This window comes from Mesorhizobium comanense (genome assembly GCF_005503535.1).
GTDB classification, from domain to species: Bacteria; Pseudomonadota; Alphaproteobacteria; order Rhizobiales; family Rhizobiaceae; genus Mesorhizobium; species Mesorhizobium comanense.
Window position 1 is genome coordinate 1 of sequence record NZ_SCNN01000010.1, and the last position, 57,671, is coordinate 57,671.

Annotated in this window: 46 protein-coding genes, 1 pseudogene and 1 riboswitch (1 of these 48 running past the window's edge); of the genes and pseudogenes, 31 read left to right on the top strand and 16 right to left on the bottom strand. The window is 64.6% G+C overall.

Going from position 1 to position 57,671, the window contains the following annotated elements; genetic code table 11:
- Positions 1-2,643 (top strand): beta strand repeat-containing protein (locus FFS37_RS35785; RefSeq protein WP_171026321.1); only part of this gene is annotated, 2,643 nt, incomplete at its 5' end.
- A gap of 12 nt (positions 2,644-2,655) precedes the next feature.
- On the opposite strand, the gene FFS37_RS17880 is transcribed toward FFS37_RS35785, so the two are convergent.
- From FFS37_RS17880 to FFS37_RS17925, 10 genes are all read right to left on the bottom strand, one after another.
- Positions 2,656-3,684, bottom strand: coding sequence for a DUF6925 family protein (locus FFS37_RS17880; protein ID WP_137932286.1), 1,029 nt, complete (start codon positions 3,682-3,684; stop codon positions 2,656-2,658).
- 2 nt (positions 3,685-3,686) lie between these two features.
- Positions 3,687-4,502: an ABC transporter ATP-binding protein gene (locus FFS37_RS17885; RefSeq protein WP_137932287.1), complete on the bottom strand. Its 816-nt coding sequence runs from the start codon at positions 4,500-4,502 to the stop codon at positions 3,687-3,689.
- A complete protein-coding gene (locus tag FFS37_RS17890; RefSeq protein ID WP_137932288.1) occupies positions 4,499-5,500 on the bottom strand; it encodes a FecCD family ABC transporter permease in 1,002 nt (333 codons plus the stop codon). The genes FFS37_RS17885 and FFS37_RS17890 overlap by 4 nt, the downstream gene beginning before the upstream one ends.
- Positions 5,497-6,357, bottom strand: a complete 861-nt coding sequence (locus tag FFS37_RS17895; protein WP_137932289.1) for an ABC transporter substrate-binding protein — start codon at positions 6,355-6,357, stop codon at positions 5,497-5,499. The genes FFS37_RS17890 and FFS37_RS17895 overlap by 4 nt, the downstream gene beginning before the upstream one ends.
- A gap of 3 nt (positions 6,358-6,360) precedes the next feature.
- Positions 6,361-8,316: a TonB-dependent receptor plug domain-containing protein gene (locus FFS37_RS17900; protein WP_137932290.1), complete on the bottom strand. Its 1,956-nt coding sequence runs from the start codon at positions 8,314-8,316 to the stop codon at positions 6,361-6,363.
- A gap of 184 nt (positions 8,317-8,500) precedes the next feature.
- Positions 8,501-8,710: riboswitch (cobalamin riboswitch) on the bottom strand.
- Positions 8,711-8,817: 107 nt separating this feature from the next.
- Positions 8,818-9,192 (bottom strand): hypothetical protein, encoded by a 375-nt coding sequence (locus FFS37_RS17905; protein ID WP_137932291.1) that lies wholly within the window; start codon positions 9,190-9,192, stop codon positions 8,818-8,820.
- Positions 9,193-9,515: 323 nt separating this feature from the next.
- Positions 9,516-12,800 (bottom strand): efflux RND transporter permease subunit, encoded by a 3,285-nt coding sequence (locus tag FFS37_RS17910; RefSeq protein ID WP_137932292.1) that lies wholly within the window; start codon positions 12,798-12,800, stop codon positions 9,516-9,518.
- A complete protein-coding gene (locus tag FFS37_RS17915; RefSeq protein WP_137932293.1) occupies positions 12,797-15,949 on the bottom strand; it encodes an MdtB/MuxB family multidrug efflux RND transporter permease subunit in 3,153 nt (1,050 codons plus the stop codon). The genes FFS37_RS17910 and FFS37_RS17915 overlap by 4 nt, the downstream gene beginning before the upstream one ends.
- The gene (locus tag FFS37_RS17920) at positions 15,946-17,370 is read right to left on the bottom strand and encodes an efflux RND transporter periplasmic adaptor subunit (RefSeq protein WP_137932294.1); all 1,425 of its coding nucleotides are present in this window, start codon (positions 17,368-17,370) and stop codon (positions 15,946-15,948) included. The genes FFS37_RS17915 and FFS37_RS17920 overlap by 4 nt, the downstream gene beginning before the upstream one ends.
- Before the next feature lie 131 nt (positions 17,371-17,501).
- Positions 17,502-18,260: an SDR family NAD(P)-dependent oxidoreductase gene (locus FFS37_RS17925; protein WP_137932295.1), complete on the bottom strand. Its 759-nt coding sequence runs from the start codon at positions 18,258-18,260 to the stop codon at positions 17,502-17,504.
- Positions 18,261-18,430: 170 nt separating this feature from the next.
- Between FFS37_RS17925 and FFS37_RS17930 the strand changes: the two genes are divergently transcribed.
- From FFS37_RS17930 to FFS37_RS17970, 9 genes and pseudogenes are all read left to right on the top strand, one after another.
- Entirely contained in the window at positions 18,431-19,840 is a 1,410-nt protein-coding gene (locus FFS37_RS17930; protein WP_137932296.1) for an aldehyde dehydrogenase family protein, read from the top strand.
- Positions 19,841-19,853: 13 nt separating this feature from the next.
- A complete protein-coding gene (locus tag FFS37_RS17935) occupies positions 19,854-20,660 on the top strand; it encodes an N-formylglutamate amidohydrolase (protein ID WP_171026322.1) in 807 nt (268 codons plus the stop codon).
- 71 nt (positions 20,661-20,731) lie between these two features.
- Entirely contained in the window at positions 20,732-21,316 is a 585-nt protein-coding gene (locus tag FFS37_RS17940; protein ID WP_137932298.1) for a helix-turn-helix domain-containing protein, read from the top strand.
- A 192-nt stretch (positions 21,317-21,508) separates the two neighbouring features.
- Positions 21,509-22,174 (top strand): annotated as a pseudogene (locus FFS37_RS17945) (ABC transporter ATP-binding protein); the annotation flags it as partial.
- Positions 22,175-22,216: 42 nt separating this feature from the next.
- Positions 22,217-23,371 carry an ABC transporter substrate-binding protein gene (locus tag FFS37_RS17950; protein ID WP_137932300.1) on the top strand — a complete coding sequence of 385 codons (1,155 nt, stop codon included), beginning with the start codon at positions 22,217-22,219 and terminating at the stop codon, positions 23,369-23,371.
- A 46-nt stretch (positions 23,372-23,417) separates the two neighbouring features.
- Positions 23,418-24,122 carry an ABC transporter ATP-binding protein gene (locus FFS37_RS17955; RefSeq protein WP_137932301.1) on the top strand — a complete coding sequence of 235 codons (705 nt, stop codon included), beginning with the start codon at positions 23,418-23,420 and terminating at the stop codon, positions 24,120-24,122.
- An 8-nt stretch (positions 24,123-24,130) separates the two neighbouring features.
- A complete protein-coding gene (locus FFS37_RS17960) occupies positions 24,131-25,030 on the top strand; it encodes a branched-chain amino acid ABC transporter permease (protein WP_137932302.1) in 900 nt (299 codons plus the stop codon).
- Between the two features lie 15 nt (positions 25,031-25,045).
- Entirely contained in the window at positions 25,046-26,131 is a 1,086-nt protein-coding gene (locus tag FFS37_RS17965; protein ID WP_137932303.1) for a branched-chain amino acid ABC transporter permease, read from the top strand.
- Between the two features lie 30 nt (positions 26,132-26,161).
- Positions 26,162-27,556, top strand: a complete 1,395-nt coding sequence (locus FFS37_RS17970) for a glutamine synthetase family protein (RefSeq protein WP_137932304.1) — start codon at positions 26,162-26,164, stop codon at positions 27,554-27,556.
- Between the two features lie 66 nt (positions 27,557-27,622).
- On the opposite strand, the gene FFS37_RS17975 is transcribed toward FFS37_RS17970, so the two are convergent.
- The 5 genes from FFS37_RS17975 to FFS37_RS17995 form a co-directional block, all read right to left on the bottom strand.
- On the bottom strand, positions 27,623-27,943 hold the full coding sequence (locus FFS37_RS17975) for a hypothetical protein (RefSeq protein WP_137932305.1): 321 nt from the start codon (positions 27,941-27,943) through the stop codon (positions 27,623-27,625).
- Between the two features lie 62 nt (positions 27,944-28,005).
- Positions 28,006-28,854, bottom strand: a complete 849-nt coding sequence (locus FFS37_RS17980; protein ID WP_137932502.1) for an endonuclease/exonuclease/phosphatase family protein — start codon at positions 28,852-28,854, stop codon at positions 28,006-28,008.
- Between the two features lie 136 nt (positions 28,855-28,990).
- Positions 28,991-30,454 (bottom strand): phospholipase D-like domain-containing protein, encoded by a 1,464-nt coding sequence (locus tag FFS37_RS17985; RefSeq protein ID WP_137932306.1) that lies wholly within the window; start codon positions 30,452-30,454, stop codon positions 28,991-28,993.
- Positions 30,455-30,537: 83 nt separating this feature from the next.
- Positions 30,538-32,094 carry a GMC family oxidoreductase gene (locus FFS37_RS17990; RefSeq protein WP_137932307.1) on the bottom strand — a complete coding sequence of 519 codons (1,557 nt, stop codon included), beginning with the start codon at positions 32,092-32,094 and terminating at the stop codon, positions 30,538-30,540.
- Between the two features lie 147 nt (positions 32,095-32,241).
- Positions 32,242-32,913, bottom strand: a complete 672-nt coding sequence (locus FFS37_RS17995) for a GntR family transcriptional regulator (protein WP_137932308.1) — start codon at positions 32,911-32,913, stop codon at positions 32,242-32,244.
- Positions 32,914-33,096: 183 nt separating this feature from the next.
- Here FFS37_RS17995 and FFS37_RS18000 point away from each other — a divergent pair, with 183 nt between their 5' ends.
- The 10 genes from FFS37_RS18000 to FFS37_RS18045 all read left to right on the top strand — a co-directional run bounded on the left by FFS37_RS18000 (position 33,097) and on the right by FFS37_RS18045 (position 42,432).
- Entirely contained in the window at positions 33,097-33,933 is an 837-nt protein-coding gene (locus tag FFS37_RS18000; RefSeq protein ID WP_137932503.1) for an alpha/beta fold hydrolase, read from the top strand.
- 42 nt (positions 33,934-33,975) lie between these two features.
- Entirely contained in the window at positions 33,976-35,115 is a 1,140-nt protein-coding gene (locus FFS37_RS18005; RefSeq protein WP_137932309.1) for an FAD-dependent oxidoreductase, read from the top strand.
- A 70-nt stretch (positions 35,116-35,185) separates the two neighbouring features.
- A complete protein-coding gene (locus FFS37_RS18010; RefSeq protein WP_137932310.1) occupies positions 35,186-35,776 on the top strand; it encodes an amino acid synthesis family protein in 591 nt (196 codons plus the stop codon).
- A 30-nt stretch (positions 35,777-35,806) separates the two neighbouring features.
- Positions 35,807-36,265 carry a YbhB/YbcL family Raf kinase inhibitor-like protein gene (locus tag FFS37_RS18015; RefSeq protein WP_137932311.1) on the top strand — a complete coding sequence of 153 codons (459 nt, stop codon included), beginning with the start codon at positions 35,807-35,809 and terminating at the stop codon, positions 36,263-36,265.
- 69 nt (positions 36,266-36,334) lie between these two features.
- Positions 36,335-37,057: a class II aldolase/adducin family protein gene (locus FFS37_RS18020; RefSeq protein ID WP_137932312.1), complete on the top strand. Its 723-nt coding sequence runs from the start codon at positions 36,335-36,337 to the stop codon at positions 37,055-37,057.
- 113 nt (positions 37,058-37,170) lie between these two features.
- Positions 37,171-38,808: a GMC family oxidoreductase gene (locus FFS37_RS18025; RefSeq protein WP_137932313.1), complete on the top strand. Its 1,638-nt coding sequence runs from the start codon at positions 37,171-37,173 to the stop codon at positions 38,806-38,808.
- Entirely contained in the window at positions 38,808-39,737 is a 930-nt protein-coding gene (fhmpcd1, locus tag FFS37_RS18030; protein ID WP_137932504.1) for a 5-formyl-3-hydroxy-2-methylpyridine 4-carboxylate 5-dehydrogenase, read from the top strand. The genes FFS37_RS18025 and fhmpcd1 overlap by 1 nt, the downstream gene beginning before the upstream one ends.
- 2 nt (positions 39,738-39,739) lie before the next feature.
- Complete coding sequence (locus FFS37_RS18035; protein WP_137932314.1) at positions 39,740-40,573, top strand: ABC transporter ATP-binding protein; 834 nt, start codon at positions 39,740-39,742, stop codon at positions 40,571-40,573.
- Complete coding sequence (locus FFS37_RS18040) at positions 40,570-41,385, top strand: ABC transporter permease (protein ID WP_137932315.1); 816 nt, start codon at positions 40,570-40,572, stop codon at positions 41,383-41,385. Before FFS37_RS18035 ends, FFS37_RS18040 begins: the two co-directional genes overlap by 4 nt.
- A gap of 36 nt (positions 41,386-41,421) precedes the next feature.
- Positions 41,422-42,432, top strand: a complete 1,011-nt coding sequence (locus FFS37_RS18045) for an ABC transporter substrate-binding protein (protein WP_137932316.1) — start codon at positions 41,422-41,424, stop codon at positions 42,430-42,432.
- A 37-nt stretch (positions 42,433-42,469) separates the two neighbouring features.
- Here the strand turns inward: FFS37_RS18045 and FFS37_RS18050 are convergent, their stop codons facing one another.
- Positions 42,470-42,895 (bottom strand): hypothetical protein, encoded by a 426-nt coding sequence (locus FFS37_RS18050; RefSeq protein WP_137932317.1) that lies wholly within the window; start codon positions 42,893-42,895, stop codon positions 42,470-42,472.
- Between the two features lie 139 nt (positions 42,896-43,034).
- Here FFS37_RS18050 and FFS37_RS18055 point away from each other — a divergent pair, with 139 nt between their 5' ends.
- From FFS37_RS18055 to FFS37_RS18105, 11 genes are all read left to right on the top strand, one after another.
- A complete protein-coding gene (locus FFS37_RS18055; RefSeq protein ID WP_232375705.1) occupies positions 43,035-44,024 on the top strand; it encodes a putative B6 ABC transporter substrate-binding protein in 990 nt (329 codons plus the stop codon).
- Positions 44,025-44,103: 79 nt separating this feature from the next.
- The gene (locus tag FFS37_RS18060; protein ID WP_137932319.1) at positions 44,104-45,672 is read left to right on the top strand and encodes a putative B6 ABC transporter ATP-binding protein; all 1,569 of its coding nucleotides are present in this window, start codon (positions 44,104-44,106) and stop codon (positions 45,670-45,672) included.
- A complete protein-coding gene (locus FFS37_RS18065; protein ID WP_137932320.1) occupies positions 45,669-46,760 on the top strand; it encodes a putative B6 ABC transporter permease subunit 2 in 1,092 nt (363 codons plus the stop codon). Before FFS37_RS18060 ends, FFS37_RS18065 begins: the two co-directional genes overlap by 4 nt.
- A gap of 3 nt (positions 46,761-46,763) precedes the next feature.
- Positions 46,764-47,699, top strand: coding sequence for a putative B6 ABC transporter permease subunit 1 (locus tag FFS37_RS18070; protein ID WP_137932321.1), 936 nt, complete (start codon positions 46,764-46,766; stop codon positions 47,697-47,699).
- A 47-nt stretch (positions 47,700-47,746) separates the two neighbouring features.
- Complete coding sequence (gene pldA / locus FFS37_RS18075) at positions 47,747-48,553, top strand: 4-pyridoxolactonase (RefSeq protein WP_137932322.1); 807 nt, start codon at positions 47,747-47,749, stop codon at positions 48,551-48,553.
- A gap of 24 nt (positions 48,554-48,577) precedes the next feature.
- Positions 48,578-49,756, top strand: a complete 1,179-nt coding sequence (gene ppaT, locus FFS37_RS18080; protein WP_137932323.1) for a pyridoxamine--pyruvate transaminase — start codon at positions 48,578-48,580, stop codon at positions 49,754-49,756.
- Between the two features lie 38 nt (positions 49,757-49,794).
- A complete protein-coding gene (gene pldH / locus FFS37_RS18085; protein ID WP_137932324.1) occupies positions 49,795-50,541 on the top strand; it encodes a pyridoxal 4-dehydrogenase, SDR-type in 747 nt (248 codons plus the stop codon).
- A 693-nt stretch (positions 50,542-51,234) separates the two neighbouring features.
- A complete protein-coding gene (locus FFS37_RS18090) occupies positions 51,235-51,432 on the top strand; it encodes a hypothetical protein (protein ID WP_137932325.1) in 198 nt (65 codons plus the stop codon).
- Positions 51,433-51,801: 369 nt separating this feature from the next.
- Positions 51,802-52,719 carry a helix-turn-helix domain-containing protein gene (locus FFS37_RS18095; protein WP_137932326.1) on the top strand — a complete coding sequence of 306 codons (918 nt, stop codon included), beginning with the start codon at positions 51,802-51,804 and terminating at the stop codon, positions 52,717-52,719.
- A gap of 397 nt (positions 52,720-53,116) precedes the next feature.
- A complete protein-coding gene (locus FFS37_RS36190; protein ID WP_232375706.1) occupies positions 53,117-53,431 on the top strand; it encodes a helix-turn-helix transcriptional regulator in 315 nt (104 codons plus the stop codon).
- 194 nt (positions 53,432-53,625) lie between these two features.
- Positions 53,626-57,671 carry the 5' portion of a YadA-like family protein gene (locus tag FFS37_RS18105; RefSeq protein ID WP_137932328.1) on the top strand. The gene runs 436 nt beyond the window's last position, so only the first 4,046 of its 4,482 coding nucleotides appear in the window; its start codon is at positions 53,626-53,628; its stop codon lies off the right edge, out of view.

The window sequence follows — 57,671 nt, forward strand, 5'->3', positions numbered from 1 at the left end:
AATGCGAATTACGACATCACCTTCGAGAGCAGCGCCTTCGCCATCGGCAAGCGGGCGGTCACCGTCACGGCGAGCGCCAACCAGGGCAAGACCTACGGCGATGCCGATCCGTCGTCCTACCTCTACACCTACTCCGACCTCGGAACTGGTGCGGCACTGGTTGGTTCACTCGATCGCACGGCCGGCGAAAATGTCGGTGGCTACGCCATCGGCCAGGGCACGCTGACCAACGCGGCCAACTCGAATTACGACATCACCTTCGACAGTTCGACCTTCAACATTGGCAAGCGTGCGGTCACCGTCACGGTGAGCGCCAACCAGGGCAAGACGTACGGCGATGCCGATCCGTCTTCTTCCTACCTCTACACCTACTCCGACCTCGGGACTGGTACGGCACTGGTTGGCGCACTCGATCGCGCTTCGGGCGAGAATGTCGGCAGCTATGCCATCGGCCAGGGAACGCTGACCAACGCAGCCAACTCGAACTATGACATCACCTTCGAGAGCAACGACTTCACCATCGGCAAGCGCGCGGTCACGGTCACGGCGAGCGCCAACCAGGGCAAGACCTATGGCGACGCTGACCCATCGTCCTACGGCTACAGCTATTCCGATCTCGGCACTGGCGTGGCACTCGTCGGTGCGCTTGACCGGGCTGCCGGCGAGAATGTCGGTGGCTATGCCATCGGCCAGGGAACGCTGACCAACGTAGCCAACTCGAACTACGACATCACCTTCGACAGCTCGACCTTCAAGATCGGCAAGCGGGCGGTGACGGTCACAGCGACGGCAGGCCAGGGTAAGACCTACGGCAATGCCGATCCGTCGACCTATGACTTTACCACGTCTGGGCTTGGCAGCGGTGTCGCCCTTGTTGGCGCGCTCGACCGGGGCTCGGGCGAAGATGTCGGCGGCTACGCAATCGGCCAGGGCACGCTGACCAACGTCAACAATTCGAACTACGACATCACCTTCGTGGGCGGCACGAATTTCACCATCGGCAAGCGGGCCGTGACCGTCACGGCCACTGCGGACCAAGGCAAGACCTACGGCAATGTCGATCCCTCATTCCTGGGCTACACCACGTCAGGCCTTGGCACCGGCGTTGCGCTTGTTGGGGCGCTCGATCGCGCCTCGGGCGAAGATGTGGGCAACTACGCCATCGGCCAGGGCACCATCACCAACCTCAACAATTCGAACTACGACATCAGCTTCGTGGACGGAACCAACTTCACCATCGGCAAGCGGGCTGTCACGGTTACGGCGACGGCGGGCCAAGGCAAGACCTACGGCAATGCCGATCCGTCGTCCTACCTCTATGCCTACTCCGATCTCGGTACGGGTGTTGCGCTGGTCGGCTCACTCGATCGCATGGCCGGCGAGAATGTCGGCGGCTATGCCATCGGGCAGGGAACGCTGACCAACGCGGCCAACTCGAACTACGACATCACCTTCGAGAGCAACGACTTTAGCATCGGCAAGCGGGCGGTGACGGTCACGGCGAGCGCCAACCAGGGCAAGACTTATGGCGATGCCGATCCGTCGTCCTACCTCTTCACCTACTCCGACCTCGGGACTGGCGTCGCTCTTGTCGGCTCACTCGATCGCACGGCCGGAGAAAATGTCGGCGGCTACGCGATCGGCCAGGGTACGCTGACCAACGCGGCCAACTCGAATTACGACATCACCTTCGACAGCTCGACCTTCAACATCGGCAAGCGGTCGGTGACGGTCACGGCAAGCGCCAACCAGGGCAAGATCTATGGCGATGCCGATCCGTTGACCTATGGCTACACCACGTCGAGTCTCGGCAGTGGCGCGGCCCTTGTCGGTGCGCTTGGCCGGGCAAGCGGCGAGGATGCCGGCAGCTATGCCATCGGGCAGGGCACGCTGACCAATGGAGGCAATTCGAATTACGACATCACCTTCGTTGATGGTGCGAACTTCACGATCGGCAAGCGGGCGGTGACGGTCACCGCCAATTCGGGGCAGGGCAAGATCTACGGCAATGCCGATCCGTCATCCCTGGGCTACACGACGTCGAGCCTGGGCAATGGCGCTGCGCTTGTCGGCGCGCTCGACCGTGCCGCCGGCGAAGACGCCGGCATCTACGCAATCGGCCAGGGCACGCTGACCAACGCGGCCAATGCCAACTACGACATCACTTTCACCGATGCCGATTTCACCATCGGCAAACGCACCATCACGGTCGTGGCCGACGCGCAAAGCCGGGCGCAGGGCATGCCCAACCCTTCGCTTACCTACACGATCGGCGGTCTGGGGCTGGTCGGCGGCGACACGTTGAGCGGCGCACTCTCGACCGATGCGACCACGGCAAGCGCGCCCGGCAGCTACGCCATCGAACGGGGCAGCCTTGCCGCCTCGGCCAACTACGATCTGACCTATGTCGGCGCGAACCTCGTGGTGCAGCCAAGCAGTGTCGTGCCCCCGGTCGATACCGCCAGCGTCGTCGCATACAGCGCGGCCAGCCATGGCGCTGGTCAGCCGGTTCCGGTGTTCTTCACCGGGCAGCCGGCCAGCGGGGATGTGCAGACGCTGCTGGAGGATCCGCGCCTTGATGGTCCTGCCTTCTGCCAGACCCTGGCGGAGACCGCCGCCGTCTGCGCCGCGTCCATCCAGTAGAGCGCCTGGAAATCAGTGCCCGGGGGCGTCGTCGTCCTCGCCCTCGGCGCCCTGATCGTGGACCTTCTGCCAGCGAGCGACCGCCTGGCCGAGCGCCGCATCGCCCAGATGCTGGGCCAGCCTGGCCTGCTGGCGCAGGGTCAGGCGCACGGCGGAACGGGCGAAGCGATTGGCGGGCGTGTCGAAGGCCTCCGGCGGCTCGCCTCTCGCCAGTCCGTCGGCCACGCGCCGTTTCACCGCCACGATCTCGGGAGTGCCATAGCCGTCGAGCAAGGTCTGGAAATCGCGATGCAGGCCATCGTCGAACGGCAGGTCCTCGCCCATGGCGCCGATCACCGGATTGCCCGGGTGCAGCGAACCGAGCGGCATGAGGTGTTCGGGAATGGGCGTATTGGCCGAATGGGTGCGGCCGCTGCTTAGCAGCTTTGGCAGGAGGTGCGTGTGCGGCCCGGGCGGCGATACACCGCCCGTGTCGGGTCCGCCGATCTTCTGGTAGACCTCGATGCGGCCGATATTGGTCAGCGCCACGCGATGCGGATGGGCGCCAAGGATCGCCATCAGGGCCGGGTTGTCGTGTTCGAAGAGCGAACGGCCGAGCCCCGACCTCAGCGTTGCGAGCAGCCTGGGGTCGCTGGTGCGGATACAGAAATCGCATTGCGGCAACGACAGGCCCATGTCGAACAGGATGCCGGTGCGGTCGATGCCGCGTATGGCGTCATCGTCCGGTCCAAGTTCCGTCAGCACCGGCCGCGCCGACCGCCGTGCCTGGGCGTCGGACAGGCAGAGCGATACGGCCTGGCTCCAGCGATGACGTTTGGGGCTCACCGTCTCATAAGCGACGGGGCGGATGCCGGCCAGCCTGCGGCGGTCGATATGAATGGCGCCGCGCCTGGTCGCGCGCAGCAGATTGCGCGGATCATCGACGACGGGAACCTCGCCGGCGTCCTGATGGAATTCGGCGATGGCGCCGAAGCTGCCCATGCTCCAGCCGGTGCGCCAATCAGCCAGATGCCGCCGCAGCAGATGTTCGAGATCGCCCATGGCTACTCCCCGTTTTCTTCCTGTGCCTTGTCTTCCTGTGCCGCCGCGCCGGCGGTGACGACGTTCATGGGCTGGATCACCATGCCGCCCATGGCTTCGCCGAGATAGGCCTCGACGCCGTAGATCGTGCGCAGCCGCTCGGCGGTCAAAACAGCGCGCGGCGCCCCGTCGGCGACGACAACGCCGCGGTCGAGCAGGACCAGCCGCGAGCACCAGCGCGCCGCCAGGCCGAGATCGTGCATGGAGGCGACGACGGCGCGGCCTTCCGAAGCGACATCGGCGAAGACCTGCATCGAGGCGATCTGATGGGAGGGGTCAAGGCCGGCGGTCGGCTCGTCCGCCAGAAGCAGCGGTGCGCCCTGCGCCAGCGCGCGGGCAATCAGCGCGCGCGCCTTTTCGCCGCCGGACAATTCGGTCGCCGGCCGGTCGCGAAATGCAGAGATTTCCATGCGCGTCATGGCGCGATCGATCGCTTCGATGTCTTCGGCGCCCAGTCGCGAAAAGGCCGTGCCGTGCGGGGCGCGGCCGAGCGATATCAGCATTTCGACCGACACCGGCCAGGCGATATCGCGTTCCTGCGGCAGATAGGCGACGCGCCTGGCGCGCTGGCGAATGGAGAGCGTTTCGCTGCCATCGATGGCGATGCGGCCTTCACCGCGGACCAGGCCCAGCGCCGCGCGCAGCAAGGTCGACTTGCCGGCGCCATTGGGCCCGATCAGGCCGACGAATTCGCCGGCTGCGATGTCCAGCGACACGCCGTGGAGCACCGGCTTGCCGCCCAGCGAAACACGCAGGCCGGAAACGGAAAGCAGGCTCACGGCAATTGCCTCCGCGTTCGGTAGACCAGCCACAGGAAGAACGGCGCGCCGACGATCGCGGTCAGCACGCCGAGCTTGAGGTCGCGGCCCGGCGCTATGATCCGCACCAGGATATCGGCCGCGAGCAGCATCGAAGCGCCGCCGAGCGCGCTGGCCGGCAGTAGGCGCGAGGGCCGGGCGCCGACCAGCGGCCGCAGCACATGCGGCACGACCAGCCCGACGAAGCCGACGGCGCCGGCGACCGCCGTGGCGGCGCCGACAGAAGCCGCGGTGCCGAACACGGCCAGGAACTGCACGCGCCTGATATCGACCCCCATGCTGACGGCGGCATCGCCGCCGAGCGTCAGTGCATCGAGCGAACGGCCAAGGCTCGCCAGCATCGCCCAGCCGGCAAGCATGAAGGGCGCGGCGAGCCAGACATGCGTCATCGAACGGTCGGTGAGCGAGCCCAGCATCCAGAACATGATCTCCAGCGCGGCGAACGGATTGGGGGAGAGGTTGAGCGCCAGCGAGGTCATGGCGCCGGCGAAGGCGGAAACCGCGACGCCCGACAGGATGATGGTGAGTGCGCCGCCACGCAGGCCGGCCATGGCCTGGACAACGAACACCGCCAGCACCGCGCCGGCAAGCGCGGCCAGCGGCAGGCCGAGCGCGAACATGGCGGAGAAGCCGGAATAGATGGCGATCACCGCGCCGAGCGAGGCCGAGGCGCTGACGCCGAGCAGGCCGGGCTCGGCCAGCGGATTGCGCAGCCAGCCCTGAAGCACCGCTCCCGACAGGCCAAGCGTCACCCCGATCATCAGGCCGAGGATGGCGCGCGGCAGGCGGATTTCCCGCATGATCAGCGCGATGGCATCGCGCTTGTCGGAAAACAGCGCCGACAGGCTGTCGCCGAAGCCGATCGCCGCCGGGCCGACGGTCAGCGACAACAGGAAAAGGATGAAGGTCGCCAGCGCGAGAAGGATGAGCACCAGCCGGTAGCGCGCGCCTTCGCTCATGGCGCCGCCCCTTCTTTCTGGCGGGCAGCGTCCTGAAGGATACGCGCGGCCTCGAGCGTGAAGGGGGCGCCGCAGATGGTGTATTTGCCTGGAATGGCGACCTTCTTACCCGACAGGGCCTTGTAGGCCGGATGGACGAAATTCTCCTGCGCGAGCGCCGGCGCCGCGTAACGGCTGTCGCCGTCGACGACGATATCCGGATCGGCGAGAAGCAATTGTTCGAGGGGTAGTTTAGTTGTGCCGGCGAGGCCCAGCGTATCGCCGATATTGGTCAGGCCCGAGGCCTTGACGATGGCGTCGGCCAGCGTTCCAGAACCCGACGTGTAGCTGTTGGCGTAATAGAGCGCGACGGTCTTGTTCGGCGGTTTGCTCGCCGCGAGCCCGGCGAGGCCGGCATTGAGTTCGGCCACCAGTTCACCGGCGCGTTGCTGCCGGCCGAGAATGTCGCCCATGCGCTGCAGATTGGCCCTGACCTCGTCGAAGGAGTTTTCCGGCGCGAACTCCTCGACCCGGAAGCCGAGGCGCCGCAGCAGTGCGACCGTGATGCGGGTCGTGTAGGTGCCGGCAATGACCAGGTCTGGCTGCATCAGGAAGATCTCTTCGGCGAGACCATGATTGACCACATAGGCGCCGGCCTGATCGGCCAGCACCGACGAACCCGGGTCGCTGGCGAGATACGAGACGGAATAAAGCTGTCCCGGACCGGCGATCAGCATGGCCATTTCGTCGGTGCACAGGTTCATGGAGACGACCCGCTTCGGCGCCTCGGCGGCCAATGCGGGCATACAGGGGGTGGCGAGGGCGGCGATCGCCGTCCCCGCCAGGAGCCTGCAAGAAAGGCGCTGGTTTCCCGCCATCGGTCAGTAGTTTCCTTTCAGGCCGATGAAAGCCGTGCGGCCCTGCGTGTTATAGCCGAACACTTCCTGATACTGCTCGTCGAACAGGTTTTCGATGCGGCCATAGGCTTCGAGACGTTCGTTGATCTTATAGCTGCCGCCGACATTGACGACGGTGTAGGCGCCGAGCGTGACGCGCGTCGTTCCCGCCATGGAGAACGAATTGTCCAGCATCTTGCCGTTGAAGACCACCTCGCCGAAGACGCGGGCATGGTCCTCGTCGAAGACATAGGTGGCGTTGAGCGAGCCTGCGTGTTTCGGCCGGCGGACCTCCTCGAGGCGCGGGTCACCGGCCTTGGTCTGCTCTGTGGCATCCGTATAGGCATAGGTCGCTGTCGCCGTGAACCCGTTGAAGAAATCGACCGTGGCCGACAGTTCGACGCCCTGCCGTTTGCTGACGCCGTCGCGATTGACCGGCGACGACAGATAATCGGGGCCCGGGCCAAAGACCGTGGCGATCTCGTGGGTCAGGTCCTGGTTGAAGTACGTCACGTCGACGACCAGCCCGCCATGGAAGAAACCCTGCTCGACACCGATGTCGAAGCCGGTGCTTTCCTCGGGCTCTAGATTGGGGTTGCCGACGAAGCTGCCCGGATAATAGCCGAACTGCTCGTAGAAGGTCGGGTTGGTGATGCCGGTGCCGACCGACGCATGCAGGCGCGTGGCGGTGTCGGGGACCTTCCACGCGCCGCTGAGGCTCCAGGTGGTGGCGTCCTCGAAGCGGTCGTTGAGGTCGCGGCGCAGGCCTGCATTGACATAGAACTGGTCGAGGAATTCGCCGCGATATTCGCCGACGAAGGAATTGCTTTGGCGGCTGAAGGTCTGCGTCAGGTGTGAAGGCGAGAAGGTTTCGCGCTGCCATTCGTATCCCGCCGTCAACTGGTGGTGGGCATCCAGCATCGCCGGCGTGTCGAACCCGTAGCTCGCCTGGTAGCTGCCCTTGTAGCGGTTGCCGTCGTTCCAGGTGTTCGGACTGAAGCTATCGAGGCTCGAAAAATTGTCGCGGTGCGTGTCGCTGCCGGTGAAGCGGGCCTTCTGGGTCAGTGCGCCGTCCATCGAGACATAGGTGGCGCCGACGGAGCCGAAGACTTCGCGCGTCGCTGTCCAGTCCGGGCCATCGATGACCTGTCCATAGGTGCCGCTGCCCCACCTGAAGTCCTGTGGATCGGTGTCGCTCTTGCGGTTCACGTAGCGCAGCGTGGCGTCGACGGTGAGGTCGGGCGAAAGGTCGAGCGTGACCTTGCCATTCAGCGTCGTGTTGCGGTCGCCGTCCTTCTCGTTGCCATTGTCGGCGATGTTGAATCCGTCGGTATGGCGGAAGGCGGCCGACAGCGCGACATCATAATTCTGGCCGCCGCCGCGCAAGGAGACACCGCCCAGGAAGGTGCCGTCGGTGCCGGTTTCGGTGCGCGCATCGACCTTGAAGCCGCTGCGCTCACCGCGCCTGGTGATGATGTTGACGACGCCGCCGGTGGCGTTCGAACCCCAGAAGGCGCTTTGCGGGCCGCGCAGGATCTCGATGCGGTCGATGTCATCGACCAGCAGGCTGCCGAAATCGAACTCGCCGCTCGATGTCTCGGAGACCTCGACGCCGTCGATCATGACGAGCAAATGGTTCGCCTCGGCGCCGCGCACGCGCACCTGCGTGAAGCCGCCGAACGAACCGGTGCGCGATACGGCAAAGCCGGGAACCTGACGCAGCGCGTCGGCGACATAGCGCACCTGGTTCTTCTCCAATTGCTCGCCCGTGATGACGGTGAAGGCGCGGCCGGATTTTTCCTGTTCGATGGGCGTGCGCCCGTCGGTGACGAGAATCCTCTCGAGGGATGTTGCCTTGTCCTGGCCGGTCTGTTCCTGCGCGTCGGCGATACCTGTCAGCGCCAGCGCCAAAGCGCCGGCCGTGAATGTCCGTTGAACCATGTCTGCCCCTGGAAAAATCTGGCGAGGCGAGTGACGTCGCCCCGGGTTTTGAAAAACCGCAGGCAGAAAGCGAGTGGCAGATTTCTTGGCACGTCCATCTTCCCCGACCGTCCCGGCTTGCGGCAACACTTTCTCAAATGTCACCGCCACGGGCGACCGCGCATGAACACACCCCGTGTTCGTGCATGGGTGACCGGAACAGGCAGGTCTCCTGACTTCCGTGTCTTCGCCGGTCTTCCGCCTTCCCGGTCGCGCGACGCGCTTCCAGTGGCTTCGAGGAAGATGGCTCAACGGTTACAGTTGCGGGGGCAGCCACGGAATCGGCAGATGTGCCGGCCTCACCGTGTTCCCTTTTCATCCGCCTCGCGGCGGAACCAGTTCCGGACGGGAAGCTAGCGAGCGATCCGGATGGCGTCAACCACGCTTCGCCGGATCGCTTGGCAGCCTGGCGCCCCCGGGGAGTTTCCGCCGGAAGCGCCGTTTTCTAATTGTCGATCAGCGTCAGCCGTTGGGATAGTAGCCGCCATCGGCGCCGTCGCCGATGTAGAAGCCGCCGCCCGAATCGTCCTGCAATTGCTGATCGAGGTCCTCGATCTGGCCGAGCAGACTCCGATATTCGCCGCCGCCTGAGGCCGAGCTGCGGATGCTGTTGGCCTGCACCATCAGATCGTGCTCCTGTTCGGGAGTGATGGCCTTGGCATCCATTGCCTCGACGATCCCCTGCTTCACGCCTTGCAGTTGATCGAGGATCGCTCTTGCCTCGACGGACATGCCCCCGGGTTCCATCCTGTGGTGGTGTGCGGCGTAGGCACTCGACAGCGGCGCTGCCGCCAGAAGTGATGCGATCGCTATGGTCCTGGGTGTAAATTTGCGCATGGCTGCGCCTCCCTTCAACGGGAAAAGCGGTATGGATATCGCTTTCCGATCGCGGGCAAATCCGTTCCCGTCGCGTCGCGATGATCCTGTCATCGCCGGCGGTTCGTGGCCCGCACCATTTATATAGAGATGCTCCAGGCCGGGGCATGGCGGGGAACGCAAAGTTGACAGTTTGTGATCGCCAGAGCCGGATGATTTCAGGTCCGTTCGACCTGAAATCATCCGGCTCTGAATCAAAGAGATAGAGAGCATGATGTCGTCCGAAAACCGCGTCACACTTTTCGGCATCATGCTCCAGGCAGGATGTGCCTGTCATGCCCGTTTCACTCTCCGGGCTGCACGCTCGGCCGCCAGGCATAGCGTGCCCGCGACCGCAATTGCCGGCACCAGTTCCCGAAGCGGTCGATATAGATGTAGATGACCGGTGTCGTGTAGAGGGTCAGGATCTGGCTCAGGATAAGGCCGCCGACGATGGCGATGCCGAGCGGCTGGCGCAGCTCGCTGCCTTCGCCGAGGCCAATGGCCAGAGGCACCGCACCGAACAGCGCGGCCATCGTCGTCATCATGATCGGCCGGAAGCGCAGCAGGCAGGCCTGGTAGATGGCGTCGCGCGCTGACATGTTCTCGCCGCGTTCGGCCGCCAGCGCGAAGTCGATCATCATGATGGCGTTCTTCTTGACGATGCCGATCAGCAGGATGATGCCGATCAGCGCCATGATCGAGAACTCGGTGTTGAACAGCGTCAGCGCCAGCAGCGCGCCGACGCCGGCCGAGGGCAAGGTGGACAGGATGGTCAGCGGGTGCGCGTAGCTTTCGTAGAGAATGCCGAGCACGACATAGACCGCCAGCAGTGCCGCAAGGACGAGCAGCGGCTGGTCGGAAAGCGAATCCTGGAACACCTTGGCCGTGCCCTGGAAACTGCCGTGGATGGTGGTCGGCATGCCGATGCGGTCGGCGGCCGCGTTGATCGCCGCCACACCTTCGCTGAGCGCCACGCCCGGCGCCAGGTTGAAGGACAGCGTGGTGGCGACGAACAGGCCCTGGTGGTTGACCGAAAGCGGCGTGCTGCCGGGACCGTAATGCGCGATCGCCGATAGCGGCACCATGGTCTCGGCGCCGGTGCTGACCGCCGCTCCGGTCGAGGCCGCGGTCCTGCCGGTGCTGGTGATGGAATTGTTGGCCTGGTTGCGCGCCGCATCCCCGGCAATCGAGGCCGCGCTGGCGGACTGGCCGGACGCCGCGAAAGTGCCCGCGACGGCGTTGCTCGACTGCGAGCCGCCGACCGAGCCGCCCGAGGTGCTGACATAGACCTTTTCCAGCGCATCCGGGGTCTGCCAGTATTGCGGGGCGACCTCCATGATGACGTGATACTGGTTGCGCGCCACGTAGATGGTCGATACCTGGCGCTGGCCGAAAGCGTCGTAGAGGGTGTTGTCGATCTGGCTTGCCGATACACCGAGGCGCGTTGCGGTGTCGCGGTCGATGGTGATGTCGGCTTCAAGGCCCTTGTTCTGCTGGTCGCTGTTGACGTCGGTCAGTTTCGGCTCAGTCTGCAGCGCCGCCGCCAGTTTCGGCGCCCATTCGGCGAGCTCGTCGAAACTGTCGCCCTGCAAGGTGTACTGGTACTGCGCGTTCGACTGGCGTCCGCCGACGCGTATGTCCTGCACGGCCTGCAGGAACAGCGTGGCGCCCGGCACCACCGCGAGTTCGCGGCGCAGCCGGCCGATCACCTGGTCGGCGGAGATCTTGCGCTCGGCCAGCGGCTTCAGCGAGACGAACATGAAACCGGAATTGGTCTGGCCGCCGCCGGTGAAGCCGACCGCGGTGTCGACGGCAGGATCCTTGCTGACGATGGCGGCGAACTGGCTGAGCTTCTGCGACATCAACTGGAACGAGGTCGCCTGGTCCGCCTGGATGGAGCCGGTCAGCCGCCCGGTATCCTGTTGCGGGAAGAAGCCTTTCGGAATGGTGACGTAGAGATAGAAGTTGAGGCACAGCGTCGCCGCCAGCACCGCCATGATCAGCAGGGGGTTGTTCAGCGCCCAGGATAGCGAGCGGCGATAGAAGTTCAGCATGCCTTCGAAGATGCGTTCGCTGAGGCGATAGAGCCGGCCGTGCCCGCCCTTGCCTTCGCCGCGCAGCAGGATCGAACACATCATCGGCGTGGTGGTGAGCGAGATGGCGAGCGAGACCAGGATCGCCGCCGACAGGGTTACGGCGAATTCCCGGAACAGCCGGCCGATGATGCCGCCCATCAAGAGGATGGGAATGAAGACAGCGATCAGCGAGACGCTCATGGACAGCACGGTGAAACCGACTTCCTGCGCACCCTTGATCGCCGCCTCGATGCGGCTCATGCCGCTCGACATGTGGCGCGAGATGTTCTCCAGGACGACGATGGCATCGTCGACGACGAAGCCGGTCGCCACCGTCAGCGCCATCAGCGACAGATTGTCGATGCTGAAGCCCAGCAGGTACATCACGCCCAGCGTGCCGACCAGCGACACCGGCACCGCGACGATCGGCACCAGCGCCGAGCGCACGTCGCGCAGGAAGGCGAAGACAACCAGGATCACCAGGCCGATGGCGATCATCAGCGTCTGCGCGACTTCGTCGAGCGAGGCGCGGATGGTGGTCGAGCGGTCGACCGCCAGGGACAGGTCGATGGCCGGCGAGATCGAGGCGCGCAGCGTCGGCATCAGCGCCTTCACCCGATCCACCGTTTCGATGATGTTGGCATTGGGCGAGCGGTTGATGATGATCAGCACGCCTGGCTTGCCGTTTGCGAGGCCGGCATTGCGGATGTTCTCGACCGAATCGTTGACCTGCCCGACGTCGGACAAGCGGACCGGCGCGCCGTTGCGATAGGCGACGATCAACGGCCGATAGGCATCGGCCTGCGTGGCCTGGTCGTTGGCGTAGATCTGGTAGCGCTGGTCGCCGGCATCGATGGCGCCCTTGGGGCTGTGGGCGTTGGCGGAGGCAAGGGCCGCGCGCACGTCCTCCAGCCCGATGCCATAGTTGTAGAGCACCTGCGGGTTGAGTTCGACCCGCACGGCGGGCAGCGAGGAGCCGCCCACCGACACTTCGCCGACGCCATCCACCTGCGAGAGCTTCTGCGCCAGCACGGTGCTGGCGGCATCGAAGAGCTGGCCCTTGGACAGCGTATCGGAGGTGAGCGACAGGATGAGGATCGGCGCGTCGGCGGGATTGACCTTCCGATAGGTCGGATTGGAACGCAGGCTTGACGGCAGGTCGGCGCGCGCCGCGTTGATTGCCGCCTGCACGTCCCGCGCGGCGCCGTCGATGTCGCGGTCGAGGCCGAACTGCAAGGTGATGCGCGCGCTGCCGACGCTGCTCGACGAGGTCATTTCGTTGACGTCGGCGATCTCGCCGAGATGCCGCTCGAGCGGGCTGGCGACCGTGTTGGCCACCACCTGGGGGCTTGCACCGGGAAGCGAGGCCGACACCGAGATCACGGGGTAGTCGACCGCCGGCAGCGGCGCCACCGGCAATTGCGGAAAGGCCACCAGCCCGGCGGCGAGAAGGCCGAAAGTCAGCAGCGTCGTCGCCACCGGCCGCCGGATGAAGGGAACCGACAGGTTCATGGCGTGGCGTCCGCACCATGGGGACGAGGAGACTTAGGGGGACGGACAGTTTTGGGCGCACGGGGAAGATCAGGCTGGACGCCGCGCAGCCGGTTCGAAAGCCGGTCGAACCAGAGATAGATTACCGGCGTCGTGAACAGCGTCAGCAACTGGCTGAGCAGCAGGCCACCGACGATTGTGACGCCGAGGGGATGGCGCAGTTCCGAGCCGACGCCGGTGCCGAGCATCAGCGGCAACGCGCCCAGCATGGCGGCCAGCGTCGTCATCAGGATCGGGCGGAAGCGCAGCAGACAGGCCTGATAGATCGCCTCGCGCGGCGCCTTACCCTCGTTGCGCTGCGCGTCCAGCGCGAAGTCGATCATCATGATGGCGTTCTTCTTGACCACGCCGATCAGCAGGATGATGCCGATGATCGAGATGATGGTCAGGTCCTGGCCGGCGATCATCAGCGCCAGCAGCGCGCCGATGCCGGCCGAAGGCAGCGTCGACAGGATGGTGATGGGGTGGATGAAGCTTTCATAGAGCACGCCGAGCACGATGTAGACGGTGACCACCGCCGCCAGGATCAGGAACAGCGTATTGTTGAGGGAAGCCTGGAAGGCGCGCGCCGCGCCCTGGAAGCTGGTGATGATGCTGAGCGGCATGCCGATGTCGGCCTGCGCCTTCTCGATCGCGGTGACGGCTTCGCCGAGCGACGCGCCCGGGGCAAGATTGAACGAGACGCTGGCGGCCGGAAACTGCCCCATATGGGTGATCTGCAGCGGCGTGGTGGTGACATGGGTGCTCGCCACTACTGAAAGCGGCACCGGGGCGCCGCCCGTCGACGAAGGCAGGTAGACGGAGGAAAGTGCCTTCAGCGAATCCTGCTCGGACGGGGCCGCCTCGAGGATGACGCGATACTGGCTCGACGTGGTGTAGATGGTCGAGACCATGCGCTGGCCGAAGGCGTCGTAGAGCGCGTTGTCGACGGTTGCCGGCGTGATGCCGAAGCGTGCGGCCTGGTCGCGGTCGATGTCGACGAAGACGGCAAGGCCGCTGTTCGACAGGTCGCTGGCGACGTCGGCGAGTTGCGGCAGCGTGTTGAGCTTGGCGAGCAGCTTCGGCGTCCATTCATCGAGTTCGTCCGCATTGGCGTCCTGGAGCACGAACTGGTACTGGGTGCGGCTGACCTGTCCATCTATGGTGAGGTCCTGGACCGGTTGCATGTAGAGGGTGACGCCGGCCACCGCGCCGGCCTCATCCTTCAGCCGTGCGATGACGTCGGTGATATCGGCGGTGCGTTGCTCATGCGGCTTGAGGTTGATCAGGATGCGGCCGACATTGAGCGTGGTGTTGGTGCCGTCGACGCCGATGAAGGACGACAGGCTGTCGACGTCGGGGTCCTTGAGGATGATGCCGGCCAGTTGCTGCTGGCGGTCGGCCATGGCGGCAAAGGAGATCGATTGCGGGGCTTCCGTGATCGCCTGGATGACGCCGGTGTCCTGCACCGGGAAAAAGCCCTTGGGGATGACCACGTAGAGCACGGCGGTCAGGACAAGTGTGGCCGCCGCGACGACCAGCATCAGCGTCTGGCGGTCGAGCACCCAGGCCAGCGCCCGGCCGTAGCCGCGGATGACCCAGTCGAAGAAGTCGTGGTTGGCGCGCTGCAAGGCGTTCTCCTGCACTGCTTCCAATGGCTTGAGCAGCTTGGCGCAGGCCATCGGCACCAGGGTCAGCGACACCACCGCGGAGATCAGGATCGTGGTGGCGAGCGTGATGGAAAATTCGCGAAACAGCCGGCCGACGACATCGCCCATGAACAGGAGCGGGATCAGCACCGCGATCAGCGAGACGGTCAGCGAGATGATGGTGAAGCCGATCTGCTGCGACCCTTTGAGCGCCGCCTGAAGCGGGGTCTCGCCTTCCTCGACATAGCGGGCGACGTTCTCGATGACGACGATGGCGTCGTCGACGACGAAGCCCGTGGCGATGGTCAGCGCCATCAGCGACAGATTGTCGAGGCTGAAGCCGAACAGATACATGACGCCCAGCGTGCCGACCAGCGACAGGGGCACCGAGAGGCTCGGGATGAGGGTGGCGCGCGCGCTGCGCAGGAAGACGAAGATGACAAGGACCACCAGGATGATGGCGAGCGCCAGTTCGTATTCGACGTCGCGGACCGACGCGCGGATGGTCGTCGTGCGGTCGGTCAGCACCTTGACGTCGACGGCGCTCGGCAGCGAGGCCTGGAGCTGCGGCAGCAGCGCCTTGATGCGGTCGACCACCTCGATGACGTTGGCGCCGGGCTGGCGCTGGATGTTGAGGATGATGGCCGGCGTGGCGTTCATCCAGGCGGCCAACCGATTGTTTTCCGTGGCGTCGATCACATCGGCCACGTCGCTCAGCCGCACCGGGGCGCCGTTCCTGTAGGCGATGATAAGCGAGCGGTATTCGTCGGCGCTCTTCAGCTGGTCGTTGGCGTTGATGGTGTAGGCGCGCGAGGGGCCGTCGAAATTGCCTTTCGGCGTGTTGACATTGGCGCTGCCCAGCGTGGTGCGCAGGTCGTCGAGATTGAGGCCGTAGGCGGCGAGCTTGCGTGGGTCGGCCTGGACGCGCACGGCGGGGCGCTGGCCACCCGAGAGGCTGACGAGGCCGACGCCCGGCAACTGCGATATCTTCTGCGCCAGCCGCGTGTCGGCGAGCTGCTGCACGTCGCGCAGCGGCATGGTGGCGGAGGTGAGGCCGAGCGTCAGCACGGGCGCGTCGGCGGGATTGACCTTGGCGTAGATCGGCGGCGCCGGCAGGTCGGCGGGCAAGAGATTGCCGGCGGCGTTGATGGCGGCCTGTACCTCCTGCTCGGCGACATCGAGCGAGATCGCCAGGCTGAACTGCAGCGTGATGACGGACGACCCGGCCGAACTCACCGAATTCATCTGGTTGAGGTTGGCGATCTGGCCGAGCTGGACTTCCAGCGGCGCTGTGACCGACGAGGTCATCACGTCGGGGCTGGCGCCGGGATAGAAGGTCTGGACCTGGATGGTCGGATAGTCGACCTCGGGCAGGGCCGAGACGGGTAGATAGCGATAGGCCAGCAGCCCGGACAGCATGATGGCGACCATGAACAGCGATGTCGCCACCGGCCGCAGGATGAAGGCGCGCGACGGGCTCATTGCTGCTGCCCGGACTCCTGCTGTCCGGACCCTTGCTGTCCTGATTGGGGCTGTGTCGTATCCGAATGCCGGTGCTTGTGGCCCTGATGTTTGTGCGTGGCGTCACCCGCAGCCTGCCCATCGGAAGGCATGTCGGTTTGCGCTGGTGCCTGAGCGGGCGGCGTGGACTGGTTTCCGGTCTGGGCGGGCGGCGCTGCCGGGCTCGCGCCCTGAGCCGGCGCCGGTGTTTGCGCGGCCGGCGCCTGGCCGTCCTGGCGCAGGTTGATCGTGGCACCGTCGCGCAGCTTGTCGGCGCCGTCGACGACGACACGGTCGCCCGGGTTCAGTCCGGACACGATCTCCACGCGCTCGCCATTGGTGACGCCGAGCGTCACCTTGCGCACGGAGACGGTGCTGTCGGGGTTGACCAGATAGACGAAGGTGCCGGGCAGGCCGCGCTGGATCGCGGCGATGGGCGCGATCGCCACATCCTTGTGCTCGTCGACGAGAAGTTCGACGTTGACGAACTGGTTGGGATAGAGGAGGCGCTGGTCATTGGCGAAGCTGGCCCTCAGCTTGATGGTTCCGGTGCTCGGGTCGATCTGGCTGTCGAAGGTTTCGAGCTGGCCGTCGGCGAGCTTCTTGGTTCCGGCGCGGTCGAAGGCGGTGACCGGCAAGGTGGCGCCCTGCTGCAGGCGCTGCGCTATCGCGGGCAGTTCGTCCTCGGGCACGTTGAACAGCACGCTGATCGGCTGGATGCGGGTGATGACGACGATGCCGTTGGCATCGCCCGGCGTCACGTAGTTGCCTTCGTCCACCTGGCGCAGGCCGGCCCGTCCGTCGGTGGGCGACAGGATGCGGCAATTGTCGAGATTGACCGTAGCGGACTGGATCAGCGCCTTGTCGTACTCGATCGTGCCCGCGTCCTGCCCGACCAGGGCAACCTGGGCGTCGTAGGCCTGATGCGTCACCGCTCCCTGGTCGACGAGCGTCTTGTCGCGCGCGAGGTCGAGCTGGGCGTCGTTCAGCATCGCCTGGTCGCGGGCAAGCTGGCCCTGCGCCTGGGCCAGCGCCGCCTGGTAGGGGCGGGGATCGATCGCAGCCAGCAGATCGCCCTTCTTGACGTCCTGGCCTTCCTTGAAATTGACCTGGAGAAGCGGACCGGTGACCTGCGTCTTGACCGTGACGGTGGAGAGAGAGGTGACCGTTCCCAGGGCGCCGAGGCTGACGTCTATGGTCCCCTTGTCAATCGCGGCGGCACCGATCGACATGGGCTGCGCATTGCGCCGGTTGCCCTGTTGCTTCGGCACGGCCTGCGGCCGCTCGTAGAGATAGGCTCCGCCGGCGGCGACGACGGCGATGAAGATCAGCCATGGAATCCAGCCGCGCGAACGACGCGGCGCGATGGTGGTCTGCAGGGGCATTTCCAGTTGCTGGTCCATGGCGGCATCTTTCGTCCCCCACAAACCAATATGACCGAACCCTTGCGAAGTCGAATTAACTGTTGGACAGGTTCGGACCCCGGCGATCCCAAGGCTTTGCCGCGATTGCCGGTTCGCCGGGCGGGGAGCCGCTACATGCGCATCAGCAGGCCGCCATCGACCGCAAGCTCGATGCCGGTGATGTAACTCGCAGCGTCGGAGAGCAGGAAGAGTGCCGCGTTGGCCATGTCCTGCGGCGTGCCGATGCGGCCGAGCGGGGCGTAGCTGGCCACCGCAGAGCGCTTCTCCTCCGTGTCCCAGCGCGCCTGCAGCGGGGTCAGCGCCATGCCCGGGCAGATGGCGTTGGAGCGGATGCGTTCACCGGCAAGCTGCATGGCGAGCGATTTCGACAGCGCGCAGACACCGGCCTTCGAGGCCTGATAGGCGTCCTGCGGGTTGGCGTCGCCGCGATACCACTGGATGGTCGAGAAATGCACCATGGCGCCGCCGCGTCCGCCCGCGCGCATATGGGGAACGACCGACCGCGCCGTATGGACGAAGGATTTGAGATTGATGTTGAACACCTCGTCCCAGACGCCGAGGTCCATCTCCAGGGCCGATTTGTCGCGGCCGAACCAGAGCACGCCCGCGACGTTGGCGAGATAGTCGATGCCGCCGCGTTCCCGGCCCGCGGTGCCGACGACCCGCTCGACGAAGGCGGCATCGGTGAGATCGCCCTGGGCGAAAGTGAGCCTGTCGTCGTAAGCGGCCAGCGAGGCCGGTCGAGCCTTGACGTCGATGGCGGTGACGGAGGCGCCGGCATCGAGCAGCGCCAGCGTGATCGCCTCGCCCATGCCGCCGCCGGCGCCAGCGACAACCGCGTGCCTGCCGGTGAAATCGTAAGCGATCATCTGAACCCCCTCATGTGCTGGCCCCTCACGTGCCTGGCGCCGATGCATTGTCGCCGGACAATACGGGCGGAGAAAAAATCCATCAAGCCGTATTAGAAAAAATTTGCCAAAATGGAAAATAGCGATATCGTGCCGTCAATGACATCTCCTCAAGGACGGATTTCGCAATCATGACCCTGCATGCCGGCGCGCGGACGTTTTCGGTGACTTCTCCCGTCGATGGCTCGATTTACACGACGCGCGCCTATGCCGATGGCGCCGCCATCGAGTCAGCGCTTGCCCGTGCAAGGGCAGCTCTGCCGTCCTGGCGGCGGATGCCGCTGGCGGAGCGACTGGCGATCCTGCTGCGTTTCGGCGATGAGATGAAGGCGCGGGCGACGCCGCTGGCCGAGATGGTGGCGTGGCAGATCGGCCGGCCGCTGTGGCAGGCCGACGAGACGCCGCGCTTGGCGCTGGTCGGGCAGTTGCTGGCCGATGTCGCGCTCGAGACACTGGCCGACATGCCATACCCTTCCGATGAACACATCCGCCGTTATGCCAAGCCGGTGGCGGGCGGCCTGCATCTGTCGATCTGTGCCTGGAACTACCCCACCGCCATGCTCGGCTATCTCGTGACGTCGCCTCTCGCCGCCGGCAATGTGGTGATCTTCAAGCATTCGCCGCAGACGCCGCTGATCGCCGAGCAGGCCGAGGAAGCCTTTCGGGCCGCCGGCGGCCCCGAGGGCGTGTTCCAGAGCCTGCATCTCGACCATGCCGATGCCGAGAAGCTGATCGCATCCGGCGCCTTCAATGCCGTGAATTTCATCGGCTCGGTCAATGGCGGCCGTCGCGTCCATGCCGCCGCCGCCGGCACCTTCACCCAGGTCCATCTCGAACTCGGCGGCAAGGACCCGACCTACATCAGGGCCGATGCCGACCTCGAGGCCGCGGTTCCGTTGATTGCCGAAGGCACCTATTCCAATGCCGGCCAGTCCTGCTGCTCGGTCGAACGCATCTATGTCGACAAGGCGATCCATGACCGCTTCGTCGAAGCGCTGGTCGCCGAGACGGCGAAGTGGACCATCGGCCATCCCTTTGATGAAAAGCCGATGGTCGGTCCAGTGGTGCGGGCAAGTGCTGCCGACAACATTCGTGGTCTCACCGACAGTGCGGTGCGGGCAGGGGCCCGGCGGCTGATGCCGCGGGACGGTGCGCTCAAGGCCTCCGGTCTCGGTGCAGCCTATGTCGCGCCGGAGGTTCTGGTCGGGGTCGATCACACCATGCAGATCATGCGTGACGAATTGTTCGGGCCGGTGGCCTGCATCCAGTCGGTCGGCGGCGACGACGAGGCAATCAGCCTGATGAACGACAGCGATTTCGGATTGAGCGCCTCGATCTGGTCCAGGGATGTCGAGCGTGGCGTGGCGCTGCTCGACGAGGTCGAGGCCGGCACTGTCTATCTCAACCGCTGCGATCATGCCGACCTGCATTTGCCCTGGGGCGGCATCAAGAATTCAGGCCTCGGCCGCACCAATGGGCGCGCCGGCCTGGCGGAGGCAACGGCGGCGAAATCGTACCATGTCCGCTCCGTCATCGCTTGATCTTGAAGCTCGCGTGACGAACGCTGCGGGCCTTACAGGGCTTGACGATGCGGCCATAGCCGCGCTCGCCGCAGCCAGCGTCGAGCGGCTACATGTCGACGCCGCCAGCCCCTATCTGCTGATCGCCGAACATGCCGGCAATGTCGTGCCGGCGCCGTGGCACGACCTTGGCCTGGCGGCGCCCTATCTCGATACGCATTTCGCCGTCGACATCGGCATCGACGCGCTGACGCGGCGGCTGTCGCGAACGTTGCGGGCGCCGGCGGTGATCGCGCATTATTCGCGGCTGTTCCTCGACTACAACAGGCCGGCGGACGAATGGGACTTCATGCGCCCGGACCTCGGCGGAATTCCGGTTCCCGGCAATCTGGCGCCGGACGCCGCTGATGCAGGATTGCGCAAGGCGATCGGCTGGGCGCCGCTCGAACAGGCCATCGTCGAGGCGGCGGCGGGCAGGCGGGCGCTGGTATCGGTGCATTCCTTCACCCCGGTGATGGCTGGCGTCAGGCGCAACGTCGACATCGGCGTGCTGTGGCGGGAACAGTCGCCCTTCGTCACCTCCGTGCTGAAGACACTCGGCGCGCAGGGTGCGGAAGCCGGATTGCGGATCGGCGACAACGAACCCTACGATTGGCGACAGGCCATCGGCTACACGCTGAATCGGCACGGGCTGGAGCAGGGCCGGCCCTGTCTTTATCTCGAAGTCCGCAACGACCTGCTTTCCGATCCGGAAACATTCGAGCGCGTCGGCCGAACCCTGGAGCAGGCCTTCGCCACTGTCGCGATGTCGTTATGGCCGAAATCAGCCATAGCCGTCTAAAGGCTGGACGCCCCCATGCCGCCCCGCTAGAGCTTGTCGAATTGGAAACACGACAGCCAAGGGCGTGGACGATGCAGGGCAATGTGGGCAGCAAGATCCGCGACGCGCGCAAGGAGCAGAACATCACGCTGCGCGACTTGAGCGAGCGCTCCGGCCTTTCGGTCTCGCAACTGTCGAAACTGGAAAACGGCAAGGCGCGGCTGACGGTCGACGTCGCGCTGATGATCGCCGGCGTGCTGCATGTGCCGGTGGCGTCCTTCCTGTTCAGCCCCAAGCCCGGCATGCAGGCGCGCCGCTCCATCACGCGCGCCGGCAGTGGCATACTGCACCAGGGCAATGCCATGGAATTCGAGGTGCTTTGCAGCGATTTCCGCGACAAGACCAATATTTTCTGGCGCGTCACGCTGCGGGCGCGAAGCTTCGAGGAGAATGGCGGCTGGCGCAGCCATTCAGGCGAAGAGTTCATTCATGTCCTCAGCGGCAGCCTGGAACTGCACACGATCCATTATGATCCGACCGTGCTGCAGCCCGGCGACAGCATCCTGTTCGACGGCGAGATGCAGCACGCTTACATCGCGCTCGGCGACCAGCCTGTCGTCATGCTGATGTCGAACACGGTGCCGCGCGATGGGCTGCCGGCCGGCGCGGGCCTCTGACCTCATCGAGCGTGCTCAAGAATATTTTCTAAAATGGAAAAAAATACTTGTTATGGAAAAGTCTGAGGTCTAGCATCCCTTTGACCGGTCGACAGGAGAAATAGCCATCGGCCGGGATGGGAGATATCACCGATGCTGTCGGTTGAGGCAGTCAGCAAGACCTTTGGCGGCGTGCAGGCATTGCGCAATGCCTCGCTGTCGTGCGAGGCGGGGGAAATCCTCGGCCTGATCGGCCCTAACGGCGCCGGCAAGTCGACGCTGGTCAATGCTATTTCCGGCGTGCTCAAGCCCGACACCGGCAGTGTCAGACTGGCGGGCCAGGACATTACCGGGCGCGGCCCCGAACATTGCGCGCGGGCCGGAGTTGGCCGTACCTTCCAGACCATCCGTCTCTTCAAGGATCTGACCGTTCGCCAGAACGTCGAGGTCGCGCATATTACGTGCCGGGCGGTGCGCCCGGATGCGGCCGCGCGCATCGGCGTCGACCAATTGCTCGCCCAATATCAGCTGGACGGTTTTGCCGATGTTCCCGCAGGCACGCTTTCCTACGGCAGTCAGCGCCGGCTGGAAATCGCGCGCGCGCTGGCGCTGGGCCCATCGCTGATCCTGCTCGACGAGCCGGCCGCCGGCCTCAACGAAGGCGAGTCGGAGACGCTGGCGATCGCGATCGAGGGCATACGCAGGGATGTCGGCTGCGCCACCATCGTCATCGATCACGACCTGCGCTTCATCAACCGGCTGTGCGACCGGCTCTGCGTCATGGACCAGGGCCAGGTGATCGCATCGGGACAGACCGAGGCGGTGTGGCGCGATCCGCGTGTCATCGAGGTTTATGTCGGGCAGTCCGCGCCGGCGTGACGGCGCCCACGATACCAACAACAGGCAAGAGGAGGGGTTCGAATGGAGAAGGTGATTTTGGGGGCCGCGGTCGTCGTGGCAGGGCTTTTGCAGGCATCTCATGCCGGTGCCGCCGACTTGAAGATCGGCCTCGCCGTGGCGATGACCGGCACCTACGCGCCCTATAGCGAGGCCGAGGGTGCGCGCTGCATGGCCGACAAGTTGAACAAGGCGGCGGCAGCAGGCGATCCCAAGGTAGAGCTGATGATCGAGGACAACCGGTCCGATCCGCAGCTGTCGGTTTCGCTCGGTCAGAAATTCCTCGACGCCGGCGCGCAGATCATCACCGGCGTGCCTTTTCCGGACGCGCTCATCCCCACCGCGCAGATTGCCGCGCCCTATGGCGCCACCGTGTTCTCGGCGCCGAACACGCAGCTCGAGATGCAGCAGGCCGGGCTCGATAATTTCATTGCCGGCGCGGTGCCTGATCCGATCAACGCGGCGGCGACCGCCAACGCTCTTTACGGCAAGGGCGCGCGCACCGTGGCGCTGATGGTGTCACCAGATGCCGGCTCCTATTCGGAAAAGCTTCCCGAATGGTTCGGCGAGGTGTTCGAGCATCAGGGCGGCAAGGTCGTCGGCAAGTTCAACTATTCCTGGGGCACGACGGACTGGTCGCCGCAGATCGCCAGCATCAAGGCACTGGCGCAGAAGCCCGATGCCATCCACATTTGCGGCGTGTTGCCTGACATCGGCATCTTCATCCGCCAGTTGCGCGCCAATGGCTATGACGGCTGGGTCGCAGGCTGCGATGCCTTCGACGACAAGTCGCTGGAAGGCACGGTCGGCAATCCGGCGTCGCTGGAAAAGGTGATGTTCGCCACCCATGGCGCGACGGGCATCGACAGCCCCATCGACAAGTTCCTCGCCCAGTGCAAGGCGGATGGCTACAAGATCAACGGCATCTTCGACGCGCTCGGCGCCGACATGGTGCAGATCAGCTACGAGGCGGCGAAGAAGTCGGGCACCGTCGAGCCGGCCGCCTTGCGCGAGGCGATCCGCGCGCCGGGCGGCTATCCCGGCACCACGGCGCCCACCATCTCTTTCGCCGAGAAGAAGGGCTATCCAGTGAAAGCCGTGCCGGTCATGGGTTTTTCCGACGGCAAGCGGGTGCTGATCACCGACACGCCGCCGACCTTCGTCCCGGCGCTGAACTAGGGCAGGCGGGACAAGTGATGATGGATCGAGCCTGGCAGGCCGCGTCGTGCTGAGCGTCGACAATCTGGTCGTGCGCTACGGCGCGGTGAGCGCGGTGCGCGACCTCAACCTGAAGGTCGGGCGCGGCGAGCTTGTCGCCCTGCTCGGTCCCAATGGCGCCGGCAAGAGCTCGACCATCAATGCGCTGACCGGCCTGGTCACGCCGGCGTCCGGCCGCATCGTTCTCGATGGCCAGGACATTTCACGGGTCCGCACCGAGGATCGCATCCGCGCAGGGCTGACGTCGACGCCGGAAGGCCGGCACATCTTCGCCAATCTGACGGTGGGTGAGAACCTGCGGCTGGGCGCGGCGACGCGGCGCGATCCCAAGGGCGTGCGCGGCGATATCGACCGGTTCCTGGCGCTTTTTCCGGTGCTCTCGGAACGCTATGGACAAGCGGCGGGCACGCTTTCGGGCGGTGAGCAGCAGATGCTTGCGATCTCCCGGTCGCTGATGTCGCGTCCGAAGCTGCTTTTGCTCGACGAACCGTCGCTCGGGCTGGCGCCGAAGATCGTCGAACGGATCTTCGATTTCATCGGCGAGCTCAAGCGGGAAGGGCTGACACTGCTGGTGGTCGAGCAGAACGCCAGGCAGGCGCTGCGCTTCGCCGACCGCGTCTACGTCGTCAGCACCGGCACGCTGCGCTACGAGGGGCCGCCCGCAGAGCTTGCCGATGAGCACGGCCTCTTCAACCTCTATATCGGCGGGTAGGCGGCGACATGGACTATGCCCTGCAGCAGCTTCTCAATGCACTGGCCTTCGGCGCGGAATATTCCCTGGTCGCGCTCGGCCTGGCCGTCGTGTTCTCGATCATGGGCCTCGTCAATTTCGCGCATGGCGAGATCATCGGCGTCTCCGCCTACAGCGTATTCCTGGCGGCCGCCCTTGGCCTGACCTCGCCATTCGTCGCCGTACTCCTTGCCGTAGCTGCCGCCGCGCTTGCGGCGATCGCCTTCGAGCGGGTGGCGTTCCGGCCGGTGCGCTACGCGCCGACGACGACCGGGTTGCTGACCGCCTTCGGCGTCTCGATCGTGGTGCAGAACCTGTTCATGCTGCTGATTTCGCCCAAACCGCAATCGGTCTCGATCCTCAATGGCCTGAACCAAATGTGGTTCGTTGGTCCTTTCGCGGTGTCCTCGCTGCAGGTCATGGAGCTGATCGTCTCCGGCCTTACCATCCTGGCGCTGGTGCTGTTCCTCAACCGTTCGACATTGGGCCTGGCGATCCGCGCGGCGTCGCGCGATTTCGCCACGGTGCGGCTGATGGGCATCAGGGCGAACAGGGTCATCGCCACCGCCTTTGCCATTTCCGGCGCGCTTGCCGGCATCGCCGCCGTGTTCATCATAGCAAGGCGCGGCAGCGTCTCGCCCGATCTCGGTTTCAGCCTGGTTCTCAAGGCGTTCGTGGCGTGCGTGATCGGCGGTTTCGGCTCGCTGGCAGGCGCGGCGGCCGGCGGCATGCTGCTCGGTTTCATCGAGGTCGGTCTGCTGGTTGCCCTGCCGCAGGAATATGGGGGCTTCAAGGATGCGCTCACCTACGTGATCATCGTCGCGCTGCTGGTCTACCGGCCGGAAGGCCTGCTCGGCCAGCGGGTCGAACTCGGCGACAAAGAGATTTGAGGGGAGACATCTGAGGTGTCGCAAGTCCTGGAAAATACCGCGCCTCCGATTGTTGCGGCTTCGCAGAAGGGCAGCGCGCTGAGGCGCTCGCTGATCGGTGGACTGGTGACGTCGCTGCCCGTGCTGGCGATCGGGCTGGCGATCCTGAATTTCGCGCCGACCTACTACACCTTCCTTGCACTTGGCGCCTTCGTGAACCTGATCGTCGTGGTGGGCTTGCAGGTGTTCATGGGCAACAGCAACATCGCCAATCTCGGCCACAGCGCCTTTGTCGGCCTTGGCGCCTATGGCGTTGCCATTCTCTCCACACCGCTGGCCATGAAGAAACTGTCGATCCCCAATGCGCCGTTCGGCTTCGCCACGCTCCAGCTCGATCCCGTCTCCTCGGCGATCATCGCGCTGATTGTGGTCGGCGTCATTGCCGCCGTCAGTGGCAAGGTGATCAGCCGGCTGTCAGGCGTGACCGCGACCATCGTCAGCCTGGCGCTGCTGATCATCGTCCATTCGGTGTTTCTCAACTGGACCGACCTGTTCAAGGGCAACCAGGCTTTCTTCGGCATTCCGAAGGTGGTTGGCCTGCCCTGGATGCTGGTGTTTTCGGTGGTGGTGATCGTGGCGGCGCGGCTGTTCAAGGACAGCCGCTGGGGCCTGCAGCTGAGGGCCAGCGCCCAGAGCCCGCAGGCGGCGGCTGCGCTCGGCATCGACGCGAAGAGGCTGCGGCTGATGTCGTGGGTGCTGTCGGCGCTGATCTGCGGCCTGGCCGGCGTGCTCTACGCCTATTTCGCCGGCACGATCAGCCCGAAGCTGTTCTACTTCCAGATGATCTTCAACACGCTGGCAATGCTGATCCTGGGCGGCATGGCGACGGTGACGGGCGCGGTGACCGGCGTGATCGTGCTTTCGGTCGGGCTCGAATTCATCCGCAGCATCGAATCCGGCGTGACGATCGGCAGCATCCAGCTGCCGCAACTGCTCGGGCTCTCCGGCGTGGCGCTCGGCGTGGTCATCGTGCTGTGCATGGCGTTCCGGCCGAGCGGCATCAGCGGCCGCTACGAACTCGACGAACTCTTTTCGCGATATTTCCGGCGCAACGCAAAATAGCGGCGCCCATGTTTTGGTGGAGGACTGGACGTGGAATTTGAGGACAGAAGGGCGGAGTACGCGCCGCAGCTCGAGGCGTTGCAGCGCGAGCTCGCATCGCGCGGCGTCGAGTTCGTCGAGGTGCATACGGTCGATACGTCAGGCGCGTTCCGCTCCAAGATCGCACCGCTGAAGCTGTCGACCTATGGCGAATCGATCAATGCCATCCTCTATTGCGTCACCCATGGCGACGGCCAGCCCCTGGGCGATGTCGCCTTCGCCTCGCCGAGCGCCAATGAGGAGAACGGCTTTCCCAACATCAAGGGCATCATCGATCCGGCGACCGTGGTCCAGCATGGCTGGAAGCCGAAATTCGCCTCGGGCATCACGCGTTCCTATATGCTCGACGGCGCGGTCTGCCCGTTCGATCCGCGGGGCGTGCTCGCCCGTGTCGAGGAGCGCGCCAGGGCGCTCGGCTATGAGCCGATGTTCGCGCTGGAATACGAGTTCGGCATCTTCCATGCCGACCATGATCTGATGCGCGCCGGGCGCTATCGCGAGCTCAAGCCCTGGGGTCATTCGCTGATCAACTATGATCTCGTGCGCAGCGGCGAATACCAGGATTTCGCCGCCGAGTTCATCACCCGCATGAAGAGCATCGGCATCGGCGTCGCCTCGCTGGTCACCGAATATGGCTACGGCATGTATGAATACGCGTTGACACCGAAGCCGGCGCTGCAGGCGGCCGACGATGCGATGCGCGCCAAGCTGCATCTGCGCGAACTTTGTGCCGAGCGCGGCCTGGTCGCCACGTTCATGACCCGCTTCCAGCCGCCGGGCAAGGAAAGCGCCTGTGGCGCGCACCATCATGTCAGCCTGTGGAAGGACGGCAAGCCGGCCTTCGCCGCCGGGCCGAACAGATTGACGCCGGTGGCCGAGAAATTCCTTGCCGGCGTGCTCAACCGGATGCAGGAAACGCATCTTCTGTTCCGGCCGACCGTGAATTCGTACCGCCGCTTCGACCGTGGCGCATGGTCGCCCGAGGATGTGGCATGGGGATTCGAAAACCGCACCGCGCCGATCCGTGCCATCACCACACCCAATGACGGCGCCTGCCGGCTGGAGCACCGCGCGCCGGGAGCGGACATCAATCCCTACCTGTCGATCGCCGCGATCCTGGCCGCGGGCTGCGAGGGCATCGAAAGGAATCTGCCGCTGGAAGCACCGGTGACCTCGAACCTTGCCACTCTCGACAAGCCGAAACTGCCGCGCACGCTCAACGCCTCCATCGAAGCCTTCGCGGAGTCCGATTTCTGCGCGGATGCTTTCGGACAAGCGTTCCGTGACAACTATGCCGAAAGCCGGCGCGCGGAACAGGCAGCGTTCGACGCCTGGCAGGCCTCGCACATCACCGACTTCGAATGGCAGCGCTATTTCGTCAGTTGATCATCGAGAAAAGCCGGTCGGCTTGCGCCGGCCGGCTGTCTCAACCAGGGTCAACCTCAAGCAGGCTCAGCCGCAGACGCGAACGTTCTCGATCACCTTATGGTGGTGGCGCCAATGCACCACGGTTTCGGTGTGGCAGCGATGGCGCCAGTGATGACGGCGGTAGCCGTCTCCCTTGTAGTCACCATACTGCATGCCGTTTTCATCGCCGTACTGATTGTCATAGCGGCGGTCATGATGGCGGCGAATGACAATGCCGGAATCCTCGTCGGATGAATATCGGTTGCCATCGTCGGATTGGATAATAACACTGGCGGCTTGCGATGGCGCGATGGCTGCCGCTGTCGCGGCAAAAGCCAGCACGGAAGCCAGGATCAACTTTCTCATTTCGTCCTCCTGCGAGTTATAGGGCTAATAACTCGCGGAAGAACCGGCTGTTCCGGCCGGATCTACACGCTTTGCGACACCGCGGACATCAAGGCGTTATCGGCGGCGCGCTCCAGCCGCACGAAAGCCGTCAGCGGCAGATGGTCGGATGCAACGCGCGAAAGCGGTGTGTCGTGCGCCCCGACGGCGGCAATCATGCCGTGCCGGTTGGCCATGATCCGGTCGAGGGCCAGCAAGGGCAGGTTGGACGGGAAGGTGGGGACGGCCGGCGGTTGCGGGCCAAATGTCGCGTGCAGCGTGTTGAGCGCGGAACGGTTGCCGAGCCGCCATTCATTGAGGTCGCCGAGGAGGAGCGTCGGTTTCTCGTCGGGACTGTTCATGAGATCGAGCACCACACGTGCCTGCTGGGAGCGCGAGCGGCGCAAGAGGCCGAGATGAGCGGCAATGATGCGCAGCGTCTGGCTTCCCTCAAGGTCGATCTCGGCGACCACCGCGCCACGGGGCTCGAGGCCGGGGAGCCTGATCTGGTGCACGTCGCGCACGACGCCCTTCTTGAACAGCAGGACATTGCCATGCCAGCCATGGCCCTTGCCGGTGGCGAAGATCGGCACGGGAATGAGGCCGGTCTCGCGCTCGAGCCGGGGCAGGTCGAGAAGCCCGTCGCGCTCGCCGAACCGGTTGTCGGCCTCCTGCAGCGCAATGACATCCGGGTCGATTTCGCGGATGACGTGGCTGGTGCGTTCGGGATCGAACTTCCTGTCGACGCCGATGCATTTGTGGACGTTATAGGAGGCGACCAGCGTGCCGGTGGTGCCGGTCGCCTTGTGTGCGGCGGCGTTTGCCTTGCGCATCCGCCGGTCACGGATGGACAAAAGCATGGTCGCCGGCAGGCTGCGTCCGTTGCTTCGCATCATATGCCTGCCATGCCCGCTTCTCTCGCCATGCCCTTCAAAATAGAGTCCCTGCGCTTAGGTTCCATGACCGGCTTTCAAACTATCTGGCAAACGCGTCTCTTTGTTGAAGATGGGGCCAAAGACGAAGACCTTGTCAAAGATAGGGTGAACCCAGCCAAAGGATGCGGTCGAACAGCCTGATAAGGAATGGCCGGGCGCGCAAGGTTTCGAGCGTCACCGGAACGGCATTGGTCATCGCAGATCCGATCCGTGCCTCGATCTCGCCGGCAAAGCCGGCGTCGAGAACCTCCAGGTCGATCTCGAAATTCAGGCGCAGCGAGCGGGCATCGAGGTTGGACGAGCCGACATAGGCCCACACGCCATCGATCGACAGCAGCTTCGAATGATCGAACGGCCCTTCCGTTCGCCAAACGCGGCAATAGTGCTTCAGGACCTGGTCGAATTGCGCGGTCATGGCGCGGTCGACGAGGAAGAGGTTGTTCACCGCCGGCACCACGATGTCGATCTCGACGCCGCGCCGGGCGGCGGTGATCAGTGCGCTGATGAGTTCCCGGTCCGGCAGGAAATAAGGCGACATGATCCGGATCGACTTGCGGGCCACCGAGAAGGCGCCGATCAGCAGCTTGTGATTGGTCTCGTTGCTGGCATCGGGCCCGGAGGCGACCGCCCGCACCATCATCGGCTGGCCGGCGGGTGGCGACAGCGGGGCAATGGCCCAGGCATCGCCCTTCAACGCCTCGTTGGTGGCAAAGCGCCAGTCTTCCGCGGCGACCGAGAACAGGTCGGCGACAACCGGGCCGGTGACGCGGAAATGCGTGTCCCTGGCGCTGTTGGAGCCGGCAAATTCGGCCGAAAAACCCTTGCGGATGTTCATGCCGCCGGTGAAGGCGACCGTGCCGTCGACCATCAGGATCTTGCGGTGGGTCCTGAGATTGGCATAGGGCAGGCGCAGCCCCATGACGATGTTGCCGTTGAAGACGTCCGCCGTGATGTCGGCGCTGCGCAGATGCCCCAGGATGCTCGGCACGGAGTAGCGGGCGCCGACGGCGTCGATCAGCACGCGGACGGCAACGCCGCGCCGGACGGCCTTGGCCAGCGCCTCGACGAAAAGCAGGCCGACGGCGTCATTGTCGAAGATATAGGTCTCGAGCAGCACGCTGCGCTCGGCGCCGTCAATGGCCGCGCACATGGCGGAATAGGCCTCGTCGCCGGTCTCCAGCACGTCGATTGCATTTCCCGGGTTGAGCGCGCGCCGCGCCACCCTGTCGCCAAGCGTGCGCAAACCGATGAAACGCTGGCCGTAGCGCTCGACGATCAGCGCCTCTTCGGCGGCGAGGTCGCGCTCATGCTTGGCGGAAGCCGCGTCACCGGCCAGCGGCCGCTGCGCGCTGATGGTGGCGCGGCGGATGCGGTTGATGCCGGCGACTGCATAGATCATCACGCCGAGGATCGGCGACAGCACCATCACGCCGACCCAGCCGGTCGCGGCGCGCACGTCCTCCTTGGTCATGACGGCGTGGCTTATGCCGACCGCCGCCATCACCACCGAGATGATCGCCAGGATATGAGGCCAGTGAGTCGCGAAGGTGTCGAACATTGGCGCGACTATCCAGCGGGAGACCGAAGAAGGCAATGCAGCCGATCGCGCTTGGCGACATCATCGCGAAGACGTTTCAGGCGTCAGCTTTTGCTGGTCATGGTACGGGCAAAGCTCTCCGCGATCGCCAGAACCGCGGCATGAATCGGCCCTGCCGTGAGACTGGGGATGATCGAGGCGTCGACGACAAAGAGATTGTCGAGCGCCTTCAGCCGCAGACCGGCATCGACAGGGGCGTCCGCGTCCTTGCCCATCCTGCAGGTGCCGCAGGGGTGATGGTGGGTGATGACCGCCCGCGCTATGAAATCATCGATCCCGGCCTCATCGCTCAGCTTGCCCGGCAGAATTTCGTGGTTGCGCCACCCGGCGAGTTCCTCGCGATGGCCGATCTCTCTCGCGGCTTCCAGGGCCTGGCGGAACAAGGCCCGGTCCCGGCCGGTCTGCAGATAGGCGGGATCGATGACCAGGCGGTCGCCCAGTTCCGGCCCGCTTATGCGCAGGCTGCCCCGGCTCGTCGGATGGGTGATCCCGAACAGCAGCGAATAGGCCGTGCCGGCGGCGGGCGCTTCGAAACATTCGGACACGATCGGCGCGATGCCGCAGCCGACGACGATTTCTGGCTGGCCGTCGGCGGCGAAGCTGCCGGCCCGCATATAGGCCATCGATTCCGAATGCTGGAGGCGCGACGCAGCAACCGGCTTGCGGGCCGCGTAAAGGTTGCCGGCACCGAGCAGATGGTCTTGAAGGTTGCGGCCGATGTCGGGCATGTCGATCAGACAGACAACACCCGCGGCATCGAGTGTATCGCGCGGGCCGATGCCCGAACGCATCAGCAGGGCCGGGCTTTCCAGCGCTCCGGCGCAAAGCAGGATCCGATCCGCCGAAACGTCGATGGAGCCTTGCCGATCGACGACCTCCAGGCCATGGGCCCGATTGCCTTCCAGCTTGAGCCGCCGCGCCAGCGATCCCGTAAGAATGGTCAGGTTCCGGCGGCTTCGAACGGCCGGTGTCAGCCAGGCATCCGCGACCGTCACCCGCCGCCCGTCGCGAATGTTCAGGGAGTTCGGCGTGACGCCGATCATCTGGCCGCTGTTATGATCCTGCAGGCGGGGCAGACCCAGAGAGGCACCGGCCTCGATGAAGGCGCGCGCGACCGGGCTGACTTCGTCCGTCGGCAGGTGCACCGGCATCGGCCCGCCCTTGCCGTAGAGACCGTTGCCGCCGAGCGGATGATCCTCGTTGGCCAGGAAAGCGGGCAGCAGTCCGTCCCAGCTCCATCTTTGGTCGCCGGTCGCTTCGGCCCAGGCCTCGAAGTCCTGCGGATGGCCGCGCATATAGCCCATGGCGTGCAGGCAACTCGAGCCGCCAACCACGCGCCCGCGCGCCCAGTGATGCACGCGGCCGGCCGTGCCGGCTTGCGGCTCGGTGCGGTAGTCCCAGTCATAGCTGCGCCCCTGTAGCGCCGGCCAGGCGGCGGGGTTCCAGATGTCGGGGTCCGATGCCTCTTCGCCGGCTTCGATCAGCAGGACGCGGCGGGCAGGATCTTCGCTCAGCCGCGCCGCAAGCAACGCGCCCGCCGAGCCACCGCCGACGATAACGACATCGGCATGCTGTCTGCGCTCGAAATTGGCACTGCTCATCGTCACTCCATCTGGCGCTTGCCTGTCTGTATGGTCGGCATGTCCGGCGCTGGCCATGGCGAATGCCCCGCGCAGCCTTGTGTTCAGCGGGCACCCGGTCCGCAGTTTAAAGAGGATTTCGAGCTTCCAAGACGAGCTTCGAGAAGCTCAGATGTCGCTGTCCATGGATATTTTCGCCGCCGCTTTCGCCCGCAAGACGTGCTGCTTGGAGGCTTTGCGCGCGGCCTTCTCGTCGCCGGCGGCGATGGATTCGAATATCTCCCTCATCTCCGCCAGGCTGCTTTGCGCCCGGCCTTCCAATGACATCGACCGCCCCCGGAAGAAGCTTATCCTGGCCACCAGGCCGCGATGGACTTCCTCCAGGATCGGGTTGCCGCAATTGGCTAGGATGATCGAATAGAAGTCGGCGGCGGTCATGACCTGCGCGATGCTGTCATTGCTGGATGCCGCCTCCTCGAACGCGGACAGCGATCTCTCGAGTTCGCCCAATTGTTCGGGCGAAATTCTCGACGCGCATCGTCCCGCCGCCTCGACCTCGAGCAGTTCCCGAACCTCGTAGATGGCGGTCGCCACCTCCCAGGAGAGAGCCGGTATCGATGGTCCGCGATTGGGCACGATCTCGATCAGCCGCTCGGCCTCGAGGCTGCGCAGGGCCTCCCTGAGCGAGGGCCTGCTGATGCCGAGCTGGGCGCAGAGCTGACTTTCGATCAGGCGGCTTCCCGGCTGGAACAGCCCGGACAGGATGGCGAGCCGCAGCTTGCCAACGGTCTCCTGCTGCACTGTTCGTGGCGAAATCCGCAAATTCAGATCTGGCGGCATCGGTTACGTCTCATGGGCGTTAGGGTCGCGATCGGATGCATCATATGCGACGCCGGGTGCATTGGACAGCAGGAATAGTCAGATTGTCAATTCTCAAGATTGAAAGAATGTCAGACAATCCTGTTGACGTGCCCCATCTTTGTATGATCCTCTTGGGTCACACGGGTAGCAGTGGTGAGGATCATAAACGTGGTGTCAGGCGTGCCTTCCGGTCAGTTGAGTTCGCGACGTATCGATACGGGTCGCATCTCGCTCAACGTCCGCGAGGCAGGCTCCGGCCCGCTGATGCTGTTCTTCCATGGCATTACCGCCAATTCCGCGGTCTTCGCGCCGCTGACGGCGCGGCTGTCGGAGCGGTTCACGACCATAGCGGTCGACCAGCGCGGGCATGGCCTCAGCGACAAGCCGGAAGCCGGCTACGCGGCGAATGACTATGCCGAGGACATAGCAGCACTTATCCGCACGCTCGACCGCGGGCCGGCCATTCTCGTCGGGCATTCGCTCGGTGCCAGGAATTCCGTCACGGCGGCGGCGAAGTATCCGGATCTCGTCCGCTCGGTCGTCGCGATCGACTTCACGCCATATATCGAGGTTGAAGCGCTCGACGCACTGGAAGCCCGGGTGAACGCGGGCAGCCAGCTTTTCGAGACCGTCGACGCCGTCGAAGCCTATCTTTCCGGCCGCTATCCGAACATTCCCGCTCCCGCCATCAGGATCAGGGCCGAAAGCGGCTATCACCGGGTAGACGGCGGCTTGCGCCCTCTGGCCTCGCCGACAGCGATGGCGCAGACCGCCAAGGGCCTGCGAGCCGACCTCGTGCCCGCCTACCGAGACGTGACGAAGCCCGTCCTCGTCGTCAGGGGCGAGGCGAGCAAACTGGTTTCGGCGGCGGCGCTGGCGAAGACGAGCCAACTGCGGCCGGATCTGCCCGTCGTCGTCGTTCCGGGCGCCGACCATTACGTCAACGAGGTGTCTCCCGAGATCACTTTGAGAGCCATCACGAATTTCATCGATGCCTGACGGCCGAATGCGCCGTCCCTTCGTACGCAGCAGGATCAGAAAATGGCCAATGTAAACACTAGTTCGGGCAAAACGCGTCGTGCCGAGATTGCCGGTGGCGGCTTTGCCGGCCTGACGGCGGCGATCGCTCTCAGGCAGAACGGCTGGGACGTCAGGCTGCACGAAAAAAGCGCCGAGCTCAGGGCTTTCGGCGCCGGCATCTATCTCTGGCACAATGGCCTGCGCGTCCTCGAGGGCCTCGGCGCCCTGGACGAGGTCCTGCAGGGTTCGCACACGCCGCCGACCTACGAAACCTGGATGCACAACAAATCGGTGTCGAAGGAAACGTTCAACGGTCTTCCCTGGCGCGTCATGACCCGCAGCCATCTGCACGACGCCCTCGTCAACCGCGCGCGCGCCCTGGGCGTCGACATCCGCGCCAATTCCGAGGCGGTCGCGGCCGATCCGGAAGGGCGCCTGACGCTCCAGACCGGCGAAGTTCTCGAAGCCGACCTGATCGTCGGCGCCGACGGCGTCGGTTCCAAGGTGCGGGATTCCATCGGCTTCAAGCAGGACCGGTGGATTTCCAAGGACGGCCTCATCCGGCTGATCGTCCCGCGCATGAAGAAAGAACTCGGTCATGGCGAGTGGGACAACACCATCGACATGTGGAATTTCTGGCCGCGTGTGCAGCGCATTCTCTACTCGCCTTGCAACGAGAACGAACTCTATCTGGGCCTGATGGCGCCGGCCGCCGATCCGCGCGGATCGCGCGTGCCGATCGATCTCGAAGTCTGGGTCGAGATGTTCCCGTTCCTGGAGCCTTGCCTGATCGAGGCGGCGAAGCTGCAGACCGCCCGGTACGACAAGTACGAAACGACGAAGCTGGACAGCTGGACGAGAGGCAAGGTCGCGCTGGTGGGAGACGCCGCGCACGCCATGTGCCCGGCTCTTGCCCAGGGTGCCGGCTGCGCGATGGTCAATGCCTTCAGCCTGTCGCAGGACCTGGAAGCGGGCTCGTCTGTTGAGGACGCGCTCGTCGCCTGGGAGACGCGCATCCGTCCGATCACCGATCGCTGCCAGGCCCTGTCGGGCGACTATGCGGCGAACCGCTCGCTGTCCAAGGGAAACATGTTCACCCCGGCCGCGCTGGAAGCCGCGCGCTACGATCCACTGCGCCGTGTCTTTTCGTGGCCGCAGTAAAGGTCGGACGGGCCGCTCAACGAATTAATCGGCGCGCGCGGAAAATGCGCGCTCCCTTCAGGAGATAAAGATGAATTATTCCAGTGCAGTCGAACGGGATTACGAAGTCCGGGGGTGGTACGCGTCGGTCCAGGAGAGCCGCCATGATGGCGGCGCTCCTGGACAGGCGCTGGTCAAGGTCGCGACCGGCGTTGTCATCCGCAATCCGTACGCCGGAAAGTTCGTTGTCGAATTGTCCGATCTGACCGGCCCGAGCGCGGCCATCGGCCATGCGCTGGGCGAGCGCGCGGTAGCGCTGCTCGGCAACAGGCCGGTCGAGAGCTATGGCAAGGGCGGCATCGCGGGCACATCAGGCGAGCAGGAACATGTCGTCGCCTGCATCACCACCGTGTTCGGCGATCCACTGCGCGAGCAAGTGGGCGGCGGCAAGGCCTGGATCTCGTCGGTCAGCAAGGTCGCGGTGGCCGGCACCACCATCGACATTCCGCTCGCCCATAAGGACGAGCTCTATATCCGCTCCCATTACGATGCCGTCACATTTTCGGTGCCGGATGCGCCGCGTCCGGATGAACTGCTGATCTGCATCGCCGTCGCATCGGGCCCGCGCGTGCACCAGCGCGTCGGCGGCAAAACCGTCGCCGACCTCAAGGCCGGCGTCTAGTTTCCTCGAAATCGCTCAAGGACGAATTCAATGCCCCTGAATATCAAGGACCTCAAGATAACATCGGTTGATTTCCAGCCGCTCGGCAAGCTGCGCGACGAGCACGCCGGAGACAAGGGCAACGTGCTGCCCCGGCTCAAAGTCAGCGGCGTTCCAGCCGGGACGACGGAACTGGCGGTCATCTGCCACGATCCGGACGCACCGCTCGCCAACGGTTTCACGCATTGGGTCGTCTACGGTATCGACCCCTCGACCACGGACCTGTCGGACGCGCAGGAAAAATTCCGCGTCGGCCCGAACGGCGCCGGTCACATGCAGTATTATGGCCCGCAGCCGCCCGCGGGCCACGGCGAGCATCATTACTATTTCTGGGTCTATGCCCTCGACACCAATGTCGAAGGCACGCCCACCCGGGAAGAGTTCCTGCAGAAATATGCCGACAACATCATCGAGCAGAACCGGATCGTCGGCCTCTACGAAAACAAGTGAAATCCGCGGCGCCGGCGACCGATAACAACAACAAGAATGGTCGCCACCGCCGCAATGGGAGAATTGGAAATGACAGATAGCAACCCCGCGCGCCAGAAGCTCTTCGGAGAGCTGGTCACCGCGACCAAGATCCTTCTGAACGAAGGCATCATGGATACGTTCGGGCACATCAGTGTCCGTGACCCCGAGGATCCCGACAGTTTCTTCCTTCCGCAGAAGCTGGCGCCGAGCCTGATCACCGTCGACGACATCCAGCGCCTCAATCTGAATGGCGAGACCTCGGACAACCGGCCGTCCTATCTCGAGCGTTACATCCACAGCGAAATCTACAAGGCGCGGCCCGACGTTCAGTGCGTGCTCCACACCCACTCTCCGGCTGTCCTGCCGTACTGCTTCGTCGATACGCCGCTTCGGCCGGTCACCCATATGGGCGCATTCATCGGCGAGTCGGTTCCGGTCTACGAAATCCGCGACAAGCACGGCGACGAGACGGATCTCTTCGGCGGCAGCCACGACGTTTGCGCCGATATCGCCGAGAGTCTCGGCAGCCAGACCGTGGTGCTCATGGCGCGACATGGCGTCGTCAATGTCGGCAACTCCGTGCGTGAGGTCGTCTTCCGCGCCTTCTATCTCGAGCAGGAAGCGAAGGCGCTCACGGCCGGCCTGCAGATCGGCAAAGTCAAATATCTGTCGCCGGGCGAGGTCAAGACGGCGGGAAAGCTCGTCGGCGCCCAGATCGATCGGGGTTGGAACCACTGGTCGCAGCGTTTGAGGGAGGCCGGCCTGGCCTAGTGCCGGCCGCCTTGAAGAATACCTGGGCCATCCCGCTCTCGGCCAGGATGGCCCAGGCCCGGTTTCAATAGTTTCCTGGCGCAGAAGCGCCGGACCAAGGCAATGAAACGCAGATGGCGCACGCTGAAAGCTACGACTACATCATCGTTGGGGCCGGATCGGCCGGTTGCGTGCTCGCCAACCGGCTGAGCGCCGACCCGAAGTGCTCGGTGCTGTTGCTGGAGGCCGGCGGCTGGGACCGCGACCCCATGATCCACATCCCGCTCGGCTGGGGAAAGATCCTGACCGAGCGCCGCCATGACTGGATGTATTTCTGCGAGCCGGAAGACAATGTCGGCGGACGCAAGGTCGAATGCGCGCGCGGCAAGGTCATCGGCGGATCGTCGTCGACCAATGCGATGGCCTATGTGCGCGGCAATCGCGGCGACTACGATCGCTGGGCAGCCTCGGGCCTCAGCGACTGGTCGTATGACAAAGTGCTTCCCTATTTCCGCAAGCAGGAAAGCTGGGAAGGCGGCGAGAGCCGGTTTCGCGGCGGCTCCGGCCCGCTCACCACCCAGTTCTGCCGCTACAAGGACACGCTGATCGACGCCTTCGCGCAAGCCAGCGTGCAGGCGGGCTATGAACAGACGAGCGACTATAATGGCGAGCGGCAGGAAGGGTTCGGCCGTCTCCAGATGACCATCTCGAAAGGCCGGCGCTGCTCGACAGCCACGGCCTATCTGCGGCCGGCGCTGAAGCGGCCCAATCTGACGGTGCTGACGGAAGCAAGCGCGACGAAGATCGTACTGCAGGGGTCCCGCGCCACCGGCGTCACCATCAGCCACCAGGGGAGCGAGCGCACGATTACCGCCCGCAAGGAAGTGCTGCTTGCCGGCGGTGTGATCAACACGCCGCAACTGATGATGCTTTCGGGCATCGGCGCGCAGGACGAGCTTGCCGCGCACGGAATCGAGACGCGCCTGAACCTGCCGGCGGTCGGCAAGAACCTGCAGGATCATGTCTCGGTTATCCTCATGTACAGGCGCCGCAGCCCAGGTGGACCGTTCCTGCGTAACATGCGTGCCGACCGGATCGGCCTGGACTTTGCCAAGACCTACCTGACAGGCCACGGTTTCTCGGCCGACGTGCCGGGTGGAGTCGTCGCCTTCCTGAAAAGCGGCCCGGAGCGGCCGTTGCCGGACGTGCAATTGCTGTTCACCGCGGCGCCACTTGCCGCATGGCCTTATTTCAAGCCGTTCAAGGCGCCGTTCCCGGACGGCTTCGCGACGCGGATCGTGGCGACGCAGCCCGAAAGCCGGGGCGCGGTGAAACTGGCGTCGGCCGATCCTGCCGCGGCGCCCCTGATCCATCAGAATTTCCTTGCCTCGCCGAAGGACTGGGAATCGCTGCGGGCCGGATTCCGGGTGGCGAGAAACCTCGCCGCGCAGCCCTCCATGCAACCCTTCATCGAGGCGGAGTTCTTTCCCGGCCCGAAGTGCCAGAGCGACGACGAGATCGACGAGCATATCCGCAAGACGTCCATCACCGTGCACCATCCCGCCGGGACGTGCCGGATGGGAGCCGATCAGGCCTCGGTCGTCGATCCGCAATTGCGTGTTCGCGGCGTCGACGGCCTGAGGGTGGTGGACGCGTCGGTCATGCCCGACCTCGTCTGCGGAAACATCAACGCCGCGGTGATCATGATCGCCGAGAAGGCCGCTGACCTCATCGCGGCGTCGAATACAGCAATGGAAAGCAGGGCAGCGTGATGATCCAACGTATCGCCATCATCGGTCTGGGTACGATGGGGCCGGGCATGGCCGCCCGGCTCGCCAGGGGTGGCCTGCAGGTCGTCGCCTACGATGTCGCTCCCGCGGCGATCGAGCGTGCTGGCACCATGCTGGGCATTGCGGAAGGCGTCCTCGATTCCCTTGGCATCGCGCCGCCCGCTTCCGGCGCCGGAACGGTTCGTTTCACGGACGACATCGCCGACGCGGTGTCGGGCGCCGATCTCGTCATCGAGAACGTTCCCGAAAACATCTCCATCAAAGCCGAGGTCTATCGCACGATCGACGGCCTGATCGGTCCGGAAACGATCGTGGCGTCGGACACGTCGGGTATCCCGATCACCAAGCTGCAGGCGCATATCTCGCATCCGGAGCGGATGGTGGGCATGCACTGGTCGAACCCGCCGCACATCATCCCGATGATCGAGGTCATCGCCGGCGAGAAGACGGCGCCGCAGATCGTGACTGTTATCCGCGACCTGATCCGCTCGATCGGCCTGCTGCCTGTGGTGGTGAAGAAGGACGTTCCCGGTTTCGTCGAAAACCGCGTGCTCTATGCGCTGTTGCGCGAGGCGGTCGACCTCGTCGAACGCGGTGTCATAGAGCCGGAAGACCTCGACACCTGCGTGTCCTGGGGCATCGGCTACAAGATCGCCGTCATCGGACCCATGGCGCTGCTCGATGTGGCGGGCCTCGATATCTACAAATCCGTTTCGTCCTTCCTCAACGCCGATCTTTCCAATCGGGACGATGTCGCGCCGATGGTGCTGGAAAAGACCAATGCGTCGAAGCTGGGCATCAAGTCGGGCGAGGGCATGTTCTCCTACACGCCCGAGCAGATCAAGGCGCTGCAGGGCGAACGCGCGCGCAAGCTCGTTGCGGTGCGGCGTATCCTGGAGGGCCGGGAGTAGCCATGCGCATCGAACCCATTCGAGCAGCAGGCGGCCGGTCAGCCCATATCCGCCATGATGACGACCTGATCTCCGCCAAGGGCGTTTCGGTCGTCATGGCCCGGCAACTGGTGCTCAGCAATATCGACCTTGCGATACCGAAGGGCTCGTTCGTCTCCCTCATCGGTCCTTCCGGTTGCGGCAAGAGCACCTTGCTCAAGGTGCTGGCCGGGCTCGTGGAGCCGACCAGCGGCAGCGTTTCGATCGCCGGCCTTTCGCCGGTCGAGGCGGCGCGCAAGCGCATGATCGGGCTCGTCTTCCAGGACGCCAACCTGCTGCCATGGAAGAATGCCGTCGACAATGCCTCGATGCTGCTCGGCATCGCCGACAGGTCGCTGTCGCGCGCGCAGCTGAAAGCGCGCGGGCAGGAGATGCTTGACCTGGTGGGACTGGGCGACAGCGCCCACAAGCGGCCCCACGAATTGTCCGGCGGCATGCGCCAGCGCGTCGCCATCGCACGCGCCCTGGCGCTCGATCCGGCGGTTCTGCTGATGGACGAGCCGTTCGGCGCGCTGGACGCCATCACCCGCGATTCAATGGGACAGTCGTTGCTGGAGATCTGGCAGCGCACCGGCAAGACCATCGTGCTCGTCACCCATTCCATCGACGAGGCCATCCATCTGTCCCGCCATGTCCATGTGCTGGGCATCAAGCCGGGGCGGATCACGGAGAGCCTCGACATCGGCCTGCCCTATCCGCGTGACCTCTCGGTGACCGAGGATCCCGAATTCGTCAGGCTTGTGGTTCAACTGCGCACCATGCTGCGCGCCAGCCATCAACCGGGAGGCGCGTCGTGAGCGATCAACCCGTGACCGATTTTTCCGAGTCGCGTTTCGCCTCCAGCTGGAGTGCTGCGACTGGCAGCTGGCTGCCGGCGGTGATCCTGCTGCTGGCGACGATCGCGGCCTGGGAAGCCGTGGTGCGCATCTTCGCCATTTCCGCCTTCATCATTCCCGCCCCGTCCGAGATCGCGCAATCGCTGGTCGCGAACTGGGCAACGCTGATGCAGGCGACGCTGGTGACCGCGGGAGAAATCCTGTTCGGCTTCCTCGTCTCCGTCGTGGTCGGCATTGCGATCGCATTGGTCATCGTGCGCTTCGACTGGCTGGGGCGCGCGCTCTATCCGCTGGTGGTGCTGTTCCAGAACGTGCCCAAGGTGGCGCTGGCGCCGATCTTCATCCTCTGGTTCGGCTACGGGCTCGCGCCCAAGATCGGCCTGATCCTGGTCATTGCCTTCTTCCCCGTGACGTTGTCGATGCTGGCGGGCATGCAGGCGGTCGACCGTTCGCTGCTGTCGCTGATGAATTCGGTCGGCGCCAGCCAGACGCAGATCCTGTTCAGGATCCGCGTTCCGCATTCGCTGCCGAACCTGATGGCGGGGACCAAGATCGCCGCCACCCTGAGCGTCATCGGCGCCATCGTCGGCGAATTCGCCGGCGCGTCGGACGGGCTCGGCTACGTCATCCAGTTCGCCTCGACCCAGCTCGACACCGCGCTGGTCTTCGCGGCCCTGCTGCTCGTGTCGGTGCTGGGCATCGCCTTCTATTACGCCGCCGAAATTCTCGAACGCATCGTGGTGCCGTGGGCACCGAAATTCAGCCGCGCCTAGGCCCCTAGGACAGCCAACGTTAGGAAGGATATAACAATGCTGAGACGCTCACTCATCAAGGCAGCCGCGCTCGCGGCATGTGTCGGGACACTCGGCTTCTCCAGCGCGGCTCTTGCCGCGGACAAGGTCAACGTCCAGCTCGACTGGGTGGTGCGCGGCAACCACGCCATGTTCTTCGTCGGCAAGGAAAAAGGCTTCTTCGCCAAGAACGACATCGACGTTGCCGAGATCCGCAAGGGTTCGGGTTCACCCGACGCCATGCGGCTGGTCGGCAACGAGAACGCCGATTTCGGCTTCGGCGATCTTCCCACGCTTGCCGTCGCCCGCTCGCAGAACGTTCCTGTCGTGGCGCTGGCCGCCGTCAACCAGCATTCGCCGCTGGCGATCATCTCGCTGGCCAAGACGGTGAAGCTCGCCAAGCCGGCCGATCTCAAGGGTCTCACCATCGGCATTCATCCCGCCGGTTCGACCTACATCTTCTTCAAGGGTTTCCTGGCGGCCAACGGCCTGACGGAAAAGGACATGACGCTGAACAGCGTCTCGCCGCCCTATGAAAGCTATCTGCTTCTGGGCCGGGTGCAGACGGTGGTCGGCTATGTCGACGCCGAGGTTCCCGAACTGGAAGCCAAGGCTGGCGGTCCGGGGTCGCTCAGCATCATGATGGGCGCCGATCACGGCTGGAAGGCCTATGGCTCCGGCCTGTTCACCTCGGAGAAGATGATCAAGGACAAGCCCGAGGTCGTCGCGCGCTTCGTCAAGGCCTACCGGGAAGCCTTCGACTACGTCGTCGCCCATCCGGAAGAGGCCGCCGAGATCACCGCCAAGGCGGCTCCGGGCTATGCCGACAAGAAGGATGTGCTGCTGGCGCAGATCAACGCCGACATCGCCTCGACCTTCACCAGCGACGACACCAAGGAGCATGGTCTTGGCTGGATGACCAAGACGCAGTGGGAGGAAACGCTGAAGACGCTCACCGATCAGGGCGTGCTCAAGGCGGCGTTGCCGGCTGACGGGGTGTTCACCGACAAGTTCCTGGCCAAGGAATAGGACGCGTCATGCCGCGGGCCGACGGATCGATGGGCGCCTACCGGCACGCCAGCCTGTCCTGCTCAGCGTCGCAGGACACTGTGCGCGATCCCTTGGCCGCGTCGGTCCGCTCGAGCGTGATCTGCGACCGGGTGGCATATGCACGGCCCGAAAGGCCGCACCACAGCCGTTCGATCGGCAGGTTCTCGCGCTTGTCGTTGAGGATGGTGAAGGTGCCCGTCTTGGGATCGAACCAGAGTTCGAGGCGGGTGCTCTTGCCTGGCTCGACCGTCGCGACGCCGGCTGAATACCAGTGCGCGAAATCGGCATTGCAGGAAACGCCTTCCTTGCCCGCATTCGAAATCGTCAGCGGCACCATGTCGAGCCCGTCGGTGCCGGTGCGGACGATGACATGGTGCAACTCGACCGCGTTGGCGAGGGGCGTCAGCGCCAACAGCACGGGGAGGACATAACGGATCTTCACTTTGCCTGATCTCCTAGGGGTAATTTTCTCAGGCAGTCTATCTCGCTTCCGCGCAATAACAACAAGAATATTGATGTATAAATCAAACGAAGAGGGTAACATGATAAAGATTCTTAAAAGCAGTGTAAGTGCATTTATATTGAGCAGTGTTCTTCTTGGCAGCGCTCTTGCTGGCGAAGTGAAGTCGATCGCCATCCTGACGCCGGAAGAAGGCACGGATTACGGCTGGAACCAGCAAGGCATCGACGCCGCCAAGGCGGCCGGCAAGGCTGCCGGTGTCGAAGTGGTCGTGGCCCAGGGCCTCGGCTATGGCGACGTCCGTCCGACGCTGCGCGAACTCGCCTCCGACGGCGCCAGCCTGCTCATCGCCCACGCCAGCGGCTACAACACCTCGGCGCCTGAAATCGCCAAGGAGCTGAAGGTTCCGGTGGCGATCGTCGACACGCCGAACGGCCTGGAGAAGGGCCTTGTCGCCGACTACACGCTGAGCGGCCATCAGGGCGCCTATCTTGCCGGCCGTCTCGCCGCCAAGATGTCGCGCTCGAAGTCGGTCGGCATCGTCGTTTCCGGCGAGCCTCCATCATGGAACTCGCAGTCGGCGGCGTTCGCACAGGGCGTCAAGGCGGAGAATCCGGACGTCAAGATCACCTACGCGGTGATCGGCCCGGCCGCCTATAGCGACGCGGCCGGCGGCAAGCGCGTCACCGAAAGCGTGATCGCGTCCGGCGCCGACATCATCTTCGGCCAGGGCAACGGCTCCAGCTTCGGCATGCTGCAGGCGGTGGAAACAACCAAGGCCACGGATGGAGGCAAGGTCTACTTCATCGACGTCATCGGCGACAAGTCGCCGATCGACAAGGGCTTCCTGCTGTCGTCGGTGGTGTGGAACATCGAGCCGGTCTACGCGGCCATGATCGCCGACATCAAGGCCGACACGTTCGGCACCAAGCACTACGCGATCGGCCTCAAGGACGATTCCGTGAAGCTCTTGAAGACCGCCGCGATCCCGGACAAGGTCTGGTCCGAGATCCAGGCGGTGCGCGAGGACGTCATCTCCGGCAAGATCAAGGTCGATCCGGTGTATGACGCGGCCGCGGTCAGGGCGCTGATGACGAGCGTCGCCCAGTAAGGCGACCAACAGTCTGCTTCCGGAGGGGACGATCGTTCGCCCCTCCGGATGTTTCCCGTTTTTTCAGTGCTGGGCTTTCATGAGCAGTCATTCTTCACCACCCGCCGATATCAGCGACATCGTCGCGCTCGAAGGCGTGACCAAACGTTTTCCCGGCATCATCGCCAACGACAGCATCAACCTGTCGATCCGCCCCGGCGAGGTGCATGTGCTGCTCGGCGAGAACGGCGCCGGAAAGTCGACCCTGATCGGCATGCTGTCGGGTCTGCAGCAGCCGGACGAGGGACGCATATTGGTCGACGGCAAGCCGACGCCGATCACCTCGCCGCGCCATGCGCTGGCGCTCGGCATCGGCACGGTGTTCCAGCACATGATGCTGGTGCCGACGCTGACCGTGGCCGAGAACCTGTTGCTTGGCGGATCCTGGTGGCAGCGGCCCCGGACCGAGGAACTCGAGGCAAGGGTGGCCGAGATCACAAGCAGCCTCGGCATCACCGTGAAGCTGCATGCCAAGGTGTCGGAGCTCTCGCTCGGCGAACAGCAGCAGGTCGAGATCGTGCGCGCCATGGTGCGCAACAGCCGGCTGCTGATCCTCGACGAATCCACCTCGATGCTGACGCCGAAAGGCATCGAGGAACTCGGAGCGCTGATGCGCCGCCTGGTGGGGCAGGGGCTGGCGATCGTCTTCATCACCCACAAGCTCAAGGAGGCGGCGGCCTTCGGCGATCGTATCTCGGTGCTCAAGCTCGGCCGCAAGGTCGGCGAGATCCCGCCGGAGCGTTTTCGCGCGCTGGACGAACAGGAGATCATTTCCGAAATCGTGGAACTGATGTTCGGCAAGCAGAAGGATGATCCCGAGGCTGCAGAACGCCCCATCCGCACCGTGCGTACCGAAGCCGCGCCTCTGCTGCAGGTCGCCGACCTCGCAGTCGCCGCCACCGACAACGCGCCTGGCCTGTCGTCGATCTCCTTCGATATCCGCCCGGGCGAGATACTGGGCATCGCCGGCATCGACGGCAACGGCCAGAAACAGCTGGCCGAGGCGCTGGCCGGCCAACGCACGGCGACCGGTGGATCGGTGCGGCTCGAAGGCGCACCCATCGAGGGCTTGAGCGTCGGCGAACGCCGCCAGCGCGGCCTGCGCTATCTGACCGATGACCGGCTGGGCGAGGGCACGGTCGGCACTTTCCCGGTCTCCATCAATTTCTTCCTCAAGCAGGTTGGCGCGGCGCCGTTCTGGCGAGGCGGCGTCGAACAGCGCGCCGAGATCGACAGGCGCGCGGCCGAACTCGTACGCGAATACGACGTGCGCACACCGAGCCTGAAGACGCCGGTCGCCCGGCTTTCCGGCGGCAACATCCAGAAGGTGCTGCTGGCGCGCGAGCTGGCAGAAGGCGCCAAGGTGGTGATCTTCAACAAGCCGACCTACGGGCTCGATCTCGCCAACACGATGGCCTCGCGCCAGCGCATCCGCGACACCGCCGCGCGCGGCCTTGCCGTGCTCTTGATCTCCACCGACCTCGAGGAACTGCTCAGCATGTGCGACCGCATCGCCGTCATCGCCAATGGCGCGCTGGTCGGCACCGTTGCCAATGCCGACGATGCCCGCACCAGGGTCGGCCGCCTGATGATCGGACTTGCCGCATGAGCATCGACACCGCACCCAGCGCCACCGCGCTCGACGCCACCAGCAGCGCCGCCACGCGCCGCGACATACTGCACCGGCTGCTGATGACGCTCGGGCCCATCCTCGCCGCACTCGTCATCGCCGGCTGCATCCTGCTTGCCGTCGGCGTCGATCCGCTCGCCTATTACGGCTATGTGCTGGAAAAGGGGCTGTTCTCGCCGCTCGGCATCCAGCAGACGCTGACGCGCATGGCGCCGCTGCTGTTTCTCGCCGCGGGGCTTATCGTGGCCTTCCGCGCCGGCATGTGGAACCTGGGCGGCGACGGCCAGTTCCTGCTCGGCGCGGTGACGGCGGCCGCCAGCGCGCCGGTGCTGGTCGAGATCATGCCCGCCTGGCTGGCGCTGATCTGCTCGTTCCTGATCGCCATGGTGGTGGCCATGGTCTGGTCGCTGGTGCCGGCGCTGCTGCGCGCCTACCAGGGAGTCAACGAGATCATCACCACGCTGATGATGACATTCCTCGGCACGTCGTTCGCCAATGTGCTGGTCAAGCTGGTGTTCCGCGATCCCGGCACGACAGTGCCGCAGACCCGCACCCTGCCTGTCGAAGACAGGTTGCCGCGGCTCTTCGACACGACCATCACCAGCGGCCTCTTGCTCGGCCTCGCCACGATCATCATCGTGCATCTGGTGATGACCCGCACGGCGTTCGGCCTGAAACTGCGGATCGTCGGCGCCAACCCGCGCGCGGCGGTCCATGCCGGGCTCGGCGTGCCGGGCCTGACCATTGCCGTCTTCGCCATTTCGGCGGGCCTGGCGGGCCTCGCCGGCGCCGTCGACATCATCGGCGTGCAGGGCAATGTCCGCGCCGACTGGAACCCGGCCTACGGGCTGGCGGTCATTCCGGCGGTATTCCTGGCGCGTATGAACGGCTTTGCCGCGATCGGCTTCGTGTTCCTGTTGTCGATGCTGTCGATCGGCGGTGAGAGTGCCGCGCGGCGGCTTGGCGTGCCCAATCACTTCACCCTGGTGCTGGTCTCGATCGTGCTGATCGTGCTCGCTCTCGCCGAGTATGTCGACCACCGTTACAATCAGTCGAGAAAGGCCTGAGACATGACCGGTCTCTTCAGTGAAGTCTTTCTCAGCGCGCTTCTGTTCGGCGCCGTCACCGCCGCCATTCCGCTGCTGCTTGCCGGCCTCGGCGAGCAGATGTCGGAAAAGGCCGGCGTGCTCAATATCGGCATCGAGGGCATGATGCTGGCCGGCGCCTATCTCGGCTTCGTCGGCGCCTTCTATTCGGGATCGCTCTGGTTCGGCTTCCTCACAGGTGCCGCCGGCGGCGTCGCGGTGGCGCTGATCATGGCGCTTCTGTGCGTGCGCATTGGCCTGAACCAGATCGTCATCGGCATCGCGCTGACGCTCGGCCTCGAAGGGCTGACGGCGCTGCTGCACCATTTCCAGTTCTCGCGCTCCTATCCCCGCCTGCCGGCGGCGGACGCGACCGTCATTCCGCTGCTGTCGGACATCCCCGTCATCGGCCCGGCCTTCTTCAAGCATCACCTGATCGTCTATCTGGCTGTCGCGCTGGTGTTCGCCATGAGCTATCTCTACCGGCGCACGCAGCTTGGCCTCAATCTTCAGGCCGCCGGCGACAAGCCGGCCGCGCTCGACGTCGCCGGCATCGACGTCATCAGGACACGCACCATCGCGGTGTTGTCGACCGGCGCGCTGGCTGGACTGGGCGGCGCCTATCTCGCCAATGTCGGAGCGGGCCTGTTCATTCCCTTCATCACCAATGGCGCCGGTTTCCTCGGCATCGTGCTCGCCATGCTGGCGCGCGGGCGCCCGGTCTGGGTGCTGTTCGGAGCGCTGCTGTTCGGCGTCTGCCTGTCGCTGACGACGGCCATGCAAGTGGCGGGCATCAACATACCGACCGACGTCATCCAGATGCTGCCGTTCCTGGCGGTGATGATCATGCTGGTGCTGTTCGGCAGGCGCGCCAGCCTGCCAGCCGCACTGGGCATTCCATACGAGCGCGGCGCGCGCTGACAACAACGAAAGCGCGGATGGGACCCGCGCCAAAACAGGAGGCAACAATGTCGGATACCAAGGTCTATCTGCTCGACGGCGGCTCGCTCGTCCTCGATGGCTATCACGTGTTCTGGAATCGCGGCCCCGGCGGCGAAGTGCGCTTCCCTGTCTATTCGATCCTGATCGAACATGCCGAGGGCCGTTTCCTCATCGACACCGGTTACGACTACGACCATGTCATGAAGGTTCTACCGTTCGAGAAGCCGATCCAGGAAAAGCACCAGACCATTCCAGGCGCGCTCGGCCTGCTCGGGCTCGAGCCCAAGGATATCGACGTCGTCGTCAACTCTCACTTCCATTTCGACCATTGCGGCGGCAACAAATATTTCCCGCATGCCAAGAAGATCTGCCATCGCACAGAAGTGCCGCAGGCCTGCAACCCCGAACCCTTCGAGCATCTCGGCTATTCCGATCTCAGCTTCTCGGCCGAGGCGGCGGAAGCGCGTGGCGCGACCGCGCAGCTGCTGGCGGGCACCACCCGCGCCAATTCGACCTTCGAGGGGATCGAGGGCGACATCGATCTCGCCAGGGGCGTCAAGCTGATCTCGACGCCCGGGCACTCGATCGGCCACTACAGCCTGCTGGTCGAATTCCCGAAGCGCAAGCCGATCATGTTCACCATCGACGCCGCCTACACGCAGAAGAGCCTGGAAACGCTGTGCCAGGCGGCATTCCACATCGATCCGGTGGCGGGCGTCAATTCGATGCGCAAGGTGAAGAAGCTGGCCGAGGATCATGGCGCCGAGTTGATGTACTCGCACGACATGGACAACTTCAAAACCTACAAGACCGGCACCCAGTTCTACGGCTGAGCCGCCAATCCGGAGACCAAGACCATGCGCTATTCCGATCATGCCGATCCGGTGCTCACGCTGACGGCGGGCCCGGTAAACGCCTATGCCGAGGTGCTGCGGGGCCTAAGCCGTACCGTGCTCTACGATTATGATCCGGCGTTCCAGCTGTTTTACGAGAAGGTCGTCGACAAGGCGCAGAAGGCGATGCGGCTTTCCAACAAGCCGCTCATCCTGCATGGCGAGCCGGTGCTCGGCCTGGAGGCGGCGGCGGCGTCGCTGATCACGCCCGACGACGTCGTGCTCAACCTTGCCTCCGGCGTCTACGGCAAGGGGTTCGGCTATTGGGCCAAACGCTATTCGCCGCACCTGCTGGAAATCGAAGTGCCCTACAACGAGGCGATCGACCCGCAGGCGGTCGCGGCCATGCTGAAGGCGCATCCGGAGATCACCATCGTCTCCGTCTGTCATCACGACACGCCGTCGGGCACCATCAATCCGATCGATGAAATCGGCGCGCTGGTTTCGGCGCATGGCGGCTATCTGATCGTCGACGCGGTTTCCTCGTTCGGCGGCATGAAAACGCATCCCGAGGACTGCAAGGCCGATATCTATGTCACGGGCCCCGGCAAATGCCTGGGCGCGCCGCCGGCCTTGACGCTGATGGGCGTCAGCGAACGGGCCTGGGCCAAGATGAAGGCCAACAAGGCGGCGCCGCGCGCCTCGATGCTGAGCATCGTCGACTGGGAAAATGCCTGGTCGCGCGACAAGCCTTTCCCGTTCACGCCCTCGGTGGCGGAAGTGAACGGCCTCGACGTGGCGCTCGACCTTTACCTCAACGAGGGACCGGAGGCGGTCTGGGCACGCCATGCGCTGACGGCCAAAGCCATGCGCGCAGGGGTCGTCGCCATGGGCCTGTCGATCTGGGCCGCCAGCGACAAGATCGCCTCGCCGAGCACGACGGCGGTGCGCACGCCCGACGGCGTCGACGAGAAGGCGCTTCGGGCCGCCGCGCGCGCCCGCTACGGCGTCGTCTTCTCTTCGGGCCGTGGCGAGACCCTCGGCAAGCTGACGCGCATCGGCCATATGGGGCCGACGGCGCAACCCATCTACGCGATCGCCGCGCTGACGGCGCTTGGCGGCGCCATGAACGCGGCCGGCCAGACGCTGGCCGTCGGCAAGGGCATCGACGCGGCGCTGGCCGTCATCGACGCCGACGCCTGAACAGACATCATCGGATCACGCATCGAGGGAGACATTTCATGACTGAACGGCTTGCGGGAAAGACGGCGCTGGTGACCGGCGCGGCACAGGGCATCGGCAAGGCGATCGCGGCACGGCTGGCGGCCGACGGCGCGACCGTCATCGTCAGCGACATCAACGCCGAGGGCGCCAAGGCGGCCGCGGCCTCGATCGGGGGCAAGGCGAAGGCCATTGCGGCCGATATTTCCGATCCTGCATCGGTCAAGGCGCTGTTCGGCGAGATTCAGAAGCTGACCGGTGGCGTCGACATACTGGTCAACAATGCCAGCATCGTGCCGTTCATCGCCTGGGACGAGGTTGATCTCGACCATTGGCGCAAGATCATCGACGTCAATTTGACCGGCACCTTCATCGTCACCCGCGCGGCGACCGACCAGATGCGCGCCGCCAACAAGGCCGGGCGCGTCATCAGCATCGCCTCCAACACCTTCTTCGCCGGCACGCCGAACATGGCGGCCTATGTCGCGGCCAAGGGCGGCGTCATCGGCTTCACCCGCGCACTGGCCACGGAGCTCGGCAAGTACAACATCACCGCGAACGCCGTGACGCCGGGCCTCATCGAGAGCGACGGCGTCAAGGCAAGCCCGCACAATGAGGCGTTCGGCTTCGTCGAGATGCTGCAGGCCATGAAAGGCAAGGGACAGCCAGAGCACATCGCCGACGTCGTGGCCTTCCTCGCCTCCGACGACGCGCGCTGGATAACGGGCCAGACGCTGAACGTCGATGCGGGCATGATCCGGCATTAGCCGCTCAGCAGTTCCGTTAACGGCTCCAAGCCGCTGCCCATGGCAGGCGAAACCCGCAGCTCGACAGCTGCGGGCGCGGGGCCATGTCCTTGGGGAACTGCCACGACCGCAAGACGCTGCTGCTTGGGAAGGTCAAGCTGCATCCTGGCCGCCGGCCGCGACGGGAGAATGATCCGAGCGTAGATCAAGAACCGGGAAACGGCCGATCAGCGGTTGGATCGGTTGGAGCCGAAGATCTCTGCCTCCCGGATCCAATCGATTGTCCAGACATCCCTTAAACCGCCTTTGGCGGTTCCCAATAACCTCCAACTCTGCGGGAGGTTATTGACCCTGTGCTTTTACGCAAACCCGGGCTCAAGCCGTTTCACCTTTCCTGGAGCACGCCGTGGGAACAAGGATCGGAGATGCCCGTTTTGAATCTGGTTTGTGCTTGGCGTGATTTTGATGCCTTCCGTGAACGAGACGGTTCTTCAACAGCCTGCTGGAGATCGAAACCGATCAAGCCCCGGTAGATTCTCGTCCAGGCGAGCGAACGCTGACCTTAGGTAAAGCATAGGGCCGGCGTGGCTTGGCATCGTCCTATTCTGCTTTGGTCGTTCGGGGCTTCGTGTACTTTCGTACCACATCTATTGTATATCAGAGGGAACGAAATTAACGATACAACACTTTGATTGGAGGCAAGGGGAACGCTGAATGGCGAAGTTCAACTTCGAGGGGCCACCCGTGGGGGACGCCGTCGATATATCGGCCGAATGCCAGGGTCAGCTGCTGCCTCTCGTGCGTGAAATCGTCCAGGCCGCGGTTTCGTCCGGCTGGAACCAGGACGACGTTCTTCTGGCTTTTGTCGAACTGACTTGGGACCTCTACGAGAAACGTCGCGGCGATCTGTAAGCGCGCGCCGCGAGGTTGCTGGCCTCATGCCGCGCCGTTGCCCGTCGTCGATCCTGGTGGCACGCAAAGCTGTGGATTTGGGGAGGTGCGCACCCGGCCGGTATGTCAGCGTTTGACAGTCGATGCGAAACGCGGAATCGACCGTACCAGGGTTGATGCACGGAACTGTTGCATGGCGAAGACTCGTCACACTATGAAATAGAATGCTCGCCAACTCCCTCTCTCGGTCATTTTTTCTTTCTTTTCCCGAATAAAAATTTTTCTTTGCGCGTGGAAGTTCTTCCCTAGTCCAGGCGCGTGCGTTAGGTTGTCTTCGGGTCGGGCCAAAGGGGGATTTTCAGCGACAGCAAGGCGGCTGAGGCGACGCGTATGAAAAATGCGGACGAGGCTCGGGAAAGCGGCGTTTCCCAGGGCGTCGATCGGGCAGCCCGATACGTCTTGGACATCATTCCAGAAAGCGCTGGCCCCAGAAGAGCCACAGCGCGCGGAAGCGTCATTTATTCTGTCCGCGGTCCTGGATCGCAGACGTTCCTGGCCAGAGAACATTCCACAGGAATTGTGCTGAAGCCGGGACGCAAATTCAGAGCCTCGCTCGGCAGCGACAGGATCACTGAGTACGATGCGCCGGTCGGGTGCCTCGTCATCAATCCCGCTGGCGTCGACAGCAGCCTTGCCTGGTCGCAGACCCGGGAAAACGCCGTCATTTCAATATCCCCGGAAGCGCTTTCGGAACTGGCGGCTCATGAGTTCGATTGCGCCGATACGGAGCTCGAGCCGCCCGCGTTCGGCACGGTCGACTTGCGGGCTCTCAATATAGCCCAGATGATCACGGCGGAACTGACCGCGACGCTTCCTCCCAACGAACTCTACCTGGACTCGTTGCTGACCGTATTCGGTGTTCATCTGCTGCGCACCTACACAAGCCGCAGCAGGCAGGCCGCGTCGCCCAAGGGCGGGCTCTCTTCCGTCGGCGCCCGACGCGTGCGCGAGTACCTGGACGAAAACTTCATGCGAAAGGTCATGGTGGCCGAACTGGCGTCGGTCGCCGGGGTTTCACCGAACCATTTCATAGCAAGGTTCGCAAGGACGTTCGGCATGCCGCCGCATCGCTATCTGATCAACCTGCGCCTGGACCTGGCGGAGAAGCTGCTCGTCGATGGCGAGCTCGCGATTGCCGAAGTCGCCTACCTCGCCGGATTTTCGGATCAGAGCCATTTGGCCGCTACCATGAAGAAATACAGGGGCAGAACACCAACCATGACCGGATATGCGCCGGGCAGAAACTGAAGTTCTTATTGTAAAGCGGCAACACCCGCCGCTCGATGATCCAAGACCGGAGTTTCCTACAAAGGTTCCGGAGTTTTCCAAAATACGTCCGTCACCACTGTGCCCCAAGGCATAACGGGAGTCATTCAGAATGGCACGGAGCCTGCGCATTGTTCGTCATCTGGCCGGACTGATCGAATGAACCGGGCCGGCGACGCAGGCACGGCCCGATCAATCACGAATTGTTTTTGCGGGGAACGGGGAGGGCGGTCTCGTCTTGAATTCCATCTGCGAAACATCAAGGGACCGAAAAATGCGGTCTGATGACGGCTCTCCGGGACCGGCGTCCGGACCTGGTTCCGCACGGCGGCCGGCGCTGAACGTGAAAGGCGGGCTTCCCGCCCACAGCGCCAGCAAGGTGCAGGAATTCCTGGATCAGAACTTTGCGCGCAAGCTGGCGCTTGCCGAGATGGCTGCGGTTTGCGGGCTGTCACCCTATCACTTCATGCGGGCTTTCTCGAGGACGTTCGGGATGCCGCCGCACCAGTATGTCCTCGATCTGCGGCTGGACTTCGCCGAAAGACTGCTTGCCGGCAGCCGCATGGCGATCGCGGATATCGCCCATTTGGCCGGCTTCTCGAGCCAGAGCCATTTTACCACGGTGATGAAGCAATATCGGGGCGTAACGCCTTTGCAGGCGCGGGTGATGAAGGTTAATTCCAAGGATAAGTGATATTCTTTGCAGGTATATTTTTATTTCACCTTATAGAAGCCTATACTAAAGTAACAAATCATTAACTTCCGCTGACTTGCGAATGTTTTTTCTCGCGAAACAGCAATTTCCTGAAATACCGCGGCCAAGAATCATGTCTTTCTGACAGATGCTGGAATTGTCAGACATTTCATGCCGGCCAGCGGAGAGGGACCATGACCGACAATCACATCTCGAGTGGCTCGTTTGTTCGGCGTCGTGCGGCGCATTTCGCCAGGAACTGGATTGCCGGCCCTGACGGCTCCCGCACGCTCCGCCGCCGCCTGATGGCGACGCTGCGCATGGCGCATCGCGTGCTTGGCATGCGTCGCAAGGGCCGTGGGCTCGGCATGCTCGGCGTTGGGGCGTCCGCCAGCGCAATTCTGGCGGCGGCGGCCGCGTTCGCCGTCGTTGTGGCCGCGACCTCCGTCGCGAGTGCTACCACCGTTACCCTTGGCGGGGCGACAACCGGCGGCGCAGGTTCGCAAGTCGGTATTGGAACTGGTGCCCAGGCGGTCGCCAGCGGTACCGGCGGCTCACCGATCGCCATCGGCAACAACGCCAACGCTAGCGGAACCGCTCCCGTAGGGTTTACTTTCGAAGCGACCGCGATTGGCAATGGGGCGACCGCCACCGGAGCTTGGTCCTCCGCCGTTGGTACGACCGCATCCGCGACCGGGACCGGCTCCAGTGCTTTCGGCACGTCCGCCGCGGCAACCGCCGGTCAGACCACCGCAATCGGCAATGGGGCGACTGCTTCTGTTCTGGAGGCGACCGCGGTCGGTTATTCGGCCAATGCGTCGGGACAATACACCGTGGCTCTCGGCCGTGGTGCGGCGGCCTCGGGCACGGGCGGAGCCATGGCACTTGGCGCCGGTACGGTCTCGAGTGGCGTCAATTCGGTCGCGCTCGGCGTCAACGCCAATGCCACTGGAGCCGGCGCCAACGCTTTGGGCACGTTCTCCGTCGCCTCGGGAGGGAATTCCACTGCCGTCGGCACCAGCTCCTTGGCCAGCGCCAACTATGCCACGGCCGTAGGCTGGGCATCCGTCGCCAACAAGGATAGTGCCGTTGCCATGGGCAAGTCGGCCAGCGCGACAGGGCTGAACTCGACAGCACTCGGCTCCAGTACCAATGCCTCTGCCGATTTCGCATTGGCGTTGGGCAACCAGGCTGTGTCGAGCGGAGTGGGCTCGGTGGCAGCAGGCTCGGGAGCCCAGGCCACGGACGTTTCCGCCATCGCACTCGGCAACAACGCCACGGCGACCGCTGCGAACGCAAGTGCGCTGGGATTGGGCGCCACTGCGAGCGGTGTAGACGGTACGGCGGTTGGCAAGCAAGCCAATGCGAGCGCGCAAGACGCCATCGCCATGGGTACGACCTCAAAGGCGAGTGGCACAGCCAGCACAGCGGTTGGCAACACGGCCGTCGCCAGCGGCGTAAACGCTTCCTCGTTCGGGTCCGGAGCAATCGCGGCAGGAGATAATTCTCTAGCAGCTGGGGTCAGTGCCAATGCTGGCGGCGCAGGCAGTACCGCGCTCGGCATCGGCGCCAATGCGTCGGCGACGAGCGCCATCGCTGTCGGCAACAATGCCAAGGCGGATTCCGCCGAAGCGGTCGCCATGGGCACGAATGCGGTGGCAACCGGCGGCAAATCCGTCTCCATCGGCTCCGGCAACACCGCCTATGGCGACGGCGCGGTGTCCATCGGCGACCCCAGCTACGCCAGCGGCACCGGCGCCTTTACCGGCGGCGCCAACAACATCGCCAACAGCGACGGCACGGCAACGGCCACCGCAGCCAATATGGCCAACGGCGCCGTCGCCATCGGCAACAACAACAAGGCGATCGGACAGGGCTCCGTCGCGCTGGGCAACGGCTCCACCGCGGGCGCCGCCGGCCTTGCCGGCAATGTCGCGCTGGGCAATGGCGCCTCAGCGGCGGCAAGCTCCGGCGACGTGGCGCTGGGCTCCGGCTCGGTGACCACGGCGGCGGTCGGTACGGCAAGCGGCGTGGTCAACGGCACAACCTACGCCTTCCAGGGCACCAACCCGGCCTCGACGGTCAGCATCGGCGCGTCAGGCGCCGAACGCACCCTTACCAATCTGGCGGCAGGGCGGATCAGCCAGACATCCACCGACGCGGTCAACGGCTCGCAGCTCTTCGCCACCAACCAGGCGGTCGATGCCATCGGCGCCGTCGTCAACAACATCAATGTCGGCGGCGGCATCAAGTATTTCCACGCCAACTCCACCCTGCCGGATTCCCAGGCCCTGGGAACCAATTCCGTCGCTGTCGGTCCGAATGCCGTGGCCAACAATGCCGGCGACGTAGCGATCGGTCTGAATTCGGCGTCGGGAGCCACGACCAATGTCGGCGGAGCCACGATCGGCGGCACTGCCTACACCTTCGCCGGCGCCACGCCGGCCGGCGCGTTCTCGGTCGGCTCGGTTGGCGCCGAGCGCCAGATCCAGAACGTCGCGGCCGGACAGTTGAACGGAGGCTCCACCGACGCGGTCAACGGCTCGCAGCTCTTCGCCACCAACCAGCAGGTGACGGCCAACACCACCGCCATCAACAATATCGGCGGCTCCGTCACCAATCTCGGCAACACCGTCAACAACATCGCCGGCGACACGTCGACGGCCTACACCGACGCCAATGGCGTGGGCATACGCTATGCCCGTACCAACGAGGCAGGCCTTGCGCAGACCGATTCCTTCGCGCAAGGGGTCGGCTCCACCGCTGTCGGCTATCAGGCGACCGCGAGCGGGGACAGCGCGCTGGCCCTTGGCCGCGGCACCCAGGCCAGCATAGACGGCGGCGTGGCGCTCGGTTCGGGTTCGGTTTCCGACCGGCCGATCGCACCCGCCTCCGGGCAACTGCCCGCCGGCCCATCCAACTTCATCCAATACAACACCACCGACAAGGCGCTGCTCGGCGCCGTGTCGGTCGGCACCGCCACGTCCTACCGGCAGATCACCAATGTCGCCGACGGCACGCAGGACCAGGATGCGGTGACGGTGCGCCAGCTCGCTGGCGCCATCGCTTCCGTATCGGCGACTTCGACCAAGTATTTCCATGCCAATTCGACGGCCGCCGACTCGCTGGCGGTCGGCGCGGAATCGGTGGCGGTCGGCCCGAAGACGGTGGTCAACGGCGACAACGGCATCGGTATCGGCAACGGCGCCATCGTCGACCAGACCGCGCCCGGCGGCACGGCCATCGGCCAGAACGCCCATGTCATGCTGGCCGATGGCCTTGCGTTCGGCACCAATTCGCTCGCGTCCGGCATCCAGTCGGTGGCGCTCGGCGCCGGCGCCCAAAGCACCTTCATCAACAGCGTGGCGCTGGGCGCGCAATCCATCACCTCGGTCGGCGCCCAGACGGGCTACACGGCCTTTGCCCTGACCGCCCCGCAGACCTCGGTCGGCGAGGTCTCGATCGGCTCCGCCGGGGCCGAACGCAAGCTCACCAATGTCGCGGCTGGCTCGGCCAATACCGATGCCGTCAACGTCTCGCAGCTTCGCGGCGTGTCGCAAAACGTCGCCAACCTGTTCGGCGGCAGCACCACGGTCAATCCAGACGGATCGATCACCGGACCGACCTATACCATCCAGGGCAACAACTACTCGACCGTCTATGACGGGTTCACGGCCGTGAACAACGCCCTGACCAACATCAACAATGGCGGCGGCATCAAGTATTTCCATGCCAATTCGACGCTGGCCGACTCGACCGCCAGCGGCACGGACAGCGTCGCGATCGGGCCGGCCAGCGTGGCCAGCGGCACCAACAGCCTCGCCGCCGGCAATGGCTCGACCGCCACGGGGCAAGGTGCGGTGGCGCTCGGCCAAGGCGCCAAGGCCAACAACGCCAATGATGTGGCGCTCGGTTCCGGTTCGGTGACGCAGACCGCCGTCGGCACGTCGAGCACCGTCATCAACGGCAAGACCTACACTTTTGCCGGCACCAACCCGATCGGCACCGTCAGCGTCGGCAGTGCCGGCGCCGAGCGCACGATCACCAATGTCGCCGCGGGACAGATCAACGCCGGCAGCACCGATGCGATAAACGGCTCCCAGCTCTACGCCACCAACACGGCGGTCGAGGACCTGAAATCGGGCCTCGGGTCGCTGACCCAGAATGCTGTCGTTTATGACACCAATCCGGACGGCAGCAAGAAAAACAGCATCACGCTGCAGGGTGGCGACGTCAACGC

Bases quoted from the DNA above. Each gene is read 5' to 3' on its own strand.
- FFS37_RS17880 (WP_137932286.1), bottom strand. From the start codon at position 3,684: ATGGGCGATCTCGAACATCTGCTGCGGCGGCATCTGGCTGATTGGCGC.
- FFS37_RS17890 (WP_137932288.1), bottom strand. From the start codon at position 5,500: ATGAGCGAAGGCGCGCGCTACCGGCTGGTGCTCATCCTTCTCGCGCTG.
- FFS37_RS17895 (WP_137932289.1), bottom strand. From the start codon at position 6,357: ATGGCGGGAAACCAGCGCCTTTCTTGCAGGCTCCTGGCGGGGACGGCG.
- FFS37_RS17900 (WP_137932290.1), bottom strand. From the start codon at position 8,316: ATGGTTCAACGGACATTCACGGCCGGCGCTTTGGCGCTGGCGCTGACA.
- FFS37_RS17905 (WP_137932291.1), bottom strand. From the start codon at position 9,192: ATGCGCAAATTTACACCCAGGACCATAGCGATCGCATCACTTCTGGCG.
- FFS37_RS17910 (WP_137932292.1), bottom strand. From the start codon at position 12,800: ATGAACCTGTCGGTTCCCTTCATCCGGCGGCCGGTGGCGACGACGCTG.
- FFS37_RS17915 (WP_137932293.1), bottom strand. From the start codon at position 15,949: ATGAGCCCGTCGCGCGCCTTCATCCTGCGGCCGGTGGCGACATCGCTG.
- FFS37_RS17920 (WP_137932294.1), bottom strand. From the start codon at position 17,370: ATGGACCAGCAACTGGAAATGCCCCTGCAGACCACCATCGCGCCGCGT.
- FFS37_RS17925 (WP_137932295.1), bottom strand. From the start codon at position 18,260: ATGATCGCTTACGATTTCACCGGCAGGCACGCGGTTGTCGCTGGCGCC.
- FFS37_RS17930 (WP_137932296.1), top strand. From the start codon at position 18,431: ATGACCCTGCATGCCGGCGCGCGGACGTTTTCGGTGACTTCTCCCGTC.
- FFS37_RS17940 (WP_137932298.1), top strand. From the start codon at position 20,732: ATGCAGGGCAATGTGGGCAGCAAGATCCGCGACGCGCGCAAGGAGCAG.
- FFS37_RS17950 (WP_137932300.1), top strand. From the start codon at position 22,217: ATGGAGAAGGTGATTTTGGGGGCCGCGGTCGTCGTGGCAGGGCTTTTG.
- FFS37_RS17960 (WP_137932302.1), top strand. From the start codon at position 24,131: ATGGACTATGCCCTGCAGCAGCTTCTCAATGCACTGGCCTTCGGCGCG.
- FFS37_RS17975 (WP_137932305.1), bottom strand. From the start codon at position 27,943: ATGAGAAAGTTGATCCTGGCTTCCGTGCTGGCTTTTGCCGCGACAGCG.
- FFS37_RS17980 (WP_137932502.1), bottom strand. From the start codon at position 28,854: ATGCGAAGCAACGGACGCAGCCTGCCGGCGACCATGCTTTTGTCCATC.
- FFS37_RS17985 (WP_137932306.1), bottom strand. From the start codon at position 30,454: ATGTTCGACACCTTCGCGACTCACTGGCCTCATATCCTGGCGATCATC.
- FFS37_RS17990 (WP_137932307.1), bottom strand. From the start codon at position 32,094: ATGAGCAGTGCCAATTTCGAGCGCAGACAGCATGCCGATGTCGTTATC.
- FFS37_RS17995 (WP_137932308.1), bottom strand. From the start codon at position 32,913: ATGCCGCCAGATCTGAATTTGCGGATTTCGCCACGAACAGTGCAGCAG.
- FFS37_RS18005 (WP_137932309.1), top strand. From the start codon at position 33,976: ATGGCCAATGTAAACACTAGTTCGGGCAAAACGCGTCGTGCCGAGATT.
- FFS37_RS18010 (WP_137932310.1), top strand. From the start codon at position 35,186: ATGAATTATTCCAGTGCAGTCGAACGGGATTACGAAGTCCGGGGGTGG.
- FFS37_RS18015 (WP_137932311.1), top strand. From the start codon at position 35,807: ATGCCCCTGAATATCAAGGACCTCAAGATAACATCGGTTGATTTCCAG.
- FFS37_RS18020 (WP_137932312.1), top strand. From the start codon at position 36,335: ATGACAGATAGCAACCCCGCGCGCCAGAAGCTCTTCGGAGAGCTGGTC.
- FFS37_RS18025 (WP_137932313.1), top strand. From the start codon at position 37,171: ATGGCGCACGCTGAAAGCTACGACTACATCATCGTTGGGGCCGGATCG.
- fhmpcd1 (WP_137932504.1), top strand. From the start codon at position 38,808: ATGATCCAACGTATCGCCATCATCGGTCTGGGTACGATGGGGCCGGGC.
- FFS37_RS18035 (WP_137932314.1), top strand. From the start codon at position 39,740: ATGCGCATCGAACCCATTCGAGCAGCAGGCGGCCGGTCAGCCCATATC.
- FFS37_RS18045 (WP_137932316.1), top strand. From the start codon at position 41,422: ATGCTGAGACGCTCACTCATCAAGGCAGCCGCGCTCGCGGCATGTGTC.
- FFS37_RS18060 (WP_137932319.1), top strand. From the start codon at position 44,104: ATGAGCAGTCATTCTTCACCACCCGCCGATATCAGCGACATCGTCGCG.
- FFS37_RS18065 (WP_137932320.1), top strand. From the start codon at position 45,669: ATGAGCATCGACACCGCACCCAGCGCCACCGCGCTCGACGCCACCAGC.
- FFS37_RS18070 (WP_137932321.1), top strand. From the start codon at position 46,764: ATGACCGGTCTCTTCAGTGAAGTCTTTCTCAGCGCGCTTCTGTTCGGC.
- pldA (WP_137932322.1), top strand. From the start codon at position 47,747: ATGTCGGATACCAAGGTCTATCTGCTCGACGGCGGCTCGCTCGTCCTC.
- ppaT (WP_137932323.1), top strand. From the start codon at position 48,578: ATGCGCTATTCCGATCATGCCGATCCGGTGCTCACGCTGACGGCGGGC.
- pldH (WP_137932324.1), top strand. From the start codon at position 49,795: ATGACTGAACGGCTTGCGGGAAAGACGGCGCTGGTGACCGGCGCGGCA.
- FFS37_RS18090 (WP_137932325.1), top strand. From the start codon at position 51,235: ATGGCGAAGTTCAACTTCGAGGGGCCACCCGTGGGGGACGCCGTCGAT.
- FFS37_RS18095 (WP_137932326.1), top strand. From the start codon at position 51,802: ATGAAAAATGCGGACGAGGCTCGGGAAAGCGGCGTTTCCCAGGGCGTC.